The following is a 56749-nucleotide window of genomic DNA, read 5'->3' as shown; positions in this document are numbered from 1 at the left end:
AGGGGCTCACCATCCGACAGTGTATCAAGCGCCTGAATGACGGCCCATGGGTCACCCGATCAGGCCGTAGGCAGTGGTCATCTTCCGTCGTGCACCACATTCTGACTGATCCCGTCTATATCGGAACCGCCTATGCCAATCGCTTCGACTATGTTGTTCCCAAAAAACCGCGACGGCGGTCACGCCGCAGCACGGAGCGCACCTGCCGGCGTCCCCGGCCATCGGAACAATGGATCGCTATTCCCGCCCCACCGCTGGTGGAACAGCAGGTGTGGGATTGCGTGAAGGCTGCGCTGACACGCAACGCGACCTTGTCATTTCGTCGCAACAAGAAGCACGACTACCTCCTGCGTTGTCTGCTCAAATGCGGTCGATGCGGATTGGGTATTCACGGCTGTTACTTCCCTGCACAGGGCGGTCGGCCTGGTCGGCGCTACTACCGCTGTGCGGGAACGGACCCGCTGACAACGGGTCGTGAAGCAAAATGTCCGCAAGCGCGCATCGAGGCGAACGGGTTGGAGCAGGCGATCTGGAACCATGTGGTTGGCCTGCTCGAAGACCCCAGTCAGGTGCTGGCTCAGTTCGAGCGCTTCGTGACTCAGGCTGCCGGCGATGGAGAAGACAGCAGCGCCAGCCAACTGCGTGCACGTATCGAGCGGCTAAACCGTGCGGACCAGCGACTGCTCGACGCTTACCAGGCCGAAGTTATCAGTCTGGACGAGCTGTCCGGCCAGCGCAAAGCCCTTGCCGAGCAGCGTCAGCGGGCAGAGCAACAACATGAGCAACGCCTTCGTCTGCGTGCGCAAAAGCTTCAGGCTCAGGAGATACTGGCCAGCTTGACAGCTTTCACGCACCGCGTCGGCTCCAGGCTGCAGACCGCCAGCATCACCGAACGCCAAGCTATCCTGCAATTGGTGATCGAGCGCATCATCGTTCATGACGGTAGCTTGGAGATCCAGCATGTCATCCCTCTGCAAGGGCATACGCCAGGGAATGCATCGCCTGCCAAAGTTGGACTGTGTTCGGATGGTGTGAGCCCAACAGAAAGCCAGTTGGGTTGCGCCGTCCGCGGTCGCGGCGACTAGACGGCCGAACCCGGCATAGCCATCGACCTGGAGCAGACCGCGGAATCCCTTTAGATGCACCGCCGGATGATCCGCCTTGCGGTCTTCGCTGTAGACGTAAGCCGCGGCGGAATGGCCCGGCCCCTGCCAGGAGCGATTGTCGACGGCATAGCACCATAACCGTCCGGTCTTGGTGCGTCCCCGGCCGGGGTCGAGCACCGGCAAAGTGGTATCATCGGCAAACACTTTGGGCGACGACAGTACCGTGCTCAGCATCAGTTCGTGCAGCGGGGCCAGCCACCAGCAGGCCCGGCCCACCCAGTTGCATAACGTCGAACGATCCAGCGTCACACCCTGACGGGCGAAGATCTGCGACTGGCGATACAGCGGCAGATGATCGGCATATTTGTTGACCAGCACATGCGCCAGCAGCGCCTCGGTGGCCATGCCACCATCGATCGGCCGCTCCGGGGCGGGCGCCTGCACGACGGCTTGCTCGCAGGCCCGGCAGCCATAGCGCGGACGGCGGATCACCCGCACCCGCAATTGGGCAGGAACGTAATCCAGCATCTCCGCCCGATCCTCACCGATCGGATGCAGCGTGCCGCCGCAGCAGGGACACGCCTTGTCTTCGACATCGATAACGACCTCAACCCGCGGCAGATGTGCCGGCAACGCGCCGCGGTTGCGCTGCGGCGGCTTTATCGGACGCGCCACTGGTTCGGCATCCGACGCCGCCACCGCTGGCGGCGGTATCGCCGCTTCCAACCCGGCTGCCTGCTCGGCCAGGGATTGCTCCAGGTCTTCCAGTCCATGCTGCAATGTCTCGTCGTCCAACTGCTCGGACCGGCGGCCAAACCGATTGCGTTGCAGGCCGGCGATTAGCAGTTGCAGCCGCTCGATCTCGGCCAGCGCCGCGCGCAGGATCAGCTGCAACGTCGCCGGGTCGTCGGGCAGATCGGTGGGGACGGTGAACACACCCGAAGGCTGGATCACCGTAGCGCATCGATGCCAATGAATCCGGCGTGAGCATCCACTCAGCCCGCCAACTCTGGGCGCTGCACACGCCGCGGCATCCGCCAGTCAATCCCTTCCAGCGACAGGACGCAGGGATACCCCTGTGTCTAAGGACACCTGTCCTGATAGGGAGCAAGTTGAGGTGGTTGATCCCACCCATCCGCTGTTCGGCCGCCGGTTCCGGTTAGTGGCGGTCACACGGTCGTTGCAATCCGGCGGCTTTGCTCGTGTAGAATACCGGCCTGGCATCATGATGCAGCTGCCGCTGTCGGTGACCAGCCTGGGATCTGTGCCGCTGCGGCGGGCCAGGCCGACCAAGCTCACGCCCGACGCGCTTGCGGCACTGATCCTGGTTGCCGGTGAACGTGAGGCAGCATGCTTGTCGAGCCCCGCGACGTCTGGCCCCGCTTGCCCGCAGCCATTCGCCGGCAGGTCGCGTCGGACCTCGGCGCCGTGCTGCGGGAGGTGAGCCATGGCTTCGGACCTCGTCAAGCCGAACCACCTGGACCGGCGTGCGGTGATCTACGTGCGGCAGTCTACGCAGCATCAAGTGCTGACCAATCAGGAGAGCACGCGGCTGCAATACGCGCTGCGCCAGCGCGCCCGTGACCTGGGCTGGCGGGAGGCGGACATCGAGGTGATCGATTCCGACCTGGGTCTGAGCGGCTCCAACGCTGCCGGCCGGCAGGGCTTCAAGGATCTCGTCGCGCGCGTCACGCTCGGGGAGGTCGGGCTGATCCTGTCCATCGAGGTCACGCGCCTGGCCCGCAACTGCTCGGATTGGTATCCGCTGCTCGACGTGTGCGGCCACCGGCATTGCCTGATCGGCGACCGCGACGGCATCTACGACCCGGCCCTGCCCGACGGGCGATTGCTGCTTGGCCTCAAGGGCATGATCTCGGAGGTGGAGCTGCACACCATCCGCGGCCGGCTCACGGCCGGCTTGGTCAACAAGGCGCAGCGGGGCGACCTGGCCCTGCAACTGCCCGCGGGGTTGCTGCGCGACCCCTCGGGCGTGGTCACCAAGGACCCGAACCAAGAAGTGCAGGAGCGGGTTGCCCTGGTGTTCGACAGCTTCCTGAAGCTGCGTTCTGCTGTGCGCGTCACCCGCGCCCTCTATGAGCGTGGCTTGGGATTGCCGCGCAACACGCGCCACGGCGAGGTTTATTGGAAAGCGCCGACAATCCCGGCGGTCACGTGCATGCTGCAGAACCCGGCTTATGCCGGCGCCTTTGTTTATGGTCGGACGTGCATGCGCGAGGTGACGCCCGGCGGCAGCCGCAAGCAAGCGCGCCGGCCCGACGAGGGATGGCGGTTCGTGGTGCGGGACCGCTATCCCGCCTATGTGGGATGGGACACGTTCGAGAAGGTCCAGGCGATGCTGCGCGACAACCGGGCCGAGTATGTGCACCTGAAGACCCGCGGCATCCCGCGGGATGGCGCGGCTCTGTTACACGGCATCACTTGGTGCGGCGAGTGCGGCCACAAGATGACGGTGCGCTACAAGGGCGGCAGCCAGTACGTGTGCAATCACCTCCAGGTGCAGCACGGCCACGTCATGGAGGAATGCCAAGTCCTGCGGTCGGCGGCGATTGACGCATGCGTCGCCAGCGCATTCCTGGACGCGGTGACGCCGGCGGAGATGGACGCCTGGAGCGAGGCGCGCCGGGTGGAATGCCAGGCCGACACGGCCCTGCGGCGCGCGGAGGAGCAGCAGGTCGAGCGGCTGCGCTACCAGGCCAGCCTTGCCGAGCGGCAGTTCAACCGCGTGGACCCTGACAACCGGCTGGTTGCGGCCGAGCTGGAGCGGCGCTGGGAGGCGGCGCTGGTCGAGTTGCGCCGCGCTCAGGCGGCCCTGGCCCAGTACATGGCGCCAACCCGGGCCGGGGCGCCGGCGACGCTGGAGCCGCAGCTGCGCGTCCAGGCGCTGGCGGTCGGCCAGGGCCTGTCGGCATTGTGGGCCGACCCTGGCGTCAGCCGCGAACACCGCAAGGCATTGCTGCGCTGCCTGATCGACAAGGTGGTGCTGCGCCGGACGGCGCGGGATGCGGCCGCCGTGCGGGTCGTCTGGCGCGGCGGCGAGGTCAGCGAGATGCAGGTTGCCCTGCCGGTGAACGAGCTGGCCGCTCTGCCGCGCGGCTCCGAGATGGAGGCACGGGTGCTGGAACTAGCCCGGGCCGGGGTGAGGGATCCGGAGATCGTGCAAATACTGACCGCGGAAGGGCACCGCTCTACCCGGCTCAACTTGAGGATATTGCCGAGCACGGTCCAGGCGATCCGCCTCCGCCACGGGGTCAAGGCTGCCTGGCGCTGCACCCGATGGCCGCCCGTGCCGGGCTGGCTGACGGTGGCGCAGGCCGCGGCACGGCTGCCCGTCCCTGAGAAGTGGTTGCGCAAAAAGCTGCGCGCCGGCGTGATCCGGGGCAGGCTGGAGCCAAGCGGGCGATACCTGATCCCAGACCGGCTGGACACCCTGGAAGCCATACGGCTCTTGCGGGCTGGCATCGATTTACAAGCAGACCTGCTGCCAGGTGTGCATCAGCAGGAGGGGCATCATTATGCATGATCGAACAACATCGACAATTGCGCCGCGGTCAGAGACCAGGGGAATCGCTTGAGTGTCTCATGCGATGCGCCGGATGACGTTTTCCAGATAATCCTGATTCCAGCCGGCCTTTTTACGGCGGTTCTTAAAGCTGGTGACGGGTTTCGCCTGGTTCAGTAAATTCATGGCAGTATGTTTCACGACCGCCATGTTGGCAGGGCCATGAGCGGTGCGCAGGCGCGCCAAATCGTCGTGGAATACCACATCCAGCACCCAGTGCAGCCGGTTCTCAATGCCCCAGTGGCTCCGCACGACCCTGGCGAGGGTCTCGGCACTGAGTTTGGTTGAGCACAGGTAGTATCGGGTTTCTGTCTGGATAACGCCGCCCCGCTCGGTTTCGCTTTCGATCATGCCGATGGCGGTCAGGCCAGGGAATGCAAATTCGCCCGGATGACGCCGCTCGGCGAACAGCCAGTTGATGTCGTGGCAGATCGTATGGCGGCGGGTTTCGATCCGGCCATGGTCGCCATCGACGGTCTCGAAGCTTTGCAGCGTCAGCGTTGGTGGTGGATCGGCAAAGACGGTTTCCACTTCGGCATAGGTCGCTGGCCAGTTCTCCTTCAAGGCCAGCACGTAATCGCCACCACCCTCGATGATCGTCTGGGCAATCTCCTTCTGCGTGCCCATGGCATCGATGGTCACCAACGCGCCGGCCAGTTCCAGACGACGCAGCAGCACAGGAATGGCGGTGATCTCATTGGATTTCGCCGACACCGCCTCTTGTCCAAGGACCAATCGCTGACGCGTCGCCCAGGCGGACACCGTATGCAGCGGCAGACGCCCTTTGCCGCGGGCATGGCTGCGACGCGAGGTCTTGCCATCGATCGCGATAATCTCGGGCGTGTCAGTCCGCAACCCGTCTACCCAGGTCAGGAAACATGTCTTGAACAGCTCAGGATCAATCGCCGCGATCACGTCGCACAATGTGTCGTGGCTCGGGATGCCGTGCTTGAACGGCAGAAAACGGCGGAGGAAGCCCTGGCGTTCGCTGCCCCACAGGCTGATTTCGACAAAGTCGTCCGCACCGGCGATGGTCCCGCAGAGCATCAGCAACAGGATTTCCGGTAGAGGATATAGCACCTTCGTCGCTTGGCGCGGGTCCCGGAGGGCCGCGAAGTGGGACAAGAAGCAGGGCTGGCTTGGCATGGACATAGAGACCTCCTGATGAGAGGCTTCCGATGAATCCGATTCTAGCCCGCACGGGAATCCCTCAACCACTCAAGCGATCGCCCTGGGTCAGAGACACCGCACCGTCCTTGGCCTGCGGCCAGACGAAGCGGCCTTTCTCGATCCGCTTGGCATACAGGCACAGACCCTGGCCATCCCAACTCAAAACCTTCACCAGGTCGCCGCGGCGTCCGCGGAAGGCGAACAATTGCCCGCTGAACGGGTCCTGACCAAGATGCTGCTGCACCAGGGCGGCCAGTCCGTCAAAGCCCTTGCGCATGTCGGTCACGCCAGCCGCTAACCACACCCGCACGCCGGGGGGTGGCGCGATCATCCGCGCAGCACCGTCATGACGCAGCGCAGGGCCGCCAGACCAACGTCGTTGCCAACGCGCAGGCGCAGGCCGTCGGGCAACACGATCTCGATCGCCGCCGGCGCCGCTTGTTCACTAGAGCATGATCGTTTTAGGTTGACCCGTAGCCGGAGTTGACGAGGTAATTGGCGCATTCTTCGACGGTATACTCGTCGAGGAGCTTGGCGATCGCTTCGATCACTGCGTCGATGGTGCGGGCGTTGGCCTTGCGCAGCAGGGTTTTGAGTTTGGCGAACACCTGCTCGATCGGGTTGAGGTCGGGACTATAGGGTGGCAGGAAAATCAGCTTTGCACCCGCTGTCCGGATTGCCTTGCGGATGACAGGGCCCTTGTGACTGCTCAGATTATCCATGATCACAACGTCGCCCGGTCGTAACGTCGGCACCAGGAACTGCTCGACATAGGCGCGAAAACTGATCGCGTTCATCGGCTGATCGAGCAGGCATGGCGCATGAATGCCGTCGCATCGCAGGGCGGCAACGAAGGTTTGCGTCTGGCGATGACCATGCGGCACCTTGGCGAGCAGACGCTGGCCGACCGGGCACCGCCCCCGGATCGGGGTCATGTTCGTCTTCGTCCAGGTTTCGTCTACAAAAACAAGCCGTCTGGGATCAACTTTATCCTGCCGCTTTTGCCATTGCAGGCGCCGACGGGCAACATTGGGACGATCCTGCTCGCTGGCGTGCAGGCTTTTTTTTAAAGCTGAGACCAGCGCGGTCAACGATGTTCCAGACAGCAAAATAGCTCACCGTGATGCCACGGTCTTGCAACTCAGCGAGCAGTGCGCGCAACGGCAGATCCGGCTGTTGCGCAATCCGTTCGATAATCCTGTCGCGTTCGTTGGCCAGTGCGAAGGGCCGATGACCACCCAGCCCCTGCGCCGCCACGCTGCCCTTCTGTCGATCCAGCCGCGACCACCGCTGCACAGACGACTCACTGACCTGGAAGAGGGTCGCCGTCTCAAGCCGGCTCCTGCCTGAGCGGAATGCCGCGACAGCGCGTTCTCGCAAATCCAACGTGTAAGGAGCACCCATCCATGCTGGCCTCCGACCCAGCCCACAGCTTGGATCAGATTTTAGGCCGCGCCGGAACCCCTACTCACGCAGGAGTCAACTTAAAACGATCATGCTCTAACAACCGGGGCGGGCACCAAGGCCGGATCAGCCATGCGCACCGGCACGAACCGGGCGGGTGAACTTGCCGTCAGACGGCCCTCACGCACCTGCCGCCGCCAGGTTCGCAGCAAGCTCGGATAAACATCATGCCGGGCCGCGACGGATCGCACTGTCACGCCCGGTTCATGCGATTCAGCGACGATCCGAAGCTTCTCCGTCAGACCCCAGCGGCGCCGCCGTTCCTTACCGTCGATGATCTCGATTGTGGGGTTCGACATCGCTTTAAACCTGACCTTACAGAGCGCTTTAAGGTCAACAGCTTCGACATGTTACCCGAGGTCAGAGCAAGGCGGCCGACGCCGGACGCTTACCCGCAGCCCGCGCGCGCGGCAGAATCGCCGGCAGGCCGCGGCTCATGACGTGCGCCAAGCTGCGCACCGCCATGACGATGATGGCCGACCATAACAACATCGGCGGCGACGGGGCCGAGCAACTCGGCATCTCTATCAGCACGCTCTAGGCCTACGTCGACGGTGAGGGACGGGCGAAGCCACGCGCCCGCAAGCTGCTCGGCCGCTGATCAGCGAATGCCGGTTTCCTCTCTGACGGGCAAGCCTCTACACCCGCATCGGCATCAGCACATACAACGCGGTGGAATCCCCCGCATCCTGCACCACCGTGGGTGCCGATCCGTCGGCGAAGCGAAATTCCACCTGTTCCGGGATCTGGTCGGTGATGTCGTTCAGGTAGCGCGCCTGGAAGCCAATCTCCAGCGGACCGGCATCATACTTCACATGATCCGAGTCGAGTTCCTCGCTCGCCGTCCCCTGTTCAGGGCTGGACGCGGACAACGTCAGCAGATCGCGCGCCAGCGACAGCTTCACCGGGCGTGAGCGTTCCGAGGAAATCGCCGCCACTCGTGCCACCGCATCGGAAAAATCCTTCTTGCCGACGCGCAACACCTTGTCGTTGCCGCGGGGGATAACCCGTTCGTATTCCGGGAAGGTGCCGTCGATCAGCTTGCTGGTCAGCAGCATCTGGTCGGCACGGAACTGGATGCGGGTGTCCGACAGCCCTACCTCCACGTTGCCGGTCACCTCATCCAACAGCTTGCGCAGTTCGTTCACCGTCTTGCGCGGGATGATGACACCGGGCATCGAGGCCGCACCCTCCGGCAGCGGCTCCTCCACCCGCGCCAGCCGATGACCGTCCGTCGCCACGGCGCGCAGCACCTGGGTGCCTTCGCTGTCGGCATGATGCAGATAGATGCCATTCAGGTAGTAGCGGGTTTCCTCGGTGCTGATGGCGAACCGGGTGCGGTCGATCAGGCCGCGCAGGGTGCTCGCTGTCAGGTTGAACTTGTGCGGCAGGCTGCCGGCGGTCATCGACGGGAAATCGTCCACCGGCAGCACCACCAGCTTGGTGGCATAGCGGCCGGCGCGCAGCGAAAGCTGCGCATCGCCGCCTGGATGGTCCAGTTCGACCTCCGCGCCATCCGGCAGCTTGCGGACGATTTCGTACAATGTGGCGGCGGGCGCGGTGCAGGCGCCGTTGCGGGTGGAGCTGGCCGGCACATCCTCCACGATGGCGATTTCCATGTCGGTCGCGGTCAGCGTCAGCTTGCTGTCCCGCACGGCGACCATAACATTCGCCAGGATGGGGATGGTGTTGCGCCGCTCCACCACGCTCTGGACATGGGCCAGCGCCTTGATCAAGGTGGCGCGGTCGGCCTTCAGCTTCATGCTCTGGTTCCTACCTGGGTCCGGCCGCCGGCTGTTGTCCCCGCACGGCGGAGAAGCAAGCGAGTCGCAATAGCCAATCTAGCAATAGACGCCAAGCTCCGCCAAGGATGGTGATAGGCCCGATACGGGGAATATCAGGATCGTCCGGCCAGCAGCGGCCTCAGCACCTCCTGCACGCCGCTGATCAGGATCTGCACGCCGATGCACAGCAGCAGGAACGCCGCCATGCGGGTCAGGGTGCGGCTGCCGGACGGGCTCATCAGCCCGGCCAACCGGTCGGCGGAGCGATAGGTGATCCAGATCAGCGCCGCCATCGCCGCCGCCGCCGCCGTCATTCCCAGGAAGAACCAGCCCAGGCCAGCGAACAGTCTTGGATGCCCGGCGCCCAGGGCAACCGCGACCGAGATCGTGCCCGGGCCGGTGGTGAACGGGATCGTCAGCGGAAACAGCGCGATATCCTCACTGCCCTCGGCGGTCGCGGCCTGTGCCTGTTTGCGTGTCTCCTGATGCTCCGGTGCGTTCAGCAGGTTCCAGCCACTCAACGCGACCACCAGGCCGCCGGCGACCCGCAGCGCGGCGAGCGTGATGCCGAAGAACGCCAGCACATACGACCCGGCCCACAGCGCGCCCATCATCACCACCAGCGAGTTCATCGCGACCCGCCTGGCGATGCCGGCGCGCGCGGCCGATGTGCGGGTTGCTGTCACCTCACGGAAAATCAGCGCGCCGCTGACCGGGTTGACGATAGAGAACAGCGCCGGAAAGCCGAGCAGGAAGGCATTCAGGGCTTCGGACATGGGATCAGGTCAGGGTTGGCCGCTTGTCCGCCCAGGGCTGGATCGCCTCGAACGCGGCCGAGGCCTGCAGCACGCCCAGATCGTCAAACCGCCTGCCGACGATCTGCAAGCCGACCGGCAGGCCCTCGGCGGTGAAGCCGCAGGGCACGCTGGCGGCGGGATTCCAGGACATGTTGAACGGGTAGGAGAACTCGGCCCAGCTAACCCAGTCCCAGGCGTGCTGCGGCCAATGCTCGGGCATCAACCGGTCGGCCGGAAAGGCGGCAACGGACACCGCCGGGGTCAGCAGGAAGTCCCAGTCCTGGAACCAGCGGTGGATGTTGGCGAGGTATGGCATCTTGCGTTCGCGCGCGGCCTGGTATTCAGCGACCGAGACATTGTCCGCCGCCTTGATGCAGGCGACCAGGCCGGGGTCCATCTTCGCCTCCCACCTTTCCAAATGAGGTGCCAGGCGGGTCAGGTGGGCGGCCCAGAAGAAGCGTATGAGTTCCGGGCCAGGAGCGGCCCAGGGAGTCTTCACTTCCTCCACGCTGGCGCCAAGTTCGGTAAAGCGGTGCGCCGCCGCCTTCACCAGGGCCGCGACATCCGGATCGACCCTGGCAAATCCCAGATCAGGGCTGTAGGCGATGCGCTTGCCCTTCACCCCTTCTTGCAGGCGCGCCAGATAGGCGGCGGGCCCCGCCTCCAACGACGTGTAATCCAGCGGATGCGGCCCGGCCATCACCTCCAGGAACAGCGCGTTATCCGCCACGGTTCGGGTGATCGGCCCGTTGTGGGAGGTAAAGTCGCCGGTGCTGACCGGGTAGTACGGCACCCGGCCGAAACTGGGTTTCAGGCCAAACACGCCGCAGAAGTGCGACGGCATGCGGATCGAACCGGCGCCGTCGCTGCCCTGATGCAGCGGGCCGTATCCAGCCGCCGCCGCCGCCGCCGCACCGGCCGAGGAAGCCCCGGCGTTGTAGCCGTGTTTCCACGGGTTGTGGGTGATGCCGGTTAGCGGCGAGCGCGACACGCCTTTCCAGCCGAACTCGGATGTCGTGGTCTTGCCCAGGATGATGGCGCCTGCATCGCGCAGGCGCGGCACCATCGGCGCGTCCTCGGTCGGCTGGTTGCCCTGCATGATCCGGCTGCCGTGCTGCGTCGGCATGTCCTTGGTGATGGCGAGGTCCTTGATGGTGACGGGCACGCCGTGCAGCCGGCCGATCCGCCCGCCGGACATCAGCGCGGCTTCGGCCTTGCGGGCGTCCGCCATCGCCTGGTCCGCGGCGAGGTAGGCGAAGGCGTTGACCTTCGGTTCCAACGTCTCGATCCGGGACAGCAGCGTCCGCATGTACTCGACCGGCGAAAGCTGTTTGGTACGGATCAGTTCCGCGAATTGGGTGGCCGGCAGGAAACCCAGGTCTTCCGAATTCATTCGTTGCCCTTTTCTGCTAATAGGTCGCTCGGCCGCCCGAGACGTCGAACACCGCGCCGGTGGAAAAACCGCACTCCGCGCTGGCCAGCCACAGGATCAACGAGGCGACCTCATCGATTGCGCCGAACCGGCCGATGGGGATCTTCGACAGCATCCAGTCGATCTGCTGCTCGGTCATCTGATCAAAGATCGGCGTCTTGACGGCGGCGGGGGTGACGCAGTTGACGCGGATTTCGCTCGCGGCGAGTTCCTTGCCGAGCGATTTGGTCAGGCCGATCACGCCGGCCTTGGAGGCGGAGTAGGCGGAGGCGTTGGGATTGCCCTCCTTGCCGGCAATGGATGCGATATTGACGATGCGTCCATAGCCGTTCGCTTGCATGAACGGTACCACCGCTCGGCAGCAATAGAAGACACCCTTCAGGTTGATGTCGATCACCCGGTCCCAGGCGGCGACGGGATACTCCCACGTCGGGTGGTTCGGCCCGGTAATGCCGGCGGAGGTGATCAGGATGTCGATTTTTCCCAGTGCCGCGGCGGTGGTCTCGGCGGCGCGGTGGACGGCGTCGGGGTCGGTGACGTCCAGGGTGACTGTATGGGCGGTGTTGGTTTGCGCGAGGGCGGCTTCGTCCATGTCCCACAGGCTGAGCATGGCGCCCTCCGCCGCCAGGCGGCGGGCGATGCCGGCGCCGATGCCGGAGGCGCCCCCGGTGATGATGGCGGTTTGGCCGTCGAAGCGTTGCGGCATGGTTGGGGTTCCTAGGTCGGCAAAGGAGTTTGGGCCGGGCAGGGGGGCGGGTCTAGCCTGCCCCTGCTTCACGCCTCGCGCGGCATCTGCCGGAAACGCTGCCGCCGGTTCTGCACGAAGACATCCTCCACCCGCCCGTCCGTCCGCCGCGTGTGCGGGTTATGGATGGATCTGCCAGAACTCCAGGAAATCCAGCGGCGCTCGCTCGCCGGCTGTGGCAATCAGGACCGGGATGGCTAGCCTGCTGGCGGAGTGCAGGACAGCGGACCGGCGGGGGGACAGCTTCGAGAGGGGCGATGCACCGTCAATCAGTCCGCTACCCCGGCACCGGCGAGGTATTCGGGCGGCTGAAGGATGCGCACGCTGCGCCAGGGGTGCAGAACGAGCAGGTCTTCGTCGCTGCTGACAACGGTCGCAGCGCTAGCCGCAAGGGCCAGCTCGAGATACTTATTGTCCTTAGCGTCTCGGCAGTCGGTCACCGGCACCGTAGGCGCAACAATGATGCCAAATCTGACGAGCTGGCCCACCAGCCCGGCGCGCAACTCCGGATCGATGAAGCGTGCCAGACGCGGCCGGTAAAGCACGTCGAGCAGTTCAGCCATCACCGGTTCCGAGACGGCAATCCGGTCGGTCCGGAAGGCTTAAGGCACGGCCAGATCGAGTACGCTACCCCGGCGGAAAGCAGCGCTGACAAGCGTGGACGCATCGAACACAATCACGACCGCGGTGGCGCGTTTGGCTCCCGGTGCTCGGCATTGTAGGCGGCGAGCTCCGCGTCGAGGATTTCGTCGGTCAGGCCGCGCCGCGCCGCCTCGGCCGAAATCGCATCCATCGTGTCGAACAGGTGCTCGATGCTGACAGGTTGCAGCATGCGGCTAACCAGGCGGCCGGCCATCGCCCTTACCACCGAGTCGTCGAGCGCGGAGGCGACGCTGGCGTCGACGGGAATAGCGATGTCCACGGTGTGGGTGTCTGGCATGAAACTGCCCTCCTGCGTCGTCGCGCCTACAATGTTGCTAGCTTTAGCACCGTAGCGGGATGTGGGTCAGGCGGGCAAGCAAGAGCATGCGATAATGCACAATATTGGACATCGCCCTATGGAAACAGGATGGCGCAGACAAATGGTATCCTCAAAAACCCGTCAAGATGGGTTATAGTCATCCATGGTCACCGTGGTGCGTGCCAATAGCTTGTGCGTCGTCATTTACGTCAACGATCACCGCCCGGCGCACGTCCATGTCTTTGGCGAAAGCGAGGCCAAGATCAACCTGCTCGAACCCGGCGGCTCGCCGGACCTGATCTGGGCCGACGCCATGCGCCGTAGCGACGTCCGGCGCGTCCTGCGGCTTGTGGCCGAACAGCAAGCGCTTCCGCTGAAGCACGGGGAGAGGATGCATGACCGAGTTGACCAAGGTCCAGATCGACGCCGCCCTTCAGCGCGGCCGAGCCGCACGACAGCTTGAGCCGCGGGCCGCGGCAGTACGTTACGATCAGCAGATGGGGCGGGTCGTCGTCGAGCTGACCAACGGGTGCACCTTTGCTTTTCCGCCGCGTCTGGCTCAGGGACTGGAGAACGCGAGCGAGGCGCAGCTCGCCCAGGTCGAGCTTCTGGGCGCCGGCAGCGGGCTGCACTGGGAAGCGCTTGATGCCGACCTGTCGATCCCGGGCCTGATGGCCGGTCTGTTCGGCACCAGGGGCTACATGGCGCGGCACGCCGGCCAGGCGACATCTTCGGCCAAGGCCGCGGCCGCACGATCGAATGGTGCCAAAGGCGGATGTCCTCGTAAGTCCGCCTGACCCTGTTATGCTACTGGCCATGGCGTATCCTGGAGCAGCACGACCGTGGCCAAGCCCAAGGAAACATCACCAACGTGGAGCGACGTAAAGGGAAAGCTGGCCGAGTTCGACCGCGCCGGCCTGTTCGGGATCATCCAGGACCTATATGCCGCCAACAAGGGCAACCAGAGCTTTTTGCACGCCCGGTTCGGTCTCGGCGGCGACGTGCTCGCGCCCTACAAGGCCATCATCGACCGCTGGCTTTGGCCCGACCCCATCAAGAATCAGGACACGTCGGTTGCCACAGCCAAGAAAGCGATCGCGGAATACCGGAAAGCCGCCGGACAGCCCGAGGGTCTCGCGGAGCTGATGGTGTTCTATTGCGAGCGCGCCGCAGGCTTCAGCAACGAGTACGGCATGGATGACGAAGGCTATTTCAACGCCCTGGTGAGAATGTTCGAGCAGGCGCTCAAGGTGTCGGTCACTCTGGCTGTCGGGCGGCGGGAAGTCATGCTGGACCGCCTCGATGCGGTGCGCGACATCAGCCACAACTTCGGTTACGGCGTCGGCGACGACATGGATAATCTGTTGGCCAGGTCTGGCCACAAGTAACTAGATTCTCGATTTGAGGCCTCGATGGACGGCAACCCGGTGTGGGACTCAATCTCCGTTATGGCGTTAACTTATGAAGAGAAAGGTCCTTTATTTTAGCACTTTAATTTTGGCTCATAATTCTTGGTTTCAGTAAAAGCATGGTGCCACCTATCACGATCGTTTCCATAGCAGGGAAAAGACGGTCATCGCTCTCGTCAACGTGCTAATGGCTGGCGTCGACGTCACCTCTAAACGCTCGGGACTGACTTTGAACAGGCGTTCCTGCACAGTTCCGTTCCATGCCTCATTCCATAAAATGTCCGGGCGATAGATAAGCTTCGCCCCTATTAGCTCATAGCGGCCCGCGAACGCGACCATGCTGCGATACAGGATTGCTGCCTCTTGGTCCGTCACTTGGGGCGTGACCGGTGGCGGCCGGTTTTCTGACGTGAACAGCGTCGCCACGTGCCCGCCCGCCATGTAAATCACGGCCGCCCTTGCTTTCTCTCCCAAAGGATAGGCGACAGCGCCGGTTCGGAGGTTCTTCTCTGTACAGGAAATCAGATTCCATGCGCCAACGATCGGATGGTCCACCGCGATAGGATCGCTCGTGGTGTTCGCCCCCTTGGATTGTGGCCCATCATGCTCGAGGCCGCACCAGCACGTCAGACGTCCCGTCCTTCAAACTCTCGACTTTCCGCAAGCTAATTATCGTCCCACGCTCATTACGATCGCACCTTCCGGGAAATTCGAAAACCTTGACTTCTGTGCGGCTCGGTTCTTATGGAAATCGGACTTACTGGGTCGGTGGTGATGACGTTGTGGCCATCGCCTTGATCATCATTGCTTTAGCTCGAAACTGCCCCTCATCGCCCTTACACAGCGCCCGCCCACGAACGCGGTCAGAATGGTGCCTTCCCACCTCGCCCGCGCCAGCAGCAGGCTGGGCCGTCCCATATCCACGCCCTGTCCGACGCGCAACGTCAGCTCGGGCGTTCCCCGCAGGTCGGTGAGCAAGGCCACGGCGGCTGCCGTTGCGCTCCCTGTCGCAGGGTCCTCAATGATTCCGTCCAGCGGCGCGAACATGCGCGCCTGGACGTCGGTCCCCGTCTCCGACGCATTGTCTCCGACGTCGTGCGTGTAGGCGTAGACGGCGTCGGCCCCATCGAGCGGGAGGTGAGCGGCGTAGGCCGCGAGATTGGGGCGTGCGCGGCGCAGCGCCTCACGCGAGGCAAGTTCGACGGCGAGGAACGGCAGTCCGACCGAGATCACCTGAGGCGCATGCGCGGCGGTAACCACGTCCTCGGGCCGCAGCGTCAGCAGCGCCGCAGCCGCCTCCGGCGCGAGCCGGCCGAGGCGCGACAACGGCTCTGGCGCCGTTAGTTCCGCGCCCACTATGCTGCTGTCATCGCGGAGAGGGCGCACGGGCACGAGGCCGGCCTCCTCCTCGAACACGAACTGGTCCGGCACGGCCTCGTTGCGCGCGACCATCTCCCTCGCCAGCACAAATGCCGTTCCAACATTCGGGTGCCCGGCGAACGGCACCTCAACGCGGGGGGTAAAGATGCGCACCCGCGCCGTGTGGACAGGGTCGTGCGGGGGCATGACAAAGGTCGTCTCTGATAGGTTGAACTCGGAGGCAATGGCCTGCATCGCCTCCGTTGAGAGACCTTCAGCGTTGAGGACAACCGCAACTGGGTTGCCGCCAAAAAGGCGTTCAGTAAATACGTCAGCAGTGGCGAAGTGAAGGTGCATTGGCTTAGGCTAGCACCCTTCGCCGCTACGTCCCAAGACAACGTCCGGATCAACTTGCAAACTGCCCGCCGCCGCCGTTACCGAAAGTCTTGCAGACTGTGCGAAAACACGCTTGAGCGGGAACGCTGGTGAAATTGGCGTTCAGATGTGCACGCCAAGATCCTGGTGATCCGACCGGGCGATTTCCGGGAAAGCCCCGGTTCCGCATCATGTTGTCCACGGTTATGCCCGCCAGGCGGACAAAACCCGCCAGTAGAAGCCTTTCAGGCCGCGACAGCGGCCATCAGCTCGGCGAACCCGACGATATTGAGCCCCCGCCGGAGATTATAGGCGAGCGCCGTCAAGCTGAATTCGGCACGCACCTTCGCCAGACCGCGCATCAAAAACCCACCCGGGCTCATCCACTGCTTGATGGTGCCAAACGGATGTTCAACTGTCTCGCGGCGGCGGTCGAGAACCTCGGGGCGCTGCGCCAGGCGGGCTGCCATCCGGTCCAACACCGCTTCGTTCTCAAGACGCGAGACGGTGCGAAACTTGCCTTTCGTGCAGCGCGAACGGATCTTGCAATCATCGCATGCCAGCTTGTTGACGTAGTTAGTCCTCTTCAGACCCCGCAGCAGCGATGATGAATAGGGATAAAGCCGCTGACCCGCCGGACAAACATAGCTGTCGCTGTCGGCGTCGTGGCTGAACTCATCCTTGCGGAACAGGCCGGCCTTGACCGAGGGACCGCGCTGCGGCCGCGGCACATAGGGCGTGATCCCGGCGTTCTCGCAAGCCTCGATGTCCTCGATCTTGAAGTAACCTTTGTCGGCCACGGCATCGATCGTCTCGACGCCGAGGATCTCCTTTGCCGCCTCGGCGGTTTGCGTCAGCAGCCCTCTGCTGGCCATTCCACCAAGCTATGCTTGGCGGAACCTTTGGCCAGCCTCGCCCATGTCGACGACCTGGTTGGTGACCTGCTGCTCGACGATCAGCTTGTGCTTGGTATCAACCGCAACCTGGACGTTGTAGCCCACGGCAACATGCGTATGCGCGGCCATCGCACGGCTATCGGGATCCGTCAGTGAAATCTGATCCTCGCCGGTGCGATCCAGTTCAGCCAGCATGGTCTGGCATCGTGTGCGCCGTGCGCGGATTGCGGTGATCTTCTCGGCCAGGTTCTTGACCCGTGAGCCAGCGGTTTGGCTTTCCGTCACATCACTCTGATCGAGACGCTGCAGATAATCTTCGAGTTTGGCATCCGCGAGCTTGATGAACGTGGCCAGCGCGGCGCGGGTGAAGTTGCGGTCCTTGTTGTTGACCGCCTTGATGCGGGTGCCATCCACCGCCAGCAACTCTCGGCCGAACAGATCCAACTGACGGCACAGCAGCACGAACTGACGAAAGATCGGGCGAAAGGCGTTGCGGTTGTCGCGGCGGAAATCAGCAATCGTCTTGAAGTCCGGCTTCAGATGGCGCAGCAGCCAGATCACCTCGATGTTGCGATGCGTCTCGGCTTCTAGCCGGCGGCTCGACCGCACTCGGTTGAGGTAACCGTAGATGTAGAGCTTCAGAAGATCGCTCGGCGCGTAGCCAGGCCGGCCGGTCAGCTTCGGCATCACACGGGCGAACCCGGCCGCAGTCAGATCCAGACCGTCGACAAAGGCTTCAATGAAACGAACCGGGTTCTCTGCACCGACATAGTCATCCAGCGATTCGGGCAGCAGCAGGATCTGGGATCGGTCGTCACCGGCAATGTGCGTCATGATGTCGTATTCTACCGCACCTCACAGCGCACGGGAATCCGTTGCGGCAAAGATTTCACACGGTCTGCTTGAGTTCCGGAACGTGAGGGGGCTGGCGGGATGTGCTAACAAGACGGTCATGACCACAAACGACTCTGCCGCCTATCCTGATGAGCACAGTGAGACTATCCGATCGGCGATCGGGGCTGCGTTTGGTTCTATTCCGATAGACGCGATCACACCTATTACAGGCGGAGCTTCAGGTGCATTGACCTTTCGGGTCGAAGTCCGGAGCCGACGATACGTTGTGCGGCTGGAGGGCGTTCCAAGTCCGCTGCGGAACCCACATCAATACGTTTCCATGCGTATTGCTGCGGACGCGGGGATTGCTCCGATAATCCGCTACGTTGATGAAACAGCCCGTGTTGCAGTGATTGACTTTGTCGAAAGTCAACCATTGGCGCGGTTTCCGGGCGGTTCTCCTGCGCTGGCACAGGCGCTTGGACAGTTACTTAGGCATGTGCAGGCTACACCGCAATTCCCCCGTTTTGTCGAGTATCCGGACATTGTGGGCCGCCTATGGGCCCATGTTTGCCGCACCGGTCTCTTCGCCCCTGGCGTGCTTGATGCACACACCGAGCACCTTTCGCGCATCCGCGAAACCTATGTGTGGGACCCAACCGATTCCGTCTCAAGCCACAACGACGCCATCCCCAGCAACATCCTGTTTGATGGTAGACGCTTGTGGTTAATCGACTGGGAGTCGGCCTACCGGAATGATCCTCTCGTGGATGTGGCAACCATGCTTGATAATCTCGCACCTTCGCCGGAGCTGGAAAACGTGTTATTGAAGGCTTGGCTAGGCCGCGAGGCTGACGAAAGCTGTCTTGCCCGGCTCGCGCTGATACGCGCTTTAACACGCCTCTACTATGCCGGCGTCTTTCTTAGCGCCTCTGCGGCGATCCCGCGAGCAATGCCGGATGGCGATCTGTCTGCTCCAACCCTACCTGAGTTCCGCCGCGCAATTCTGGAAGGACGGCAGAAGGCGGGCGCACCCGAGACCAAGCACATCTTGGGCAAGATGTTCCTTGCTTCGTTCATCAGCAACGCTGTGCCGCCGGGGTTCGATGCCGCCGTATAGCACCAGGAGCCGCATGATATACTTATGGCAAGTCGGCGCTCGCATATCCCTGACAAAGCCGCATAATAGCTAACTATGGGAAGTGGTGTCAGACAGCGTCTCCCGTAGATCTCCCTTTCTCCGGAGATATTCTGATGGACCTTGGATACCGCGCTGCGACCGGTATCTGAACGTCTGCGTCCCATAAAAGCAGAGTGCCAACCGCGGCACCATCCGCCAAAGTTCACCCCTACGTCGAAAGCTGCTCCAGCACCGCACGCGACTGGCGGATGCCCAGGAACCGGATCAGCAGCGCCGGCAGCACCGCGCCAGGGACAACGATCCACAGCACCCAGCCCAAATGGTTCGGCCCCAGCGCATACAGCGGCCCCAGCAACGTCACCCCGGCCCAGGCACCCAGGTGCCCCAGCCCATCGGTCCAGGCAAACGCCTTCGACCGCATCCGGGTGGGATAGGCGACCGCCGTGTAGTTGTACAGGTTGAACAGGAACAGCCCGGTGCCGACCCGGCTGACGATGTAGCAGCCGGCGATGACCCACAGGTTGGGCACGATCCACGCCACCGCCCAGGCCAGGGCGAAGATCAGGCCGGCGACGAACAGCACCTCCCGCCGCTCCACCCGCTCGCCCAGGCGGGCGTTGACCAGGAAGCCGACGAACAGCGCGGCATAGGCGGCGGCGATTGTCAGGAAGACGAAATGCGCGCTGCCGCCGTGGTCCACCATGAACACCGCGGCAAAGGCGCCGACGCCGTAGATCAGGCCGGCATAGGCCAGCAGCCAGACGAAGATCAGCACCCAGGTCCGGCTGCGGTACAGCGGACTGGTGAACAGCTCGGTCCAGGAACTGTCCACCGCCGAGATCACCGGGTTGCGCCGCGCATCCACCACCGGCAGGGGAGCGTTGGAGAAGCCCTGGCAGCGCTGCTCGTAAGCCGTCATGATGCGTTCGGCTTCGTCGTGACGGCCATGCGCTTCCAGCCAGCGAGGCGATTCCGGCAACTTCCACCACAGCAGAGGCAACAGGACAAGGATCTCAATCGCCGCGCTGACCCACAGGAAGATCTGCCAGTGGCTAGGGATCCAGGCAAAGGCGAGCAGGTTGACGCCGACCGCGACCAGTGCCGTGACACCCTGCGACGTCAGCAGCACGCGGTTGCGGACCTCCGGCGATGTCATTTCCGACAAGTAAACACTGTGCGTGGCGACGATGCCGCCGACGCCCAAGGTGCTTAGGATCGACAGCACCACCATCCAGGTGAAATCGGTGACGTAGGCGAACGGCCAGATGCAGATGCCGCCGAGCAGCGTCGCCAGCAGGATGGCAGGACGGCGGCCATACCGGTCGGCGACGAAGCTCATGATGTAGACGCCGAGCAGCACGCCCAGGCCAACCTGCAGCGCCTGGATGACGGCGTATTGCACCACGTCGATGACATGGTTCGGCCGCCAGACGAAGGGGTACAGCCGAGCGCCGATGCCGTCGGTGTCGAAGATGATGAAGCCCCAGGTGGTTTCGATCAGGATCGCGAGCTGCCACTGCACGCGGGTCAGCGGCAGCCGGTCGATCCGCGCCGCCATGATGCCGTCGAACGTTGTCCGCTCAACCATTGGTTTCCTCCGCCCTGGTTACCTTCCGCCACCGCTACATCCCGATCGAGAAGCCTCCATCGACCGGAATCGCCGTCCCCGTCACGAAGTCCGAGGCCGAACTGGCGAGGAACGCGGCGATGCCGGCCATGTCCGAAGGCGTGCCCCAGCGGCCGTGCGGCGTGCGCTTTTCCACGCTGTCGTGCAGGTTCGGCACGTGCTCGCGCGCGCGCCGGGTCAGATCGGTGTCGATCCAGCCGGGCAGCACGGCGTTGACCTGGATGTTGTCCTTTGCCCAGGCGGTGGCCAGCGCGCGGGTCATCTGCACGATGCCGCCCTTGCTGGCGGCGTACGGGGTAGTATAGGGTGCGCCGAACAGCGACATCATCGAGCCAATGTTGATCATCTTGCCGCCGCCGGCCGCGACCATCGCGGGATAGGCCGCCTGGCCGCACAGGAACGCGCTGGTCAGGTTGGTATCCATCACCTGGTGCCATTCCGCCTCGGTGAAGTCCTGCGGCATTTTCCTGATCGAGGTGCCGGCGTTGTTCACCAGGATATCCAGCCGGCTGTAGACCCTGTGGGTCTCGGTGATCAGCGCTTGGCAGTCGGCCTTCTTCGTTACATCGGCAACGACGAACACCGCCTCGGCGCCCGCGTCGTGCAGGGTCTTCAGCGCCACCGAGGCCTTGTCCTTGTTCCGGCCGGCGATCACGATCCTGGCGCCGAGGGAGGCGATGCCCTGCGCCATGCCCAGCCCGATGCCGCCGTTGCCGCCGGTGACGACGGCGACCTTTCCCTTCAGGTCGAACAGGTTCATCGGGTTTCCTCGGATCGGACGTTGCGCGCAGCATGATGGGTCGCATCATGCTGCGCAAGCAGTCACGGACTGAGGCGCGTCTCCGCCAGATGATCAAACCGCCTGCGAAATGTGCCAAGCCCCATCGTCTGCGACCGCAACTCGATGATCAGGTCATGCAATTCGGCTTCCGGCACCAGCGCTTCGACCTCGTCCCACCCCGGCCAGCCGGGGCGTTCGGCAAAACCCAGGATCTGGCCGCGCCGCCCGGTCAGCAGCCGCTGCGCCCGCGCGGTGGTGTCGTTCGGTATGCTGACGGTGATGTGCTCGATCGGTTCCAGCAGCACTGGGTCGGCCTTTGCCAGGGCCTCCTTCATCGCGATCTGCGTCGCGGTCCGGAACGCCATGTCGGAGCTGTCCACCGCGTGGAAGCCGCCGTCCGTCAGGGTAACGGCGATGTCCACCACCGGGTAGCCGAAGGGCCCCTTGCGGCAGGCGTCCTCGACCGCATCCCCCACGGCGGGAATGAAGTTGCGGGGCACGGTGCCACCGACGATCTTGTCGATGAACAGGAAACCCTCGCCGCGCGGGCGGGGGGCGACCTCGATCCTGACGTCGGCGAACTGGCCGTGGCCGCCGGTCTGGCGTTTCAGCCGGCCATGTTCCTGCATCGTCTTGCGAATGGTTTCCTTGTAGGCGATCTGCGGCTTGCTGGTGGTGACCTTCAGCCCGAAGCTTCGGGCGAGGTGACCGACAGTGGTCAGCAGATGCATCTCGCCCTGGCCGTGCAGCACGGTTTCCTGTGCCTGGGTGATGAACAGCGAAGGATCCTCCTCGGCCAGCTTGTGCAGCGCGCCGGACAGTTTCACATCATCCTTCCGGTCGGTGGTGGTGATCGCCAGCGCATAAACCGGTGGCGTTGCCGGCGGAAAGGGCAAGGGTTCGGGCGCGGCGCCAGGCGAGACGGTGGCGCCGGTGACCACGTTGTCCAGCCGGCCAAAGGCGACAATGTCGCCCTGCTTCGCTTCGGACGTTCGCGTCATGTCGCCGTTCGCGAAACGGTAGATGCCGCCAAGACGAGTGCCGCCAAGTACGGCGCCATCAGCGACCGCGCCGCGCCAGACCCGCGCATAGGACAGCTTGCCGGTGTGGCCGGCGTAGGCGGTCCTGAACACCTGGGCCAGCGGCGGGCCGTCCGGGTCGATCGCCTTTCGGTCAGCGGTTTCGGCGGGATCAGGCGTGTCGTGGCGCAGCGCCTTCCACAGGCGGCGGACGCCGTTGGCATGTTCGGCGGCGCCCAGCAGCACCTCGATCACCGCGCCGGCCAGCAGGTCCTTGCGCATGTCGCGATACAGTTCCTCCGGCGTCGGCTTGATATCCTCCAGCACTTTCTCCAGCAGCGCGTCGTCATGGTCGGCCAGGGTTTCGACCAGCGAGCCCAGCGCGGCGGCTTCCTCGGCGCGCATGGCGGCGGGAACCTGCATGAGTTCGGACGCCTGGCCCTTGCGATAGTGGTAGGCGCGTTCGCTCATCAGGTCGACATAGCCGGTGACGGACGCATGTTCAAAGATGGGCATCTGTCGCAGCACCAGCGGGGCGGAGGCGTTGGCCTGGATCGCCGCGATCGTGTCGGCGATGCCGCCGTCCAGCGTGTCGATCTTGTTGATGAAGACAATGTGCGGGATGCCTTCCTCCCGCAACGTCTTCAGCAGCGGAACGATGGCTCCCGCCTTGGCCGCGTTGGGCTCGCAGACCAGCACGGCGATGTCCACCATCGCCAGGGCGGCGCAGGCCTGATGCGCGAACTCGATCGAGCCAGGGCAATCCAGGATGGACCATTCGTCGCCGAGATAGGTGCAATGGCCGAGCCGGATTTCGGTCGTCATCGGGCGGTTGCGCGGGTCGGCCGGGCGCTTGACGGGCGCGCCGGCGGCGTCGAGCAGGGCGTCGAACAGGGTGGACTTACCGCTGCCATAGGGGCCCACAAGGGCGAGCGAACGCGGGCTTCGGACGTTTCTTGTTTCGGACATGGCCGTACCTCCTTCGTTGTTGGAAGGCGGCAACCGAGACGCGGGCCCGTGCGAAGCGAGCACTCGGAGCGCCCTCACACGACAAGGCTAAACCAAGTTCGGGCGGACGGGAAACCGGCGCGCCGCGCACAGTCAGATTTGAAAGCCCCTGAAGGCGCTGGGAATGCGCTGGATCGCCTCGATCGTCGTCCGGCGCGTGGCGGCGCTGGTGCCGGGGGTGAAATCGATCGAGACGGTATCGACAATGCCGCCGTAGCGTTTCTCGATGGCGGCCGGCAGTTCGTCATAGGTGGCGCGGGCGACGAACAGGTCCAGCACGTCGTCGGGCACCTGTGCCGCCATCTGGTTCCACTGGCCCTGCTTGGACATCTCAGTCAATTTCACGCCCAGATCGGACACGCCGTGCAAATCGAAGACGCCGCGATAGGCCGGGGTCGAGCCGTAGAAGGCGACGCGGTAACGGGCTTGCTCCGCCTGCGCCTTTACCGCCGCCGCGTCGGGGCCGGTGGCGACGAAGCCGCCGCCGGTGATCTCGAAGTTCTCAAACGATTTTCCCGCGGCTTCAAGTTCCTGGGCGAGCAGCGGGCGCACCACCTGTTGCAGATAGTCGCGGGTGGCGAAACTGTGCAGCCGGACGCTGTCGGCGACGCGGGCGGCGGTCTTCAGCATCAGCGGCCCGACCGCGGCCATCGCCACGGGCGGCAGCGGACGGTGCTGCGCCGGCGGCGAGAACTCCGGCGTCATCAGGGAGAAGTTGTAGTAACGGCCTTTATAGCTCAGTTTCTCGCCATGCTCCCAGCAGCGGAATATCGCCCGCAGTGCCTCGACATACTCGCCCAGGCGCGCCGCCGGAGCGATCCAGGGCGTGCTGAACCGGCGCTCGTTATGCGCCTTGATCTGGCTGCCCAGACCGATGACGAACCGGCCTTTCGAGTGGGCGTGCAGGTCCCATGCCTGGTTGGCAACGATCATCGGGCTGCGCGGGAAGGCGATGGCGACGGAGGTTACCAGCGCGACCCGCTCGGTGGCTAATGCGGCGAAGGCCAGGGGGGTGAACGGGTCGTGCTTCAGTTCGCTGCTGGTGACGGCATCGGCGCCGTCATCCTCCGCTCGGCGCGCGGCGGCCCCGCAGGCGGCCCAGTCGGCGACCGGCAATCCTACTGAAACCCGCATCGGTCGCCTCCCGCCTGTTGCTGTCAGGCACTGTGCGACGCGCCGCGGCCTGGGGCAACCACGGCGCGTGGCTGTTGTCCTGTTCGCGTCATTTTCATGGAAGCAAGCTTCAGGAGGTTCGCCATGCGCAGAACCATGAATGACACCGGACTGGCGCTGATCAAGACATTCGAGTCGCTGCGACTGGCCGCATACCAGGATTCCGTCGGGGTCTGGACGATTGGGTACGGCCACACCCTTGGCGTGCATGCCGACATGACGATGACTCTGGCTGGCGCGAACCAGGCGCTGGCAGACGACTTGCATGGCATGGAAACAGCGGTCGATGCCGCCATTGGGACGACAGCGACGAGCGACAACCAATTCGCGGCCATGGTTTCCTTGTGCTTCAACATCGGGACGTGGAATTTTCGTTGGTCCTCAAGGGCTGAGCTGTCACCGCATCGGTAACACATTAACGGCGGCGGATGCGTTCCTGTTGTGGAACAAGGCCAGGATCGACGATGTCCTGCAACCGTTGTTGGGGCTGACCCGGCGGCGGCAGGCCGAGCGGACACTTTATCTGACCTGAAGGGGCGATTGTGATTGTGTGTGTGCAACGAGCAGTCTTGGTGACGCTGTGCTGGATGGTGGTTGTCGTGCCGGCAGCGGCGACACCATCCTGCAACCAGACCGCCGGCGCGGCGCAGGCGCGCCGCTATGTGGAGCAGTGCCTGGCGGTGTCCCCGGCGACCCATCCGCCCTGCAATGCCGATAATCCCTGCGACCTGATCCGCGACGAAATCCGCCGCGGCTGCGGGATGTTGCAGAAGGACGCACCGGCCTTCTGCCGTACGGACAAGACGGATTGAGCATCCGGCGCTTGGTGCGGATCGCGACAACGCGGTAGCCTGCGCCACTTTCAAGCAAGGGTGGAACCGGACATGCCAGCACTCGACGGACAGGTCATCATCGTTACCGGCGCCAGCCGCGGTATCGGCGCCGCCGCCGCCGCGGCCCTGGCCAAGGCAGGGGCTTGCGTCGTGCTGACCGCGCGGGACGGTGCGCGGGTCGAGGCGGTTGCACGTTCCATTGGTGAAGCGGCTTCGGCACAGGCCTGCGACGTGTCGGACTACCTCGCGGTGGCGGCGCTGGTCGACGCGACAAGATCGCGTTTCGGCCGGCTGGACGCGCTGATCAACAATGCTGGTGTCGTCGAGCCGATCGCCTCCATCGCCGAGAGCGACCCCGCCGCCTGGGCACGCAACATCAACATCAACCTGACCGGCGCCTATCACGCGATCCGCGCCGTGCTGCCGGGGATGCTCGCTGCTGGCCATGGCACGATCGTCAACGTGTCGTCGGGTGCGGCGATCCGGCCGCTGGAGGGCTGGAGCGCCTATTGCAGCGCCAAGGCCGGGCTGCACATGCTGACCCGCGCCATCGCATTGGAAACCGCCCGCAAGGGCATCCGCGTGTTCGGCTTCCAGCCGGGGACCACGGACACCGACATGCAGGTGCTGATCCGCGCCTCCGGGATCAACCCGGTCAGCCAGATCCCGCGCGGCAGCCTGACGCCGGTGGCGCATCCGGCCGCTGCCATCGTCTATCTGTGCGGTTCGGCCGCCGACGACCTGAACGGCCAGGAGTTCAGCCTGCGCGACGAAGCATTTCATGCGCGACTGGAGCTCGCGTGATGGCCGGGCCGCTGGACGGCATCAAGGTCATCGAGGTTGGCCAGGCGCTGGCTGGTCCCTTGGCCGGGGTCATCCTGGCCGATATGGGTGCTGACGTGATCAAGGTGGAAAAGCCCGACGGCGGCGACGACGCCAGGTTGTGGGGACCGCCGTTCGTTGATGGCGACTCGGTCAGCTTTCACAGCAACAACCGGGGCAAGCGATCCGTCACCCTGGACATCAAGGATGCGGCGGATGTGGCGAAGCTGAAGCTGCTGGCGGCGGACGCGGACATCCTGATTCAGAACCTGCGCCCCGGCATCGTCGATGAACTCGGCATTGGTCCGGATGCGCTGATGGCGGTGAACCCGAGGCTGGTCTACTGCTCGATCTGGGCGTTCGGCTACACTGGGCCGCTGAAGCTCGCCCCCGGCTTTGATCCGTTGCTGCAATGCTACGGCGCGGTGGTCACGCTGACCGGCCGGCCAGAGGACCCGTCGACGTTCTGCGCCCCGGCGATCAACGATACCGCGACCGGCATGTGGTGCGTGATTGGGGCGCTGGCGGCGCTGCAGCAGCGCGACCGGACCGGACGAGGCTGCGTGGTCGATGCCTCGCTGTTCGAAAGCGCGGTGGCCTGGGTGCAGGGGCCGCTGAACACCTACAACGTGACCGGCACCTTGCCGCAACGCCATGGCACCGGCAGCAATCTTCTGGTGCCGTACCAGATCTTCGAGACTGCCGACCGGCCGCTTTGCATCGCCGCCGGCAACGACCGACTGTTCGTCAAGCTGGCTCGCGCCATGGGGCATCCGGAATGGTGTGACGATCCGCTGCTGGCGGATGGCCGTAAGCGCGCAGCGAACCGCCACGCGGTGGTAGACGCAATGCAGCCGGTGCTGCTGACCCGCACGCGGCAGGATTGGCTGGGGATTATCGGGGAGGCGGGCGTGCCGGTGGCGCCCGTCAACAACATTGCCGAACTGGCGGCGACCGAACAGTTGCAAGCGATGGACATGCTGCGAACCCTGCCGGGCAGCAATCTGCGCGTGGTCGGACTGCCGATCAGCTTCAATCGCGAGCGGCCGCATCCGGCCGGCGCGGCGCCGAAATTGGGTGAGCATAACGCGGCGGTATTTTCGACATCGCGGCACGAGTGACCGTGTCTCAGCCGTTGCGCGGAGGCCGATCGCCCCGCAGCATCACCCGATACAGGTATCGCGTCTGCGCCATGTCGTAATCGCCGTTTGCCTTGTGCAGCAGGCAACGATTGTCCCAGATCACCAGGTCGCCGCCTTGCCATTCGTGGCGATACTGGAATTCGTCCCGGGTCGCGTGCGCCAGCAGTTCGTCCAGCAGCGGCAGGGCTTCCCGGTGGTCCAGCCCGAGCAGTCCCTCGATCCGGATGGGGTTGATGTAGATCGACTGGCGCCCGGTCTCCGGGTGGGTGCGGACAAGCGGGTGGATGACGGCGTTCGGCACGCGCTCCTTGCTGGTATTCGATAGGTCCATCAGCTGGCGGGCGCTGTGGCTGCTCTGGTAGACGTGGATCGCCATCAGGTTGGTGATACGCTCCCGTATCGAGATCGGCAGTGCCGCGTAGGCCACGGCCATGTTGGCGAACTGGGTGTCGCCGCCGCCGGATGGCAGGGTCACGGCGTGCAGCACGGTGGCCTTCGGCGGATGCGGGTCATTGGAATGGTCGGTATGCCAACCCTCACCAGGGATATAGCGTCGGCCATCGGCGAAACGGTCCTGGTTTGAAATGTAGTGGATCTCCGGACAGTCCGGGATGGCGAAGCGCGTGTTGTGCTGCGGGAAGACCGAGCCGAAGATACGCACCGCCGCAAGCATCTGGAGCGGTGTCAGCGACTGGTCGCGAACGACCAGGACGCCATGGGTCAGGAAGGCCTGTGCAAGCGTCGCCTGAGTGTCCGGCGCTACTGGACAGCTCAGGTCGATGCCTCGCACCTCGGCGCCCGTGTGGTCTGATAAGGCCTTGATCCGCATTCCGTCTCCTGCCGCTTCTGGCCAAGTTGGTTTGATCGCATGATTCACGCGCTTTAAACGTGCCGCTCAGCGCGATCATGCGCTAAACCCGCCAACACTTCACGTCCCGGTTGGCGGGCTTGAAGACGTCTCGTTTGGGACCTGATCCAGCAATGGGGGTGCGGTGATGGCGTGGAGCGATGACGACGCGGTCTGGATGGAACGGGCGATCGTCCTGGCGCGACAGGGCGAGACCGAACCAGGCAAGAACTCGATCGGCTGCGTGATCGTTCGCGATGGCGAGGTTGTTGGCGAGGGCTGCAACGAGGTCGGCCTGCGCCATGATGCCACCGCGCACGCCGAGATCATCTCGATGCGCCGCGCCGGGCAGCGGCTGCAATGCGACGAGCTTCGGGGCGCGGTGATGTATACGACCCTGCAACCTTGCGGCATGTGCACCATGGCATCGATCTGGGCGAAGATCGGCCGGATCGTGTTTGGCGCCGGACGGGATGACGTTCATACGATGTATTTCGAGGATCGGCATCTGGATACGATGGACTTCATCCGCGACGCGTTCCGCGAGGACATATCCGTTGACGGCGGCCTGATGCTGCATGACTGCGCGGCACTATATGTTGCGCCGGATGCGGCTGTTCCCCGCGACGAGCAGTTCAATCAGTAGCGGCGTCCTTCGGGTTTGCGTCCTTCGTTTCCTCAAGATCATTGCCGGGCGGCATACCATGGCCATTCGTCATTCGTTACGATATGGATGCCTGACGGCGACGATCAATGCCGTCAGCCAATAATACCAACGGTCCTTGATGTTGACCGATAGCCGGTCAACGGCCGTCGGTATCTTATTGATTTCGCGCGCGGCCGCCCCACCAACCCCACGCGCATACCAGTCAGCCATTTGGGCCGCTGGTATAAATCTGGTTACACCTCTGGCGGTATGTCCTCAAACGTAACGCCGTCGTAGAATTCGGCCAAAGGCAGCGTGATCTCGATCTCGGGCATCCGCAGGATCGCCTCGCCGGAAACGATATGCCCGATCCAGTCGTTCGCGGCCCGTTCGAAGACCGTGGCTCGCTGCCGGTCCTGCGCCAGCATGACGTATCGCTGGATGGAAGGCGTGTCGCGGTATTCCTCGTTCTTGATGCCGAAATCCGTGCTGGCCGTGCTTGGGCTGAGCACTTCGAACACCACCACCGGTTCCGTCACCACCAATGTTCTGCCTGGAACAGGCGAACACACCACGAAGGCGTCGGGATAGCGGATCGACCCGGCAACCGCGATCTTGAGGTCGGCGGTATAGACCTGGCACCGCTTCCCCCGCAGGCGAGTGCCAAGCGCGATGTAGAGATTGCGCTGAATGACCGAATGCTGGGCCGTCCCACCCGTCATGGCGACCGGTTCGAACCCATCAAATTCCCAACGCAGTTCCTGCTGCTCCTCCCACGCCAGAAACACCTCAAGGCTCATTGGTTGCCGCAGCGCGATGCTCATGGACGCAACCCTAGCACATCAGCCGCCGGCGCGCAGCACCGCCAGGTCGCAACCCTCATCGGCCTGCAGCACCTGGTCGGCGATCAGCCGGTCCCAGCCACGCGGCGGCTTGGCCGGCGGCGACCACCTCGCGCGCCTCCGGTCCAGTTCGGCTTGCGGGACCAGCAGATCCAGGCTGCGGTCCTTCACCGACAGCCGGATCCGGTCGCCGGTTTCCACCAGCCCGAGCGGGCCGCCGGCGGCGGCTTCCGGCGTGATGTGCAGCACGATGGTGCCGAAGGCGGTGCCGGACATGCGGCAGTCGCTCATGCGCACCATGTCCTTCACCCCGGCGCGGGCCAGTTTCGACGGGATTGGCAGGTAGCCGGCCTCCGGCATGCCGGCCGGCGTCAGGGAGCCGGCGTTCTTCAGCAGCAGGATGTCGTCGGCGGTCACGTCCAGTTCGGGATCGTCGATGCGGTCGGCCAGGTCCGCCAGGCCGTCGAACACCATGACGCGGGCCTCGGTTTCGAACAGCGATGGGGTCGCCGCGCTGCGCTTCAGGATGGCACCGCGCGGCGCCAGTGAGCCAAACAGCGCCACGATGCCGCCGACCGGCGAGACCGGTTCGGCGCGGGCACGGATATAGCGGCGATCGACGAAGGCGGGTTCCACCAGCCGCTGTTCCAGAGAAACCCCGGTCACGTCGATCGGGTCAAGGTGCAGCAGGTCGCGCAGTTCCCACAGCAGGGCGGGCATGCCGCCGGCGGCATGGAAATCCTCCATGTAACCTTCGCCGGTCGGCTTCAGGTCGACCAGCACAGGGGTGGAATCGGAGAGTTCGTTCAGTGTCCGCAGGTCGATCCTGACCCCGCGCCGGCCGGCGATCGCGGTCAGGTGGATCAGCGCGTTGGTCGATCCGCCGAGCGCCAGCAGCACCCGCAGTGCGTTCTCGATTGAGGCCGCGGTGATGATCTGCGATGGCCGGATCGGGTTGGCAATCAGCCGCACCGCCAGGGCGCCGGCGTCCTCGGCGGCGCGCAGCCGGTCGGCGTGCACCGCCGGGATCGAGCCGTGACCCAGCGGCACCATGCCCAGCGTCTCGGCCAGGCATGCCATGGTGGAGGCGGTGCCCATTACGCCGCAGGTGCCGGCGGTGGTGGCCAGGCGGCCCTCGATCTCGGCGATCCGCTCATTGCTGACGCGGCCGGCACGGTAGGCCGCCCAGTAGCGGCGGCAGTCGGTGCAGGCGGACAGCCGCTCGCCCTGGAACGGTGTCGCCAGCATCGGGCCGGTGACCAGTTGGACGGCGGGTATGTCGGCCGAGACGGCGGCCATCAGTTGCGCCGGCACGGTCTTGTCGCAGCCGCCGACCAGCACCGCCGCATCCATCGGCTGCGCCGTCAGCATCGCCTCGGTGTCCAGCGCGGCTAGGTTGCGGTAGTGCATGGAGGTCGGGAACAGCGATGGCTCGCACAGCGAGATGGTGGGGAAGGGCATCGGCAGGCCGCCGGCCGCCAGGACGCCGCGCTTCACCGCCTCGATCAGCTCCGGCATGGTGCGGTGGCAGTTGTTGTAGGCCGATCCGGTGTCGACGATGCCGACGACCGGGCGGTCCAGCATGGCCTGGGAGTAGCCCATGGACTTGGCGAAGGATCGCCGCAAATACAGCGCGAAATCCGGATCGCCATAGTTCGCGGTGTTGCGGGCCAGACCTTGTTTGGCCGCGGCGCCACGCTTTGGAGGGGTCTGTGTCATGCGCCTGATGCTAGTCCCGGCCCTGGCAGTACGTCGATATGGTCGCCAATCCGTGACAAATAAGAACTAATCCGCTATCAAACTGATAAAGTAGCGGAGTGTTCCAACCTTGAATGTGCATCGTCTGGCTTGTCGGCTGGCCTCGGCGGCCGTGATCTTGGCGGCCTTGAGCGGGTGCGGGCCGAGCTACTCGTCCGGCGCGAATGCGAGCAATGCGGTGGAGCGGGCGAACAAGGTCGAACCGGGGGTGGTGGTTGGCGTGAGGCGGGTTGGTGTCAGCGCCTTGGGCAAGGTGAGCGCGACCAGCGTGTTGGGCGGGTCGCTGATGGGCGGCATCGCGGGATCGGTGGAGCATGTCTCGGCTGACACCAAGGCGTTCGAGTATATCGTGCGCAAGTCAAACAATAACCTGGTCAGCGTAACGCAGAAGGACAAGGTGTCGCTGACGCTGGGGCAGAAGGTGCTGGTGATCGCGGGAACCCAGGCGCGGGTGGTGCCGGACGACATGGTGCCGCCGGATAGCCCGGCGAAGCATGCAAAGGTCGCCGAGGCCAGGGCGTCGGTGGCGCCGGACATGCCGACGGTGATCAGTGCGGCGGCGGCGCGGTGAAATCGGCTCGACCCAGGCCGGATCGCGGAGCCGCGGACGCGAATGCGGGCGCACCGCAATGCTTTAGTTTCAAAGCGATGGACGGCGTTCAGCCGCCTGCCATGATGGTTGAGGATTGTCGATGGACGCTTACTTCGGCGAAGAAAGTTTGTGCTTCCCGATTGGAACGGCTTTGGCCGCGGGAAGCGGATAGCCTGCATTCATCGCGAGGTGGCTGGCGGTGCTGAGCAGCGCGTCAATCCGCATCAGTTCGGCCTTGCGCTGCTGGGAGGGAACGTTGACGAGGTTGCCAAGCATCTCGCTTGCCACCGTGCCCATGGCGCCTGACCACATCATCGGGTGTCCAGGCGTGCCGGTCGAGGCGGTCACTGGGTGGATGATCGCGGCGGCCGCGATGTTCGTGCCGGCAGCCACTGCCGCGGACTTCGCGACTTTCGCCGCCGGCGGTTGCGGATGCGCCGCCCGTGGTGGCGCGGCCCGCGCAAGCACGGGCACCGGCGAAGCCTGGATGGGTCCATGCTGCACAGGCGCCGGCTGTTCGGCTGCTGGCGGGTCCGCCGGCGCCGGCTGCATCGCGGCTGGTTCGGCCGGAATTGGCTCGGCCTGAATTGGCTGTGCCGAGATTGGCTCGGCCAGGATTGGCTCGGCCAGGGCTGGCTGAGCCAAAGTGGGCTGGATCAGGGCGGGCTGAGTCGGGGTGGGCGGGGTCTCCGCGGGCTTGGTTGCCGCGGCGCTTCCCAACGCGATCTGGGCCTGAAAATCCTGCAGCATCGTCTGCGCCTGTGCGATCATGTCCTGCAGATCGGCTCCCTGAATATCGTCCTGGTCGGCTGCCGCGCGGTGTGCGCTGGCGGCTTCCTGCGCCGCATCGCCGCGCCGGCTTCGCTCAAGCGCCGCATTGTTCTGCTGGGCGGATCGGTTCAACGCGTTGGCGCAGCCGCGCAGCCGCAGTTTCATCGTCAACGAAAGGTCGGCGCCCATCGACAGGCGCAGCGTGTCCAGGACCGCCATGCCGAAAGCGATGATCTGCCCAATCTTCACCAGATCCGCGTGCGTCCGCGCCTGGTATGAGGCAACGGTTTCCGTGGTGACGAGACGCGCGAGGCTGACATCCCCGGCGCCGCCGGCGAGGAACAGCGGGACGAGAAAGCTGTGGATGAACGCCAGCAGGATGTCGACTGGCTGCATGAGGCGATCCGGCGCGTCCGGATTGACGCGTGCGGCGGTATCAGGCTGGGTCATGGCACTGGCGGGTCCTGATCTGATTGTAGGACCGTTTACCTCAATAAAGGAAAATAATCAAGGACAGATCAGGTGTCTCGGCGGATGTGCGCTGGAAATCCCGCTTGGTTGCGCGCTCACTAGACACCGTCGACGACCCGCCCCTTCCAATCACGCGACCTCGAACACACGTTGTCAGCATGTCCAGACGGTCGGTGGAAGTCACGGCTGACCTCGTCCTGCGCGCCTACCGCCATGGGCTGTTCCCGATGGCGGAGGGTCGGGCCGGCGACAAGCTGTTCTGGCTTGATCCGGTCAAGCGCGGCGTGTTGCCGCTGGACCGGTTCCACCTGTCGCGACGGCTGTTGCGCACGGTGCTGTCGGGTGACTATCAGGTCACTGTCGACCGGAACTTCGCCGGCACCATCGCCGGTTGCGCCACCCCGTTGCCCGATCGCACCGACACCTGGATCAACCCGCAGATCGAACGGCTGTTCACCGAGCTGTTCCGCATGGGCTTTGCCCATTCGGTGGAAACCTGGCGCGACGGCATTCTTGTCGGCGGCCTGTACGGCGTGGCGCTGGGCGGCGTGTTCTTTGGGGAGAGCATGTTCAGCTTTGCCCGCGATGCCTCGAAGACGGCCCTGGTGCATCTCGTCGCGCGCCTGCGCCTGGGCGGTTTTCGGCTGCTGGACACGCAGTTCGTCACCGCCCACCTGGCGCAGTTCGGCGCGGAGGAAATCCCGCGTGACATCTATCGTTCGCAACTTGCCGCGGCGGTGGATGAACCGGCGGTGTGGCTGGTCGATCCAGGGCAGGCGGCGTTGGCCGCCGAGTTCCGCAGTCTGGCCGCCGGTGTCGCAACACGTTAAGGCTGCGGCGCACCGCAGCGCACGACACGATCATCGATCACCAAGCCCCGATTTCAGCCAACGACGCTGGACAATCAGCGGCCGCCCGAGCGTAGCGGCAGGCTGGTGCGATAGACCACCCGTTTCAGTGCCAATGCCGACTCGATCGAGCGCACCCCGGGAATATGCGTCAGCCGGCCGCGCAGGAAAGCCTCATATGACGCGATATCCGCCGCCACCACGCGCAGCAGGTAGTCGCTGGTGCCGGTCATCTCGTACATCTCCATCACCTCCGGACACAGCGCCACGGCGCGCTCGAACACCAGCAGCGCCTCATCGGTATGGCTGGCCAGTCTGACGGTCACGAAGACGTTGACCGGCAGCCCCACCTTGTCCTGATCCAGCAGCGCCACGTAGTGCGTGATGACGCCGGCTTCCTCCAGCAGCTTCTGCCGGCGATGCGATGGCGACGGCGACAGATGCGCCGCCTCCCCCAGTTCCTGCGCTGTCGCTCGGCCGTTGGCCTGAAGGTGATTGAGGATCGCCAGGTCCAGCCGGTCGAGGTCCATCCGTCCATCCTTGCCGGTTTCAGGCATCTTGGCACGTCCTGCCAAAATGGACATTGCTCCTGTCCAAATTTGACAAGCTTTCCCACGCCATCCGCACCATTATACAGTATTCAGATTTATAAGAGGCAGCGCCCATGGATATCGGTCTCGCACCTGCGGCCATCACCCTGGAGTCCCGCTTCGCCGATCTGGACCGACCGGTCCTGCTGACCGGCATCCAGGCCCTGCTGCGGCTGCTGCTGGAACAGAAGCGCCTGGATGAGGCCGCCGGCCTGAACACCGGCGCGCTGGTCTCCGGTTACCGCGGCTCGCCGCTTGGCGGCCTGGACCGCGAGTTGTGGGCGCAGAAGAAGCTGATGCAGGCGCATGCGATCCGGTTTGAGCCGGGGTTGAACGAGGACCTTGCCGCCACGATGCTGTATGGCACGCAGGAACTCGGCGCCTTCCCCGGTGCGAAGGTCGACGGCGTCTATGGCATGTGGTATGGCAAGGGTCCTGGCGTGGACCGCTCGGGCGATGCGTTGCATTGCGCCAACATGGCCGGCACGCACAAGCATGGCGGCATTCTGGCCATTGCCGGCGATGACCATGGCGCGCATTCGTCGACCTATCCGCACCAGACCGAATACATCTTCCAGAACTGCTTCATCCCCGTCCTGAACCCGGCTTCGGTGCAGGATGTGCTGGACCTTGGCCTGGCCGGCTGGGCGCTGTCGCGCTTTTCCGGCCTGTGGGTCGCGATGAAGACCACGGCGGAGACGATGGAGCAGGCCTCCACCGCCATCGTTCGGTCCGGGCGCGCGTTCGTCACGCCCGACTTTCCGATGCCGCCGCACGGGCTGAACTATGACCACACGCTGAACTTTCCCGCCGACCGCGCCGAACTCGAACGCCGCATGATCGATGAACGCATGCCCGCCGCGCTGGCCTGGGCGCGGGCCAATCGGATCGACCGGCTGATCAGCGGCGCGCCGGATGCGACGATCGGCGTGGTCACCATCGGCAAGGCGCACGAGGATACAATCCACACGCTGCGCCGTCTTGAACTGGACCGGCACCCGCAACTGGCGGTCTACAAGATCGGCATGACCTGGCCGCTGGAAACCGAGGGCCTGAAGGATTTTGCTCGCGGCAAGCGCGCCATCCTGGTCATCGAGGAAAAGCGTGGCTTCGTCGAAAGCCAGATCCGCGACGCGCTGTATCACCTGCCGGCGGATGAACGGCCCGATGTCAGCGGCAAGACCGATCCGCGTGGCGCCCCGCTGCTGTCGGCGCTGATGGAGTTGTCACCGGAGAGCGTGGCCGGCGGCCTGGCGGCGTTCCTCGGCCAGGCCGGCTTCAACCTGCCCGCGCCGCCGCTGCCTATCGCCGCCAGCCGTCCGGATGGTCTGCTGCGGCGGACGCCGGCGTTCTGCGCCGGCTGCCCGCATGCGACATCGACCAAGGTGCCGGAGGGCAGCTTTGCCACCGCCGGCATCGGCTGCCACTTCATGGCGCTGGACGATGGGCCGGAGACCCGCACCTTCACCCATATGGGCGGCGAGGGCGTGCCGTTCGTCGGCCTGTCGAGCTTCACCGACGTCAAGCACATCTTCGCCAACCTGGGCGACGGCACCTACATGCACTCCGGCATCCTGGCGATCCGCCAGGCGGTCGCCTCGAAGACCCGAATCACCTACAAGCTGCTGTTCAACGACGCGGTGGCGATGACTGGCGGGCAGCCGGCCGAGGGCTCCCCCACCGTGCCGATGCTGGCGGCGCAGATCGCCGCCGAGGGTGTCAAGCGCATTGCTGTCGTCGCCGACGAGGCCGACCGGCTGCCGCCGGCGTCCGCGCTGCCGCCTGGTGTCACCCGCCATAGCCGGGAAGACCTGGACGCGGTGCAGAAGTCCTTGCGCGATTACGAAGGCCCGTCGGTGCTGATCTACGACCAGGTCTGCGCCACCGAGAAGCGCCGCCGTCGCAAGCGGGGATCAATGCAGCAGGCCACCCGGCACGTCGTGATCAATGAAGCGGTGTGCGAGAATTGTGGCGACTGTTCGACCCAGTCCGGCTGCATCGCCATCGAACCGGTGGAAACCCCGTTCGGCCGCAAGCGGCGCATCAACCCGACAAGCTGCAACGTCGACCTGTCCTGCCTGAAAGGCTTCTGCCCCAGCTTTGTCACCCAGGCCGGGCCGCCCGCGGCACCCGATGCGGACAGCCAATGGCAAGCGCGGGAGGCCGAGCTGGCCGCCGATCTGCCGCTGCCGGTCCTGCCAACGCTGGGCGTGTGGCGCGGGCTGTTCGCCGGCATCGGCGGCGGCGGCATCGTCACCTCCGGCGCCATCCTGGCGATGGCGGCGCATCTGGAGGGCAGGGCGGTCAAGACGCTGGACTTCACCGGGCTGGCGCAGAAGAACGGCGCGGTGGTGGCGCATGTGCAGATCGCCGCGGATGAGGCGGACCTGGACGTGGTGCGCATTCCGCTTTCCACCGCCGACCTGATGGTGGCGGCCGATCTGTCGGTCGCCTGTCAGGCGGGCGTGCTGGAGCGCAACGCGAAGTCCTCGGCCGTCATTGGCAACATGGATCTGGCCGCGACGGCCGAGTTCAAGCGCGACGCGCTGCTGTCGATCGACGCCGCGCTGCATCGCCGCACCATCGAGAAGGCCACCGATGCCGGCGCCTCCATCTGGCTGCATGGCGTGCGGCTGGCGGAGCGGTTGTTCGGCAATGCCCAGGCGATGAACACCATGCTGCTGGGGATGGCCTGGCAGCGCGGTCTGGTGCCGGTGGGGCAGCCGGCGATCGAGCGCGCCATCGAGCTGAACGGCGCCGCAGTCAAGCTGAACAAGCGCGCCTTCCTGTGGGGCCGCATCCTGGCGGAACGGCCGGAGCTTGTGGACCAGGTCCTGGAGGGATTGACCGAGGCGCCGCCGGCCTCGTTGGACGATCTGATCGCGCACCGGGTTGGCGCGCTGACGGCATACCAGTCCAGGCGTTATGCCCGCCGCTACCGCGCCCTGGTGCAGATGGTGATCGACCGCGAGACCGCCGTGTCCGGGCAGCCTGGACGGTTGGCGCGCGCGGCGGCCGAGGGGCTGTATCGCGTGATGGCCTACAAGGATGAATACGAGGTGGCTCGCCTGCATGCCGCCGCGACCTATGGGGAGAAGCCGGCGTTCCATATGTCGCCGCCGCTGATCACCGGGTTCGACAAGGCAACCGGGCGGCGGCGCAAGATCGCCATCCCCGGCTCGATCGCCTTGCCGCTGTTCCGGGTGATGCAGCACGGCAAGCGGCTGCGCGGCACACCGCTTGATCCGTTTGGTTATCAGACTGAACGCCAACAGGAGAGCGCGCTGATTGATCAATATGCCGCTGACCTGCACACGGCGCTCGCGGCGCTGCGGCCGGACAATCTTGGGGTGGCGGTCGCGCTGGCAGAACTGCCGGATCAGATCCGCGGCTTCGGCCCGGTGAAGGATGCCAATCGCGCCAAGGCGGTGGCTCGCCGCACCCAGTTGCTGGCGCAGTTGTCGCGGCCGGCGCCAATGGCCATGGCGGCCGAGTAGGGGGCCGGCCGGCGCGACGGCCCGTCAGGATGAAGTGACCGCCCGCCTTGATCTGTGGGCAACTAACGGCGGCAAAGAAGGTTCGGTTGGCTGGTTCCGTCATGGCAGGCGAAGCGCCGCCAACCATGCCTCGCGGTATCAAAGCGGTTCCCGATCACGTGGCAGCAATTCGTCATGGCCGAAGCTTGTCGCGACCCTACACGCCCTTGGCACCCCTGATATCGCAAGGCGTGGATGGCCGGCCCTCCATGACGCGGGGCCGTGAAGGTCGTCTGCCGATCGCTATTGTAACGCCCGACGGCCCTGGTACAGAGGCTGCCGGGCGCAAGGCTGATCTGTCCCAATCCATCAGGAGAACGGCGATGACGGAGTATCGCAACGAAACCGATAGCCTCGGCGAGATCGCGGTTCCCGCCGACAAGCTCTGGGGCGCCCAGACGCAGCGCTCGCTTGAGCATTTCAGCATCGGGCGGGATCTGATCCCGCGGGAAATGATCACGGCCTATGCCGTGCTGAAGCAGGCGGCGGCCAACGCAAATCATGCGGGCAAGCGGCTTGACGAAACGGCCCACAGCCTGATCAGCCAGGTCTGCGACGAGATCCTGAATGGCCGGCACCACGACATGTTTCCCTTGCACGTCTGGATGACCGGCAGTGGCACGCAGTTCAACATGAATGTGAACGAGGTGATCTCCAACCGATGCTGCCAGCTTGCCGGCACGAAGCTCGGCGGCAAAAATCCGGTGCATCCGAACGATCACGTCAACATGTCGCAGTCGTCGAACGACACGTTTCCTTCGGCGATGTACATCGCCGCCGCGGTCGGCGTGACGGGGCGGCTGATCCCGGCGGTCAAGGCGCTGCACGATGCGATCGCGGCCAAGGCGGCGGCGTGGAACGACATCGTCAAGATCGGCCGCACGCACATGCAGGATGCAACACCGATCACCCTCGGCCAGGAATGGTCGGGCTACGCCGATATGCTGGCGGACAACCTGGAGCGGATCGACGATGCGCTGAAGGGCGTCTACCGGCTGGCCCTCGGCGGCACGGCGGTCGGCACCGGGATCAATGCCGCCTCGGGGTTCGCCGAGGCGGCGGCGGCGGAAATCGCCAGGCTGACCGATCTGCCGTTCGTCAGCGCGCCCAACAAGTTCACCGTGCAGGGCGCGCACGATGCCCTGGTGCAGCTTTCCGGCACATTCCGCACATTGGCGGTCTCGCTCTACAAGATCGGCAACGATATCCGGCTGCTGGCATGCGGGCCGCGCGCCGGTTTCGCCGAGTTGCTGATCCCGGAGAACGAGCCCGGTTCATCAATCATGCCCGGCAAGGTCAACCCGACCCAGGCTGAGGCGCTGACCATGATCGCCGTGCAGGTCATGGCGAACGATGTCGCCGTGGGCTTTGGCGGCGCCGGCGGCTACCTGGAGATGAACGTCTATAAACCGCTGATGATCTTCAACCTAACCCAGTCGATGACGCTGATGACCGATGGATGCACCAACTTCCGCCGGTTCCTGGTCGAAGGCACCGAGCCGAACCTGAAGAAGATCAAGGAGTATGTCGACCGCTCGCTGATGCTGGTCACCGCGCTGGCGCCGGTGATCGGCTACGACAAGGCGTCGCAGATCGCCCATCATGCCATGGACCACGACCTTACGCTGAAGCAGGCCGCCCTGCAGCTAGCGTTCGTGACGGAGGCTGAGTTCGATCGCGTCGTCGATCCCGCCAAGATGGTCAGGCCTTACGTCGCCGCCGACCGGTAGCCGTTGGCGGCCGCGGTGCGCAAGGGTCCGGCGATCAAGGACTGGCAACGTTCCGCGCCGGCGCGGCGGGAGCCCGTGGCAATCTCGACAGTGCTCGATCTGACACGGCTCGCCGCCACGCTCCTGTTCGTAAACGGCCAGACCACGCAACGTACGATCGAGGCGGCGGAGCGGCTGGCCGGCATGCTGGGCTTCCGCGCCAGCCTGCTGCCACGGTGGGGCGAGCTGCACCTCCGCATCGACGATGGCACCGAGGCGCGGGCCGAGAGCTTCGCCGCGGACCCGGTCGGCGTGGACATGGGCAAGGTCGCCGCGACACTGAGCGTGATCGACCAGCTCGGCGACGGCCGGCTCGACATCGCGGCGGCGCGATCGGCGCTGCAAGCGATCGGCCGTCGCCCGCCCATTGGCCTCGCGCGGTTCGCCGCGCTGGCCGGCGCCGGCGCCGCTGCGCTCGGCGTGATCTTCGGCGCGGCCTACCTGCTCAGCCTTGTCCTGATCGCGCTGAGTGCCGCTGCCGGGGCATGTCTACGCCGAGGAATTGCCGGGATCAGCCACAATGCCTTTGTTCAACCGTTTTGCGCCGCGTTGCTCGCCGGCGTGGCCGGTGCGGTCGCGGTCGATCTGCAGGTCAGTTCGATGCTGCGGCTGATCGCGGTCTGTCCGTGCATGATACTGGTGCCGGGTCCGCATCTGCTGAACGGCACGATGGATCTCGCCCGGGCACGCATCGCGCTGGGTGCGTCGCGGATCGGCTTCGCAAGTCTGAGCATTGTGATGATCTGCACCGGCCTGCTGGTCGGGCTTTCCCTCGGCGGCGTCACGCTGCCGGTTTCCGGGCAGTCCGATCCGGTGCCTGTCTTGTATGACGTGATCGCGGCGGGCGTTGCCGTCGCGGCCTACGGCACGTTCTTCGCCATGCCGTGGCGGATGTTGCCGGTCCCCATGCTGATCGGGATGGCCGCCCACGCCGCCCGCTGGGCGACGATCTCGCTTGCCGGCGGCAGCGTCGAGGCGGGCGCGCTGGTCGCCTGCCTGCTGGTCGGGACCATCGTCACGCCGGTCGCCGATCGTCTGCGGCTGCCGTTCGCGGCCTTCGCCTTCGCCGCCGTGGTTTCGCTGATCCCGGGGGTCTTCCTGTTCCGCCTGGGAGGCGGACTTGTCGACCTGGCGACACTCGGCGCCAAGGCTTCGCCGGACCTGCTGCTGGGAACTATCGCGGACGGCGCCACCGCCATGCTCATTATCCTGGCGATGGCGTTCGGCTTGATTGTTCCAAAGCTGTTCATCGAGCATTTCTATCCGGGCCTTGCTGGCCCGCCGCGGCCTGATCCTGGATAATGCCAGGATCGCTTGAAGTACTCTCGTGCCGGTTGTCATTCAAATAACCAGTTCAACCAAATCTTCATGCAACGGCCATGATATTTGAACAGCGGATGCCGCGGCCAGTTCTTTAGGCGCGGACTGGCGGACAGTTGCTTCGCGGTCAATCTTCTTTTGCTGTATGGACGGCCTCTTCTTTCGTCACGAGGTTGTTTCGCATGTCGACGACGCATACCGTTGCCTTTCGCGCCGACGCGTCCGGCGGTGACGGGCGCTGGTGGCGGCGCGGCCTGAAGCGGAGCCGTGACGGCTGGATCGATGTTCTGGTCGGCCTGCTGTGCATCCTGCCGCTGCTGCTGACGGCGCACCTGCCGCTGTCGGACCTGCCCAACCACCTGGCGCGGCAATACATCCTGCGCGACTGGGCTTCCAGCCCGTCGCTGCAGCAGTTCTATTACATCCACTGGGACCTGGTGCCGAACCTGGCGCTGGAGCTGTTCGTGCTGGCGGCGCGTCAGGTAATGTCGATCGACCTGGCGGTGCGGGCGTTCTGCCTCAGCACGGTGCTGATGCTGTTCCTCGGCACGCGGCTGATCAACCGCACCTTGAGCGGCGGGCAGTCGCGGGCGTATCGGGTGGCGCCGTTGCTGTGCTACGGCGGGCCGTTTCAGTATGGCTTTCTCAGCTACTGCTTTGGCATCGGCCTGGCGCTGGTGCTGTTCGGCGTGTGGCTGCGGCTGCGGGCGCGCCCGCTGGCGGCGCGGGTCCGCTTCCTGGTGGTGTCCGGCTTTGGCCTGATGCTGTGCCACTTCGCCGCCTATGGGCTGTTCGCCATCGCGGTTGGCCTATGCGAACTGACCGACGGGGTGGCGGCGGATGGCTGGCGCCGGCCGCTGGCGGCGCTGCGGCGGGGACTGCTGCCGGTGGCCTGCCTGGTGCCGGTTTTCATTGTGTTCCTGCTGCTCAGCCCGACCACCGGGGCGGTGGCCGGCAACGTCGTCCAGTTCAGCACGCTGCACGAGAAGCTGCGCTCGTTCCTGGCAATTACCTTCTTTACCAGCCCAAAGCTGGAGTCTGGATTGCTGATGCTGGCGGTTGCCGCCTTCACCGCCGGGCTGCTGACCCGGACCTTCCGCTTTCACGCCACCGGCCTGGCGATCGGGGTGGTCATGACAGTCGCCTGGCTGGCCATGCCGAACATCGCGATGGACACCGCCTTCATTGACTACCGCTTCCCGTGGGCGATTTCATTCTTCGTCGTCGCCGGCCTGCTGCCAGGACCGGCGCATGCCCGCTGGGTTAGGCCATTCGCCGCCGGTTTCACGGTCCTGACCGTTGCCCGCATCGCGCTGATCGCCGGCCAGTGGCTAAGCTGGGAGCCAACCCTGGCGGCGATCGACCAGGCGCTTGCTCGCTTGCCGATCGGCAGCCGGATCATGGTCATCGAGGGCCGCCTGCCGTCGGGCCTTCGCTACCGGTGGCCTGATCTCGCCAATGTCGCGTCGTATGCCGTGGCGCGACGCCAGGCGTTCGAGCCGGCCATGTTCGCCAGCATCGCCGGCCAGATCCTGTATTTCAAGCCGCGCTACCTGGAACTCTGGCAGCAGGGCGGCTACGGCATCGTGATGCCGGACACGCTGGACAGCTTGGCACCGGAGTACGACTACGTCCTGGACCTGTTGCCGGAGCTGACCCATATCGCGCCTGGACTTCCGCTCGTGTGCCAGGAGAGCGGTCATGATTTCGCTATTCTAAAGGTTGTGCCGAGTGGCGCGGGAACGTTCGAAAGAGACGGGATCTGCGTCCGTCCGACGCGGGTCAGGCCGCGCGCGCAGGGTGATGAAAAGCCACCTGGTCCCGCTGGTGGGGCATCGGCGCGGTCGAGAAGCGCGGTAGGCGGTTCAACCACCTTGGACACGTCCTTTTCCCGACCTGCTAGCGTGATCGTCCGGGGCTGATCCGTCAAACAGGGTTATCAAGCGATCAAGCAAGGCGCTACCAGTTTTGACGGGTGGCGCGGCCCGTCTTCCCAACTTCGCGGCGCTACCGCTTGATTTTAGACTGAACTTTACCGTCTTTTCGACGTAAGTCATTGATCCGACTCCGGACCCCACCTGCTTGCTGTCTACGCTGCCGTCAATTCGACCCCCAACAGACTGAGTGCGCGGCGCTGTATCGGCGTTGCGGTGGTCTGAACGGTAAGCATCTTCTGCCCTGCGAAGCAGACGGTGTTTCGGGCCAATGTTGCCAGATCGCCCAGCAGGGTGCGGAAGCTGTGCACCGGCTGGAGCTCGCCGCTAGCGTCCACCACGCGCTGCGTCGAGGCCTTGCGATAAGCCGCCTTGGAGACCTTGGCCTTGGCCACTGGCGACGTCCGCTCTGCTTCGGCCGACGCGCGGTCATGATCGTCGAACAACATCGGCGCCAGCGGCTGGCGCATATGCCACTCCAGGTAATACGCCAGCATGCACAGCAGGACATGCGCGCGTACCCGCGGCGCGGTCCAATGGAACACCGGCCGCAGGTCCAGATCGACGCTCTTGAGGCAGCGGAACGCGCGCTCTACCTGGGCCAAGGCTTTGTAGGCCCGCACGGTCCCGGCGGTATCGATCTGCTTGGCGGGGAGGTTGGTGCGCAGCACGTAAAAGCCATCGAACCTGGCTTCATCGGCGATCGCTTCGGCCTTGCGCGTGAAGTCAAATGCGGCGTCGGTGATGGTCAACGCGAAATGCTTGGCCATCTTGCGTTTGCCCAGGAGAGCGCCGACCGCGCGGCCGATGTCCCCAGCCCCGCGCAGAGGGTTCTTCGCGCGCGTCACCCGGGCCTGGATCTTGCTCAGGTCGGCCTCGGTCAGCGCCAGTAACGCGTCACGCTTGCGTTGGCGTTCCGCCGCCAGCAGCGGGTTCTGGCACACCACCAGCCGTTCGTCGGGATAATCCGGGCTGCTGATCTCAGCCATATCGCGGGTGTCGAACAGGGAGAATTGCAGCTGTCCGCCTTCCGCCAGTTGCCGGATCGCCGGGGCACGCAGCGCGGTGATCCAGTCTAGGCCGGCGGGGCGGAGGGCTTGTTCGATCCGTGCGGCGGTGAGCATGCCGCGGTCGCCGACCATCACCACGTGGCGCAGCCGCAAGCGCTGCTTCAGCTTGCTGATCTGCGCCGCGACGGTGGCCGGGTCGGCGGTGTTTCCCTCGAACACCTCGACCGCCACGGGGCAACCATCCGCGGCACACAGCAGGCCGATCACCAGTTGCGGCCGATCGCCACGGCTGTCGCGGCTGTAACCGTGGTGGGCCAGCGGACAGCAGCGGCCCTCGAGGTAGGTGGAGGTGACGTCGTAGAGCACCAGCGCGCCGTTCTTCAGATGGCGGCGGGCGAGTTGGTTTTCGATGAAGGCCTGCTCGCTGCCGAGCCAGTCGAGGGTGGTGTAGATTTCGCCGGCGGTAACGCAGCCAAGGCCGAGGCTTTCACCCAGCGAGTGGCTGGCGGTGGCGCTGTCGAGCATGCGCGCTGTCGCCAGCTTCGCCGCCGGGTCGAGCAGTCTGGCGACGATCAGCGCCAGCGCCAGGTCACGGCGGCGCGGCGGGGCGCGGCGCGGCAGCAGATCGTCGAGGCCGATGCGCCGTGCCACGCTCAGCGCCGCAAGCACGTGGCCATGCGGCAGCGAGCGGCGGATCTCGAAGCCGTTGTCACCAACCGGGGCGAGCGGGTCGCCACGCAGGGCAGCACGCAGAGTCTCGATGCGCTCGACCGGCAGCTTGGAGAGGTTGGCCAGCGTGCGGTTCTTGACCTTGCCGTCCTCGCGATAGGTTTGGCGCAGGAGGAAGGACGGTTTGGCGTTACGGTTTGGGACCTTGGCGATGTGCATGAGGCATAGAATCAAACCGGTTCGGCCTGTGTCAAGGAGAAATTCGCCAAATGCTTGACTACGTTCGTGGCACGTTTCCTTGGTAATCAACCGGATGGCTCAAAAACACAGCAAAGTTCGGTTTAGAAGGCTCAGGTCCGTTCGACAGGACTGTGTTAAGTGGACGGCGGACCTTCCCACTAAGGCTCGAGCAGCCTACTCGCCCCTTTTGCCGAGCTGCGCGTGGACCGATGTCCAGCGCAGGCCAGGATACCGATCGTTGTCGAGCGGATGGAGCTTGCCGCGCCCGCTGAACATGTCCCGCATGTACTGCATGCCCTGCCATGGAGGAAATGCGGCGCGCGGCTGCGGCGCCACGACCCTCGCCAGCCGGATCAACATTCCAAGCGAACCGATGCTGCCAACCCACAAGGTGCGGTACTGGTCGCCTGTTACTTCACTCATCGCCCGGGCGATGTCGCGGGCGCTAACGGTGTCGCCGGCGACGCGGAGGATGCGCGGGGTAGCCTCGTCGAGCGCGACGGCGGCCGCATAGGCGGCCACCTCGTCTTTGGTGGTGAAGTCCAGCGGCTGGTCAACGCTGCCCCAGTGGAGCACGCGGCGGAGGCGTCGCTGGATTATCGGCATCTCGACGCCGAGCATGTCCATGAACGCACCGTTGAGAATCGAGGTAACCTTGATCGGCGCACGGTCCGCTTGGGTCATGAACTTGCGCCGGAGGTCGAGGTTGCGGTTATCGCCTGGCCGAGTCTTGGTGAAATCGGCCGAGTAGTCAGACGAGACGAAGCGCGGCACACCGGCCTTTACGGCGGCGTCGAGCAGCACTCCCTGCCGGTCGACGATGACCTCGTGCAACCCGTTGAGTGCAGAGACGACGCACGCCGCGCCTGCGCACGCCGCGGCAACCGATCCAATATCCGACGCGTCCGCCGGCGTCACGACCGCGCCCGCCCCGACGAGTCGATCTTTGTCGGCGGCGGATACCTCATGACGCACTAGCGCTCGGACGGCCGCACCGCGTGCCGCAAGAGCCTTGGCGATGCGGCCGCCGAGATCGCCGGCCGCACCTGCGAGCACGATGATTGGCTGGACCATTGCTGCACCTTCTCATGGTTGCTCGGACGTCGACGAGTCGGATGGATCGGCCTCCGAGCAGGCTCAGCGTCCATCTGGACGCAGCGGGTCCGGACCCGGCAGGACGTCCATCCCGTATCGCCGCAGCAGGTCCGGGTTCATCGTCGGCGGCGCGACCGCGCCCTTGGGTGGCAAGGTGCGCTCGGTCGCAGGCGTGGCAAGCTCCACGATCAGCGCTTCCATGCTCGCCGGCGTGTAGCCGTTGAGGAAGCGTGCGGTCTCACTCTCGACGCGGAAGGCATGGCGGGTGCTGCGCGGGACCATGACGAAGTCGCCCTTGCGCGCGGTCCTGATATCGTCGCCCACTAGGAGGGTAATCTCGCCGTCGAGCATGTAGAAGGTTTCGTCGGACCAGGTGTGCTTGTGCGGGCCCGGACCCGAACCTTTTGGAAGCAACTGCTCCATCATCGAGAACCTGCCGCCGGTGTCGCGCCCGTCCGCGAGCACGATCCACAGGACGTCGACAAGCCAGTAGGCAGGCGCCGCATCAACGTTGCGGATCAGCGGCTCCGAGCCGGAAATCGGCGGCAAGGCCGTTTGGGTGTCTGTGCTCATGACGAATGCTCCTTGGGTGCTCGGGGCCACCGCGGCGCCGGCCAGACGCACGATGGCTTTGGGAGGGATACGGGGTCCAGGAGAATGGTGTGGGTCATCGTCCAGGTCCTTACGAATGCCGTGCCGCAAAACTAGCCATTCTGTCGAAGTTGATTAGTCATCGAAGTCTGGACAGCACGTTCCTGTCGTGGAACGCTTGGGGCATGTTTGACCTCGTCGACCTGCGCGCGTTTGCCCGCATCGCGGACCTCGGCAACCTTTCGGCCGCCGCCCGCGCGCTCGGCATGCCGAAATCCTCCGCCAGCCGCTCGCTCGCGCGCTTGGAGGCGGCAGCCGGATCAGCGCTGATCGAGCGCTCGACGCGGCACTTGCGGCTGACCGACGCCGGGCGCCTGTTGCAGCGCCACGCGCGGCGCATCCTTGATGACGTCGGCGAAGCGGAGAACGCGCTGACCGGGCTGATCGGCGTGCCGCGCGGTACGCTGCGGGTGAGCGTGGGGTTCACCTTCGCCGTCGGGCCGCTGGCGTCGATGCTGCCGAAGTTCTTCGCTCGCTACCCCGAGGTGCGCGTCGCGCTCAGCATCGACAACCGCAACGTCGACCTGCTGGCTGAGGCGTTCGACGTCGCCATCCGGATTGGGCCGCTGCGCGACTCCGACCTGATCGCGCGCCGGCTGACGACCATCGCGCTCTGGACGTGTGCCAGTCCCGCTTACCTCGCCGCACGCGGCACGCCCGCAACGGTGCAGGATCTCCGGGCGCACGAGCTGATTGCGCGCGTCGACCATCAGACCATTTGGCGGTTTCAGCGATCCGGTGGTCCAATCCACAAGATCGACATTGTGCCCGGGACGGTCATACCGGAACCCGCTGTACTCAGAACCGTGCTGATCGGCGGAGCCGGGATCGGGCGCCTGCCGGAGTTCTATGCGGCGGACGCGGTCGCGGACGGAACCCTGGTCCGGCTATTGCCCGAGTATCAAGACGATTCCGTGGAGGTGCACGCGCTGTATCCCAGCCATCGCAGTCTGTCCGCCAAGGTCCGCGTGTTCGTCGACACGCTTGTGGACCACCTGAACGTTTAGGGCCGGCGTAGTCATAGCTGAGGCGTACTCATAGCTGACTAGCTCCAACGCGACGCTCGATACGGTCGGCCGCCGCTTCATGACCGGCTGTCGCACGCGGCATTTTGATGCCGCTAGCAAATCGTACGACCCGACGTGCCGGACATTTGTATCGCGGTCGATCTTTCCCGACTGTATCCGATCCTGATCCCTGGCCACCACGAGGTTGTTTCGCATGTCGACGACGCATACCGTTGCCTTTCGCGCCGACGCGTCCGGCGGTGACGGGCGCTGGTGGCGGCGCGGCCTGAAGCGGAGCCGTGACGGCTGGATCGATGTTCTGGTCGGCCTGCTGTGCATCCTGCCGCTGCTGCTGACGGCGCACCTGCCGCTGTCGGACCTGCCCAACCACCTGGCGCGGCAATACATCCTGCGCGACTGGGCTTCCAGCCCGTCGCTGCAGCAGTTCTATTACATCCACTGGGACCTGGTGCCGAACCTGGCGCTGGAGCTGTTCGTGCTGGCGGCGCGTCAGGTAATGTCGATCGACCTGGCGGTGCGGGCGTTCTGCCTCAGCACGGTGCTGATGCTGTTCCTCGGCACGCGGCTGATCAACCGCACCTTGAGCGGCGGGCAGTCGCGGGCGTATCGGGTGGCGCCGTTGCTGTGCTACGGCGGGCCGTTTCAGTATGGCTTTCTCAGCTACTGCTTTGGCATCGGCCTGGCGCTGGTGCTGTTCGGCGTGTGGCTGCGGCTGCGGGCGCGCCCGCTGGCGGCGCGGGTCCGCTTCCTGGTGGTGTCCGGCTTTGGCCTGATGCTGTGCCACTTCGCCGCCTATGGGCTGTTCGCCATCGCGGTTGGCCTATGCGAACTGACCGACGGGGTGGCGGCGGATGGCTGGCGCCGGCCGCTGGCGGCGCTGCGGCGGGGACTGCTGCCGGTGGCCTGCCTGGTGCCGGTTTTCATTGTGTTCCTGCTGCTCAGCCCGACCACCGGGGCGGTGACCGGCAACGTCGTCCAGTTCAGCTCGCTGCACGAGAAGCTGCGCTCGCTGGCGTCGATCACCTTCTTCACCAGCCCAAAGCTAGAGGTCGGGCTGCTGGCGCTGGCGGTGGCCGGCTTCGCCGCCGGGCTGCTGACCCGGACCTTCCGCTTCCACCCCACCGGCCTGGCGATCGCGACGGTCATGGTCATCCTTTGGCTGGTGCTGCCGAACGTGGCGATGGACACCTCGTTCATCGACTACCGGTTTCCCTGGGCTATTTCGTTCTTTGTCCTGGCCAGCCTGCGGCCGGGACCGGCGCACGCCCGCTGGGTCAGGCCGTTCGCGGCGGGTTTCACCATACTGACCGTCGCCCGCATCGCCATGATTGCTGCCCTGTGGCTGAGCTGGGAGCCGACCCTGGCGGCGATCGACCAGGCGCTTGGCCGTTTGCCGAGCGGCAGCCGGGTCACCGTGATCGAGGGCCAGCCGGCGTCGGGCGTGCCGTTCCGCGATCCCGACATGAACATGGTCACGGCCTACGCGGTCGCGCGCCGACAGGCGTTCGAGCCAGGCATGTTCGCCAGCATCGCCGGTCAGATCCTGTATTTCCAGCCGCATTACCTGGAGCTTTTCAAGCAGGGCGGCTGGGCCAAGACGGTCATTCCGTCCACGTTGGACAGTATCGCGCCGGATTATGACTACGTGCTGGAGCTGGTGCCGTCGCTGGCGCATATCGCGCCGGAGCTGCCGCTGTCGTGTGAGGCGAGCGGGCCGCACTTCAAGCTGCTCAAGGTCATCCGGCCGGGGGAGGGAAGTTCGGCAAGGCCAGGGCTCTGCCCTGGACCCGCAAAGGGGGCTGGCCCCCTTTGATCCCGCCAATTAGGGTCTTGGAGGAGAGGGGGCGACCGAGGTGCTAACAACGCCTGAGTAGCCCCCTCTCCTCCAAGACCCTGAATGGGTTCCAAGGGCGTCAGCCCTTGGTGGGGTCGAGGGGCGGAGCCCCATAAGCGCTAGGATAAGGCATTTTTAGCGTCTTTGTCTTGGCAGCGGCGCTTTCTGGGCGGCTCGGCCAGCCGCCTGCGTGCCGTTCTGCGGGTCGCCAGGCTGCGGCGTCTTCGGGGTTGTGCGAACAGAGCCACTTGCAGACGGCGGTGGTTGGATTGCCAAACCCGCCAAAGGCTGGCGTGACGGGTTGCACGGCCAGATGTTGGCTCAGGGGGGAAAGCCGAGATCCTCGCCCAGCGAAGTCTCGATCAGCACGGCGGCGATGAGATGAGCGAGCAGCCAACTGCGCGCGAGCTTGGGATCGCTTGCTTGCAACGCCGCAAAGCCGCCCAGGCTTTTCAGTCGTTTGAACGCGAGTTCCACCTGCCAGCGCATGCGGTAGAGCCGCACGACCTCCGCCGCTGTCGCCTGTTCTGGCGACAGCGAGGTCAGCAGCATCATGTATCCAGCCGCCCTCAGGGTGCGCGGATCGGTCTTGTGGCCCTTGCGACTGGCCTTGCGGTGCAGCCTCTTGTGCTGGCGCTCGGTCGCCTCGGGCGGCTTGCGCGCGATGATCAGGCGCGCGCGCACCGGGGCGCGGCCGGCGCCGATTGACACGGCGTGTTCCACCACCGACGGGCCGTTGTCGGACAGCGCCGCGACCAGATCAAAGGCCTGCCGCGACGCATCGAACACGTTCACCGAGCGCCAGCCGATCCGGGTGATGAAGTCCGCCTGGTTGGCGTGGGCATGGGCAAAGTTGCGCACCCGCGCATAGCCACGATCCTGCACCAGAACATCACCGGGCCGCACCGCCACGCAACTGAGCGCTTCGGCCGTGGCGGCCTTGGTCATCGCAAGATCGGTAAAACAGCCGCGCGCCGGTTCATAGCGCGCGTGAAGCCGCCAGTCACTGCCTTTACTGCCCGGGATCGAGACCGTGGAGCCATCCACCAGGTTGAGTTGCAGGCGCCCCTCCATTGGCGTGTCGCCGCGACGATCCGCCAGCAGCCGGTCCAGCACATCAGCCAGGAAATCACCCGAATTGCGCAATCGATCCAGCAGCGAGACGTCACAGAGATCGGCAATCCCGGCTTCGGTGGCATGGCTGGCGACCGCACGCAGCGATAGCCTGCCGGGGCCGTAGAGGAGAGCCAGATGCAGCAGGTCGGCCGCGCTGCGCACGCCACGTTTGCGCACCAGGGCTTTGTGCGTCCGGGCGCTGACCTCCAGATCAATCAGCGAAGAGACGTGGCCGACGACGCTTGGCCAATGATCCAGATGAAACAATGCGGTTTGCATCTGCCCCGGAATCACGCCAAAACGTGCCGTGTCAATCCTATCCTAGCGCTTATGGGGCGCTGCCCCCGGCTTACTGCACCCCCACCGGCCGCATGCCCTTCGGCAAGGTCGCCAGCGAGTCCGTCGTATCGAAATCGCGCAGCACGGCGTCGTCCGCCATCTCGACCTCGCACACCACCTCGGCGTGCCTGCCGACCAGAAAGCGGGCGCCGGAGTCGCCACTGATCCCCAGGATGTCCGGGAAAAACCGCCGGTCCCACAGCATCGGGTTGCCCTGCTTGCCGCGGAAGGTGGGCAGCACGATCAGCCGTCCTTCCGCCGGATCATACATCGACAGCAGCCGATCCAGCATGCGTCCCGTCACCAGCGGCATGTCGCCCAGGCACACCAGAACGGCGGCGCATTCGGGGGGCACCGCGGCGATGCCGGCCTTCAAGCTGGCGGACAAGCCTTCGGCGTAATCCGGCGCGTGCACGTAGCGCACCGGCCGGCCGCCGAGGGCATGTTCGACCTGCTCCGCCTGATGCCCGGTGACCACCAGGATGGGGCGGGCGTTGGACGACAGCACGTTGTCGAGGACGCGGGCGATCATCGGCTTGCCGGCCTTGTCGGCCACCAGCATCTTGTTGTAGGGTGCCATCCGGCGCGACCGTCCGGCCGCCAGCACGACGGCGCCGATCACCGGCGCGCTGCGCGGCGCGGCGCCCGACCGCGGCGTGGCCGGCGCCTTTTCGCGCGGCATCGGCCGTGTCTCCATCTCCTTCAGCAACCCACCAACGCCCATGCGCATCATGTCGCGCGGCGTCACCGGCAGGCCGGCGAACAGCCGGGTCAGCACGAAGTCGATGCCGTTCAGGCTGGGGCTGCGGGCGCAGCCGGGCAGCACCAGCGCCGGCCGCGTGCCGATGCGGCCGAGGCAGATCAGGTTGCCGGGATCGACCGGCATGCCGAAATGCAGGATCTCGCCGCCGGCGCCGACGATGCCTTCCGGCCCGACATCGCGCCGGTCCACCACGGCGGAGGCGCCGATGACCAGCAGAAGGTCGGCGCCCAGGCCGATCAGGCTGTCGAGTGCCCGCGCGATTGGATCGGCGTGATGCGCGCAGTGCACCGGCGGCAGCAGCGATCCGGTCAGCGCGGTGATGCGTGCCTTGGTGATGGCGATGGTCTTTTCGGTGACGCTGTCCTTCAGGCCGGGCAACTGGGTCACCACCAGCCCGACCTTCAGGGCGCGGAACGGATGCAAGGTCAGCGGCGACGGTCCCTGCCGCGCCAGCGCTTCGGCGACCGACAGCAAGGTGCCGGGGACGGCGAACGGGATGATCTTGATCGTCGCGAGCAGGTCCTTCGGCGCCACCACCGCATAGTCGGGCAGGGTGCCGATGGTCATCGCCTCGTCGAGCGTGTTGAGCCGATCGATGCGCGCGCCATCCACCCTCAGCAGGCCCGGCACTTCGGCCGACAGGTTGACCCGCCCGGTGGCGGCGCGGGAGCGGGCGATCAGCGCCGAGACCATCGGCATGGCCAAGCGATCGGCGGCGATATCCTCTGGCACGTCGCCGGGTTCCAGGCGGGCACAGATCACCTCCGCGCGGCCGGCCTGACGCAAGGCGTCGATCGCCGCCTCGTCGAGCAGCGCGCCCTTGCGGATCATGCGGTCGCCGACCTTCTGGCTGTGCGCCATGATGGCGCCGCGGGCCTCGGTCAGTGGCGACGCGCCGAACTTCATGGAGCGAATTTCGCCGGCAGGGGTTTCGCCGGCATGCCAGCGTTGCGGCGCACGGCGACGATCTCGGCGATGATGGACAAGGCGATTTCGGGCGCGGTGACGGCCTCGATGTTCAGCCCGACCGGGCCGCGGATGCGCGACAGCGCGTTGTCCTGATGCCCCAGGTCGCGCAACCGCTGCAGGCGGGCGGCATGGGTGCGGCGGGAGCCCAGCGCGCCGATGTAGAACGCCTGCGACTTCAGCGCCCGGTCCAGCGCCGGATCGTCCAGCTTCGGGTCATGCGTCAGCGTGACCACGGCGGTGCGGCTGTCGGGAACGAACGCCTCCAGCGCCTCATCCGGCCAGTCGGTGGAAATCGCCACGCCGGGAAACCGCTCATCCGAGGCGAACGACCGCCGCGGATCGACCACGGTGACCGAGAAACCGCAGGGCACGGCAAACGGCACCAGCGCCTGGGCGATATGCACCGCGCCGACGACGATCAGCCGCAGCGGCGGGTTGTAGGCGTGCAGGAACCAGTCGGTCGCACCCAGTTTCACCGTGCCGCTTTCGTCACGCTCCAGCGCATGGGCCGCGGCAGCGTTCAGCTCGTCCGGCGCGGCCGGGTCGGGCAGCACGATCTGCTCACCGGAGGGCAACTGCGTGGCCAGCACCACCGGGCGCTTGTCGCGTTTCGCCTGGTCCAGGGCGGCGAGGGTTTCAGGGTTCATGGCTCTGTCCTAGGGCAAATGGCGCCAACGATCATGGGCCGTTGCAGACGCCGTGTCACGACCATGGCCGGGTCACGACCACAACGGCGACCAGACAGGTGGGCTACCGAACAGGTAGGCAACCACGCAGATGGGTGATCGAACAGGTGGGCGAACAGGTGACGGAAGACCTGGCCGACCTGCCACGCTGCTGCCGACCTCGGCACGGCACGGCGTTGATCATGCGCGCCACCGCCCCTCGCGTGCGCGCCTACATGACCATGCCGCGCGGCGGCTGACCCTGCCATGAGGACGTCGGCGATTACCCGAGCGGCGAGCATGACCCGGGCGGCCACGCAAAGCGCAAGGCAGGCAGTTCCGTGTCAGTTCAGCTTCTCGACGAACACCTTGACCTTGCCGCCGCAGGCCAGGCCGACTTCCCAGGCGCGTTCATGGCTGACGCCGAAGTCCAGCAACTGCGGGCTGCCGCTATCGATGGTCCGCATCGCCGCGTCGGCGACGGCGCCCTCGATGCAGCCGCCGGAGACGGATCCGGCCATGCGGCCCGACCGGGTCACCGCCATCTGGCTGCCGGCGGGGCGCGGCGAGCTGCCCCAGGTTTCCGTCACCGTGGCGACCGCGACCTGTTCGCCGGCGGCGCGCCAGGCGGCGGCGGTGCCCAGGACATCCTCGGTTTCAAGACTGTTCATGCTGTCATCCTTTCAAAGCGCGCGACCTTGGCGGGGGCCGGGCGGGACAAGAGATCGATCAGAGCGCGCAGGCTGGCCAGGTTGTGCACCGGACGGAACTCGTCCACGTGCGGCAGCATCGCCCGGATACCCTGGGATTTTGGTTCAAAGCCGCTCCAGCGCAACAGCGGGTTCAGCCATACCAGCCTTGTGCAGGATTTATGCAGGCGCTCCATGTTCTCCGCCAGACCCTGCGCATTGTCGCGGTCCAGGCCGTCGGTGATCAGCAGCACCACGGCACCCTGACCCAGCACGCGCTTGGCCCACAGGCGGTTGAAGTCGGCGACCGCCTCTCCGATGCGGGTGCCGCCGGACCAGTCCGGCACGGCGTGGGCGACCATCTGGAAGGCGACCTCCGGGTCGCGCGCGCGCAACTGGCGGGTGACGTTGGACAGCCTGGTGCCGAACAGGAAGATGCTGACGCGGTCGCGGTCATTGGTGACCGCGTGCAGGAAGTGCAGCAGAACCTGCGCGTAGCGTGCCATCGACCCCGAAATATCGCACAGCACCACCAGCGGCGGCGGTCGGGTGACGCGGCGGTTGCGGGCGATGTCGAAAATCTCGCCGCCCTGGCGCAGGCTGGCGCGGATGGTGCGGCGCAGGTCGGTGATCGGGCCGCTGCTGTCGGGCCGCCTGCGGCGGGTGCGGCGCAGGTCGAGCGGCAGCACCAGGCGGCGGATTTCGCGTTTCGCCTCGGCGATTTCGGCTGCCCCCATCGCCTCGAAGTCCATCCGCTGCAGCCGTTCGGTGTCCGAGACGGTCATCGTCATGTCGCGGGTCGGCGGCTCGTCCTTCGGTCTTGGCGGCTTGTCCGACTTCGAGGCGAAGGCTTCGGCGACGCGGCGGGCGGCAGGCGGCGGCTTGTCCGGCTTGCGCACCTGCCGCGCATCCAGCAGCGCCATCGCGGCGGCCTGTTCGGCGGCGGAGGGATCACGCCAGAACAGCGCGAAGGCCTGTTCGAACACCGCCTGATGCTCGTGGCGGTGGATCATCGCGGCGGACAGCGCGGTGCGCGCCTCGGTTTTCGACGCAAGGTCGATGTGGGTCAGCGCGTGCTGCGCGGCGATGGTTTCCGCCGGCCCGACCGGCAGTCCCGCACGGCGCAGCAGGCGGGCGAAATGCATGACGTTGGCGGCCAGGCGGCAGGTGTCGATGTCCATCGGTCGCACTGGAACCCGATGCGGGGGATTGGCGCAAGGGTTGTCAATGCGGCAGACAGGGCGATCGCTTGAGTGGTTGAGGGATTCCCGTGCGGGCTAGAATCGGATTCATAGGAAGCCTCTCATCAGGAGGTCTCTATGTCCATGCCAAGCCAGCCCTGCTTCTTGTCCCACTTCGCGGCCCTCCGGGACCCGCGCCAAGCGACGAAGGTGCTATATCCTCTACCGGAAATCCTGTTGCTGATGCTCTGCGGGACCATCGCCGGTGCGGACGACTTTGTCGAAATCAGCCTGTGGGGCAGCGAACGCCAGGGCTTCCTCCGCCGTTTTCTGCCGTTCAAGCACGGCATCCCGAGCCACGACACATTGTGCGACGTGATCGCGGCGATTGATCCTGAGCTGTTCAAGACATGTTTCCTGACCTGGGTAGACGGGTTGCGGACTGACACGCCCGAGATTATCGCGATCGATGGCAAGACCTCGCGTCGCAGCCATGCCCGCGGCAAAGGGCGTCTGCCGCTGCATACGGTGTCCGCCTGGGCGACGCGTCAGCGATTGGTCCTTGGACAAGAGGCGGTGTCGGCGAAATCCAATGAGATCACCGCCATTCCTGTGCTGCTGCGTCGTCTGGAACTGGCCGGCGCGTTGGTGACCATCGATGCCATGGGCACGCAGAAGGAGATTGCCCAGACGATCATCGAGGGTGGTGGCGATTACGTGCTGGCCTTGAAGGAGAACTGGCCAGCGACCTATGCCGAAGTGGAAACCGTCTTTGCCGATCCACCACCAACGCTGACGCTGCAAAGCTTCGAGACCGTCGATGGCGACCATGGCCGGATCGAAACCCGCCGCCATACGATCTGCCACGACATCAACTGGCTGTTCGCCGAGCGGCGTCATCCGGGCGAATTTGCATTCCCTGGCCTGACCGCCATCGGCATGATCGAAAGCGAAACCGAGCGGGGCGGCGTTATCCAGACAGAAACCCGATACTACCTGTGCTCAACCAAACTCAGTGCCGAGACCCTCGCCAGGGTCGTGCGGAGCCACTGGGGCATTGAGAACCGGCTGCACTGGGTGCTGGATGTGGTATTCCACGACGATTTGGCGCGCCTGCG

General features: G+C 65.3%; 50 protein-coding genes and 2 pseudogenes (1 of these 52 cut by a window edge). 21 read left to right on the top strand and 31 right to left on the bottom strand.

Features of this window, described 5'->3' with window-relative positions; all coding sequences use genetic code 11:
* On the top strand, positions 1-1085 hold the 3' portion of the coding sequence (locus ACQY4S_RS03280) for a recombinase family protein (RefSeq protein WP_428483773.1). Its footprint begins 577 nt before the window's first position; 1085 of the gene's 1662 nt are visible here — the last part of the coding sequence; its start codon lies beyond the left edge, outside the window; it ends in the stop codon at positions 1083-1085.
* Here ACQY4S_RS03280 and tnpC read toward each other — a convergent pair.
* Positions 1023-2042: pseudogene (tnpC, locus tag ACQY4S_RS03275) on the bottom strand (IS66 family transposase); the annotation flags it as partial. The gene ACQY4S_RS03280 and the pseudogene tnpC overlap by 63 nt on opposite strands.
* 511 nt (positions 2043-2553) lie before the next feature.
* Here tnpC and ACQY4S_RS03270 point away from each other — a divergent pair.
* Positions 2554-4647 (top strand): recombinase family protein, encoded by a 2094-nt coding sequence (locus ACQY4S_RS03270; protein ID WP_428483772.1) that lies wholly within the window; start codon positions 2554-2556, stop codon positions 4645-4647.
* A 57-nt stretch (positions 4648-4704) separates the two neighbouring features.
* Here the strand turns inward: ACQY4S_RS03270 and ACQY4S_RS03265 are convergent, their stop codons facing one another.
* The 10 genes from ACQY4S_RS03265 to ACQY4S_RS03220 all read right to left on the bottom strand — a co-directional run bounded on the left by ACQY4S_RS03265 (position 4705) and on the right by ACQY4S_RS03220 (position 13018).
* The gene (locus ACQY4S_RS03265) at positions 4705-5838 is read right to left on the bottom strand and encodes an ISAs1 family transposase (protein WP_428483659.1); all 1134 of its coding nucleotides are present in this window, start codon (positions 5836-5838) and stop codon (positions 4705-4707) included.
* A 58-nt stretch (positions 5839-5896) separates the two neighbouring features.
* Positions 5897-6187 (bottom strand): IS66 family insertion sequence element accessory protein TnpB, encoded by a 291-nt coding sequence (gene tnpB / locus ACQY4S_RS03260; RefSeq protein WP_428483771.1) that lies wholly within the window; start codon positions 6185-6187, stop codon positions 5897-5899.
* 130 nt (positions 6188-6317) lie between these two features.
* Positions 6318-7260 (bottom strand): IS630 family transposase gene (locus ACQY4S_RS03255; protein ID WP_428483280.1). Its coding sequence is split into 2 segments (ribosomal slippage): positions 6318-6923 and positions 6925-7260, totalling 942 coding nucleotides; the frame shifts between segments, so codons are not numbered across the junction.
* A gap of 89 nt (positions 7261-7349) precedes the next feature.
* Positions 7350-7619: an IS66-like element accessory protein TnpA gene (tnpA, locus tag ACQY4S_RS03250; RefSeq protein ID WP_428483770.1), complete on the bottom strand. Its 270-nt coding sequence runs from the start codon at positions 7617-7619 to the stop codon at positions 7350-7352.
* A 339-nt stretch (positions 7620-7958) separates the two neighbouring features.
* Complete coding sequence (gene dnaN, locus ACQY4S_RS03245; protein WP_428483769.1) at positions 7959-9083, bottom strand: DNA polymerase III subunit beta; 1125 nt, start codon at positions 9081-9083, stop codon at positions 7959-7961.
* Between the two features lie 134 nt (positions 9084-9217).
* Positions 9218-9880 carry a MarC family protein gene (locus ACQY4S_RS03240; protein WP_428483768.1) on the bottom strand — a complete coding sequence of 221 codons (663 nt, stop codon included), beginning with the start codon at positions 9878-9880 and terminating at the stop codon, positions 9218-9220.
* A 4-nt stretch (positions 9881-9884) separates the two neighbouring features.
* Positions 9885-11294 carry an amidase gene (locus ACQY4S_RS03235; RefSeq protein ID WP_428483767.1) on the bottom strand — a complete coding sequence of 470 codons (1410 nt, stop codon included), beginning with the start codon at positions 11292-11294 and terminating at the stop codon, positions 9885-9887.
* A 16-nt stretch (positions 11295-11310) separates the two neighbouring features.
* On the bottom strand, positions 11311-12039 hold the full coding sequence (locus tag ACQY4S_RS03230) for an SDR family NAD(P)-dependent oxidoreductase (RefSeq protein WP_428483766.1): 729 nt from the start codon (positions 12037-12039) through the stop codon (positions 11311-11313).
* 308 nt (positions 12040-12347) lie between these two features.
* Positions 12348-12662 (bottom strand): putative toxin-antitoxin system toxin component, PIN family, encoded by a 315-nt coding sequence (locus ACQY4S_RS03225; protein ID WP_428484626.1) that lies wholly within the window; start codon positions 12660-12662, stop codon positions 12348-12350.
* 92 nt (positions 12663-12754) lie between these two features.
* On the bottom strand, positions 12755-13018 hold the full coding sequence (locus tag ACQY4S_RS03220) for a hypothetical protein (protein WP_428483765.1): 264 nt from the start codon (positions 13016-13018) through the stop codon (positions 12755-12757).
* Positions 13019-13202: 184 nt separating this feature from the next.
* On the opposite strand from ACQY4S_RS03220, the gene ACQY4S_RS03215 reads away from it, so the two are divergent.
* From ACQY4S_RS03215 to ACQY4S_RS03205, 3 genes are read left to right on the top strand one after another with little or no spacing between them, the layout of a single operon-like run.
* Positions 13203-13502, top strand: coding sequence for a DUF4160 domain-containing protein (locus ACQY4S_RS03215; protein WP_428483764.1), 300 nt, complete (start codon positions 13203-13205; stop codon positions 13500-13502).
* Complete coding sequence (locus ACQY4S_RS03210; protein WP_428483763.1) at positions 13435-13836, top strand: DUF2442 domain-containing protein; 402 nt, start codon at positions 13435-13437, stop codon at positions 13834-13836. Before ACQY4S_RS03215 ends, ACQY4S_RS03210 begins: the two co-directional genes overlap by 68 nt.
* Before the next feature lie 45 nt (positions 13837-13881).
* Positions 13882-14427 carry a hypothetical protein gene (locus tag ACQY4S_RS03205; RefSeq protein ID WP_428483762.1) on the top strand — a complete coding sequence of 182 codons (546 nt, stop codon included), beginning with the start codon at positions 13882-13884 and terminating at the stop codon, positions 14425-14427.
* A gap of 153 nt (positions 14428-14580) precedes the next feature.
* Here ACQY4S_RS03205 and ACQY4S_RS03200 read toward each other — a convergent pair whose 3' ends face one another.
* The 3 genes and pseudogenes from ACQY4S_RS03200 to ACQY4S_RS03190 form a co-directional block, all read right to left on the bottom strand.
* Complete coding sequence (locus tag ACQY4S_RS03200; protein ID WP_428483761.1) at positions 14581-15003, bottom strand: lipocalin-like domain-containing protein; 423 nt, start codon at positions 15001-15003, stop codon at positions 14581-14583.
* A 246-nt stretch (positions 15004-15249) separates the two neighbouring features.
* Entirely contained in the window at positions 15250-16164 is a 915-nt protein-coding gene (locus ACQY4S_RS03195) for a PhzF family phenazine biosynthesis protein (protein WP_428483760.1), read from the bottom strand.
* A gap of 263 nt (positions 16165-16427) precedes the next feature.
* A pseudogene (locus ACQY4S_RS03190) lies at positions 16428-17915 on the bottom strand (IS1182 family transposase).
* On the opposite strand from ACQY4S_RS03190, the gene ACQY4S_RS03185 reads away from it, so the two are divergent.
* On the top strand, positions 17902-19032 hold the full coding sequence (locus ACQY4S_RS03185) for a phosphotransferase (protein ID WP_428483759.1): 1131 nt from the start codon (positions 17902-17904) through the stop codon (positions 19030-19032). The pseudogene ACQY4S_RS03190 and the gene ACQY4S_RS03185 overlap by 14 nt on opposite strands.
* Before the next feature lie 229 nt (positions 19033-19261).
* On the opposite strand, the gene ACQY4S_RS03180 is transcribed toward ACQY4S_RS03185, so the two are convergent.
* The 4 genes from ACQY4S_RS03180 to ACQY4S_RS03165 all read right to left on the bottom strand — a co-directional run bounded on the left by ACQY4S_RS03180 (position 19262) and on the right by ACQY4S_RS03165 (position 24622).
* A complete protein-coding gene (locus ACQY4S_RS03180; protein ID WP_428483758.1) occupies positions 19262-20641 on the bottom strand; it encodes an MFS transporter in 1380 nt (459 codons plus the stop codon).
* A gap of 34 nt (positions 20642-20675) precedes the next feature.
* Positions 20676-21440 (bottom strand): SDR family NAD(P)-dependent oxidoreductase, encoded by a 765-nt coding sequence (locus tag ACQY4S_RS03175; RefSeq protein WP_428483757.1) that lies wholly within the window; start codon positions 21438-21440, stop codon positions 20676-20678.
* Positions 21441-21502: 62 nt separating this feature from the next.
* Positions 21503-23449, bottom strand: a complete 1947-nt coding sequence (locus ACQY4S_RS03170; protein WP_428483756.1) for an elongation factor G — start codon at positions 23447-23449, stop codon at positions 21503-21505.
* 132 nt (positions 23450-23581) lie between these two features.
* Complete coding sequence (locus ACQY4S_RS03165; RefSeq protein ID WP_428483755.1) at positions 23582-24622, bottom strand: TIGR03617 family F420-dependent LLM class oxidoreductase; 1041 nt, start codon at positions 24620-24622, stop codon at positions 23582-23584.
* Positions 24623-24718: 96 nt separating this feature from the next.
* Here ACQY4S_RS03165 and ACQY4S_RS03160 point away from each other — a divergent pair, with 96 nt between their 5' ends.
* The 4 genes from ACQY4S_RS03160 (at position 24719) to ACQY4S_RS03145 (ending at position 27437) form a co-directional block, all read left to right on the top strand.
* Positions 24719-25072: a lysozyme gene (locus ACQY4S_RS03160; RefSeq protein WP_428483754.1), complete on the top strand. Its 354-nt coding sequence runs from the start codon at positions 24719-24721 to the stop codon at positions 25070-25072.
* 143 nt (positions 25073-25215) lie between these two features.
* Positions 25216-25473 carry a hypothetical protein gene (locus ACQY4S_RS03155; protein ID WP_428483753.1) on the top strand — a complete coding sequence of 86 codons (258 nt, stop codon included), beginning with the start codon at positions 25216-25218 and terminating at the stop codon, positions 25471-25473.
* Positions 25474-25545: 72 nt separating this feature from the next.
* On the top strand, positions 25546-26298 hold the full coding sequence (locus ACQY4S_RS03150; RefSeq protein WP_428483752.1) for an SDR family oxidoreductase: 753 nt from the start codon (positions 25546-25548) through the stop codon (positions 26296-26298).
* Positions 26298-27437, top strand: a complete 1140-nt coding sequence (locus tag ACQY4S_RS03145) for a CaiB/BaiF CoA transferase family protein (protein WP_428483751.1) — start codon at positions 26298-26300, stop codon at positions 27435-27437. The genes ACQY4S_RS03150 and ACQY4S_RS03145 overlap by 1 nt, the downstream gene beginning before the upstream one ends.
* Before the next feature lie 7 nt (positions 27438-27444).
* Here the strand turns inward: ACQY4S_RS03145 and ACQY4S_RS03140 are convergent, their stop codons facing one another.
* Positions 27445-28287: a TauD/TfdA dioxygenase family protein gene (locus ACQY4S_RS03140; protein ID WP_428483750.1), complete on the bottom strand. Its 843-nt coding sequence runs from the start codon at positions 28285-28287 to the stop codon at positions 27445-27447.
* A 166-nt stretch (positions 28288-28453) separates the two neighbouring features.
* On the opposite strand from ACQY4S_RS03140, the gene ACQY4S_RS03135 reads away from it, so the two are divergent.
* On the top strand, positions 28454-28951 hold the full coding sequence (locus ACQY4S_RS03135) for a nucleoside deaminase (RefSeq protein ID WP_428483749.1): 498 nt from the start codon (positions 28454-28456) through the stop codon (positions 28949-28951).
* Positions 28952-29205: 254 nt separating this feature from the next.
* Here ACQY4S_RS03135 and ACQY4S_RS03130 read toward each other — a convergent pair whose 3' ends face one another.
* The gene (locus tag ACQY4S_RS03130) at positions 29206-29775 is read right to left on the bottom strand and encodes a Uma2 family endonuclease (protein WP_428483748.1); all 570 of its coding nucleotides are present in this window, start codon (positions 29773-29775) and stop codon (positions 29206-29208) included.
* 18 nt (positions 29776-29793) lie between these two features.
* Positions 29794-31512, bottom strand: coding sequence for a dihydroxy-acid dehydratase (locus ACQY4S_RS03125; RefSeq protein ID WP_428483747.1), 1719 nt, complete (start codon positions 31510-31512; stop codon positions 29794-29796).
* 109 nt (positions 31513-31621) lie between these two features.
* Between ACQY4S_RS03125 and ACQY4S_RS03120 the strand changes: the two genes are divergently transcribed.
* Positions 31622-32122 carry a hypothetical protein gene (locus ACQY4S_RS03120; protein WP_428483746.1) on the top strand — a complete coding sequence of 167 codons (501 nt, stop codon included), beginning with the start codon at positions 31622-31624 and terminating at the stop codon, positions 32120-32122.
* Between the two features lie 129 nt (positions 32123-32251).
* Here the strand turns inward: ACQY4S_RS03120 and ACQY4S_RS03115 are convergent, their stop codons facing one another.
* Entirely contained in the window at positions 32252-33364 is a 1113-nt protein-coding gene (locus tag ACQY4S_RS03115; protein ID WP_428483745.1) for a hypothetical protein, read from the bottom strand.
* Between the two features lie 179 nt (positions 33365-33543).
* On the opposite strand from ACQY4S_RS03115, the gene aat reads away from it, so the two are divergent.
* Complete coding sequence (aat, locus tag ACQY4S_RS03110) at positions 33544-34215, top strand: leucyl/phenylalanyl-tRNA--protein transferase (protein WP_428483744.1); 672 nt, start codon at positions 33544-33546, stop codon at positions 34213-34215.
* Positions 34216-34289: 74 nt separating this feature from the next.
* On the opposite strand, the gene ACQY4S_RS03105 is transcribed toward aat, so the two are convergent.
* Positions 34290-34790 (bottom strand): Lrp/AsnC family transcriptional regulator, encoded by a 501-nt coding sequence (locus ACQY4S_RS03105; protein ID WP_428483743.1) that lies wholly within the window; start codon positions 34788-34790, stop codon positions 34290-34292.
* 107 nt (positions 34791-34897) lie between these two features.
* On the opposite strand from ACQY4S_RS03105, the gene ACQY4S_RS03100 reads away from it, so the two are divergent.
* From ACQY4S_RS03100 to ACQY4S_RS03085, 4 genes are all read left to right on the top strand, one after another.
* Positions 34898-38320 carry an indolepyruvate ferredoxin oxidoreductase family protein gene (locus ACQY4S_RS03100; protein WP_428483742.1) on the top strand — a complete coding sequence of 1141 codons (3423 nt, stop codon included), beginning with the start codon at positions 34898-34900 and terminating at the stop codon, positions 38318-38320.
* 362 nt (positions 38321-38682) lie between these two features.
* Entirely contained in the window at positions 38683-40089 is a 1407-nt protein-coding gene (fumC, locus tag ACQY4S_RS03095) for a class II fumarate hydratase (protein WP_428483741.1), read from the top strand.
* 75 nt (positions 40090-40164) lie between these two features.
* Positions 40165-41430 carry a threonine/serine exporter family protein gene (locus ACQY4S_RS03090; RefSeq protein WP_428483740.1) on the top strand — a complete coding sequence of 422 codons (1266 nt, stop codon included), beginning with the start codon at positions 40165-40167 and terminating at the stop codon, positions 41428-41430.
* Between the two features lie 200 nt (positions 41431-41630).
* On the top strand, positions 41631-43370 hold the full coding sequence (locus tag ACQY4S_RS03085) for a hypothetical protein (RefSeq protein WP_428483739.1): 1740 nt from the start codon (positions 41631-41633) through the stop codon (positions 43368-43370).
* 167 nt (positions 43371-43537) lie between these two features.
* Here ACQY4S_RS03085 and ACQY4S_RS03080 read toward each other — a convergent pair whose 3' ends face one another.
* From ACQY4S_RS03080 to ACQY4S_RS03070, 3 genes are all read right to left on the bottom strand, one after another.
* On the bottom strand, positions 43538-45280 hold the full coding sequence (locus tag ACQY4S_RS03080) for an IS1634 family transposase (protein ID WP_428483124.1): 1743 nt from the start codon (positions 45278-45280) through the stop codon (positions 43538-43540).
* Positions 45281-45475: 195 nt separating this feature from the next.
* The gene (locus tag ACQY4S_RS03075; protein WP_428483738.1) at positions 45476-46375 is read right to left on the bottom strand and encodes an NmrA family NAD(P)-binding protein; all 900 of its coding nucleotides are present in this window, start codon (positions 46373-46375) and stop codon (positions 45476-45478) included.
* 63 nt (positions 46376-46438) lie between these two features.
* Positions 46439-46969 carry a cupin domain-containing protein gene (locus tag ACQY4S_RS03070; protein ID WP_428483737.1) on the bottom strand — a complete coding sequence of 177 codons (531 nt, stop codon included), beginning with the start codon at positions 46967-46969 and terminating at the stop codon, positions 46439-46441.
* Positions 46970-47172: 203 nt separating this feature from the next.
* Here ACQY4S_RS03070 and ACQY4S_RS03065 point away from each other — a divergent pair, with 203 nt between their 5' ends.
* Both ACQY4S_RS03065 and ACQY4S_RS03060 read left to right on the top strand, forming a co-directional pair.
* Positions 47173-48054, top strand: coding sequence for a LysR family transcriptional regulator (locus ACQY4S_RS03065; RefSeq protein WP_428483736.1), 882 nt, complete (start codon positions 47173-47175; stop codon positions 48052-48054).
* 214 nt (positions 48055-48268) lie between these two features.
* On the top strand, positions 48269-49888 hold the full coding sequence (locus ACQY4S_RS03060) for a hypothetical protein (RefSeq protein ID WP_428483735.1): 1620 nt from the start codon (positions 48269-48271) through the stop codon (positions 49886-49888).
* A 342-nt stretch (positions 49889-50230) separates the two neighbouring features.
* Here ACQY4S_RS03060 and ACQY4S_RS03055 read toward each other — a convergent pair whose 3' ends face one another.
* From ACQY4S_RS03055 to ACQY4S_RS03045, 3 genes are all read right to left on the bottom strand, one after another.
* Entirely contained in the window at positions 50231-51304 is a 1074-nt protein-coding gene (locus ACQY4S_RS03055) for an IS4 family transposase (RefSeq protein ID WP_428483734.1), read from the bottom strand.
* A 70-nt stretch (positions 51305-51374) separates the two neighbouring features.
* Positions 51375-53033, bottom strand: coding sequence for an NTP transferase domain-containing protein (locus tag ACQY4S_RS03050; RefSeq protein WP_428483733.1), 1659 nt, complete (start codon positions 53031-53033; stop codon positions 51375-51377).
* Positions 53030-53743 (bottom strand): XdhC family protein, encoded by a 714-nt coding sequence (locus ACQY4S_RS03045; RefSeq protein WP_428483732.1) that lies wholly within the window; start codon positions 53741-53743, stop codon positions 53030-53032. The genes ACQY4S_RS03050 and ACQY4S_RS03045 overlap by 4 nt, the downstream gene beginning before the upstream one ends.
* 134 nt (positions 53744-53877) lie before the next feature.
* Between ACQY4S_RS03045 and ACQY4S_RS03040 the strand changes: the two genes are divergently transcribed.
* Positions 53878-54021, top strand: coding sequence for a hypothetical protein (locus tag ACQY4S_RS03040; RefSeq protein WP_428483731.1), 144 nt, complete (start codon positions 53878-53880; stop codon positions 54019-54021).
* 84 nt (positions 54022-54105) lie between these two features.
* Here the strand turns inward: ACQY4S_RS03040 and ACQY4S_RS03035 are convergent, their stop codons facing one another.
* Both ACQY4S_RS03035 and ACQY4S_RS03030 read right to left on the bottom strand, forming a co-directional pair.
* Positions 54106-54432 (bottom strand): XdhC family protein, encoded by a 327-nt coding sequence (locus ACQY4S_RS03035; protein ID WP_428483730.1) that lies wholly within the window; start codon positions 54430-54432, stop codon positions 54106-54108.
* Positions 54429-55631 (bottom strand): vWA domain-containing protein, encoded by a 1203-nt coding sequence (locus ACQY4S_RS03030; RefSeq protein WP_428483729.1) that lies wholly within the window; start codon positions 55629-55631, stop codon positions 54429-54431. Before ACQY4S_RS03030 ends, ACQY4S_RS03035 begins: the two co-directional genes overlap by 4 nt.
* A 138-nt stretch (positions 55632-55769) precedes the next feature.
* Here ACQY4S_RS03030 and ACQY4S_RS03025 point away from each other — a divergent pair.
* Positions 55770-56749 (top strand): ISAs1 family transposase (locus tag ACQY4S_RS03025; RefSeq protein ID WP_428483112.1); only part of this gene is annotated, 980 nt, incomplete at its 3' end.

It is taken from the genome of Rhodopila sp., from assembly GCF_965276935.1.
Classification (GTDB): domain Bacteria; phylum Pseudomonadota; class Alphaproteobacteria; order Acetobacterales; family Acetobacteraceae; genus Rhodopila.
This window is presented reverse-complemented; position numbering and strand designations above follow the sequence as displayed.

What these genes read in the sequence shown, in the direction of transcription:
- ACQY4S_RS03055 (WP_428483734.1), bottom strand. Translation starts at nt 51,304, where the DNA reads ATGCAAACCGCATTGTTTCATCTGGATCATTGGCCAAGCGTCGTCGGC.
- ACQY4S_RS03185 (WP_428483759.1), top strand. Translation starts at nt 17,902, where the DNA reads ATGTGCGTCATGATGTCGTATTCTACCGCACCTCACAGCGCACGGGAA.
- ACQY4S_RS03180 (WP_428483758.1), bottom strand. Translation starts at nt 20,641, where the DNA reads ATGGTTGAGCGGACAACGTTCGACGGCATCATGGCGGCGCGGATCGAC.
- ACQY4S_RS03210 (WP_428483763.1), top strand. Translation starts at nt 13,435, where the DNA reads ATGACCGAGTTGACCAAGGTCCAGATCGACGCCGCCCTTCAGCGCGGC.
- ACQY4S_RS03265 (WP_428483659.1), bottom strand. Translation starts at nt 5,838, where the DNA reads ATGTCCATGCCAAGCCAGCCCTGCTTCTTGTCCCACTTCGCGGCCCTC.
- tnpB (WP_428483771.1), bottom strand. Translation starts at nt 6,187, where the DNA reads ATGATCGCGCCACCCCCCGGCGTGCGGGTGTGGTTAGCGGCTGGCGTG.
- ACQY4S_RS03160 (WP_428483754.1), top strand. Translation starts at nt 24,719, where the DNA reads ATGGAAGCAAGCTTCAGGAGGTTCGCCATGCGCAGAACCATGAATGAC.
- tnpA (WP_428483770.1), bottom strand. Translation starts at nt 7,619, where the DNA reads ATGTCGAACCCCACAATCGAGATCATCGACGGTAAGGAACGGCGGCGC.
- ACQY4S_RS03030 (WP_428483729.1), bottom strand. Translation starts at nt 55,631, where the DNA reads ATGGACATCGACACCTGCCGCCTGGCCGCCAACGTCATGCATTTCGCC.
- ACQY4S_RS03195 (WP_428483760.1), bottom strand. Translation starts at nt 16,164, where the DNA reads ATGCACCTTCACTTCGCCACTGCTGACGTATTTACTGAACGCCTTTTT.
- ACQY4S_RS03060 (WP_428483735.1), top strand. Translation starts at nt 48,269, where the DNA reads ATGTCGACGACGCATACCGTTGCCTTTCGCGCCGACGCGTCCGGCGGT.
- ACQY4S_RS03045 (WP_428483732.1), bottom strand. Translation starts at nt 53,743, where the DNA reads ATGAACCCTGAAACCCTCGCCGCCCTGGACCAGGCGAAACGCGACAAG.
- ACQY4S_RS03075 (WP_428483738.1), bottom strand. Translation starts at nt 46,375, where the DNA reads ATGGTCCAGCCAATCATCGTGCTCGCAGGTGCGGCCGGCGATCTCGGC.
- ACQY4S_RS03150 (WP_428483752.1), top strand. Translation starts at nt 25,546, where the DNA reads ATGCCAGCACTCGACGGACAGGTCATCATCGTTACCGGCGCCAGCCGC.
- ACQY4S_RS03085 (WP_428483739.1), top strand. Translation starts at nt 41,631, where the DNA reads ATGTCGACGACGCATACCGTTGCCTTTCGCGCCGACGCGTCCGGCGGT.
- ACQY4S_RS03115 (WP_428483745.1), bottom strand. Translation starts at nt 33,364, where the DNA reads ATGACCCAGCCTGATACCGCCGCACGCGTCAATCCGGACGCGCCGGAT.
- ACQY4S_RS03070 (WP_428483737.1), bottom strand. Translation starts at nt 46,969, where the DNA reads ATGAGCACAGACACCCAAACGGCCTTGCCGCCGATTTCCGGCTCGGAG.
- ACQY4S_RS03165 (WP_428483755.1), bottom strand. Translation starts at nt 24,622, where the DNA reads ATGCGGGTTTCAGTAGGATTGCCGGTCGCCGACTGGGCCGCCTGCGGG.
- ACQY4S_RS03035 (WP_428483730.1), bottom strand. Translation starts at nt 54,432, where the DNA reads ATGAACAGTCTTGAAACCGAGGATGTCCTGGGCACCGCCGCCGCCTGG.
- ACQY4S_RS03065 (WP_428483736.1), top strand. Translation starts at nt 47,173, where the DNA reads ATGTTTGACCTCGTCGACCTGCGCGCGTTTGCCCGCATCGCGGACCTC.
- ACQY4S_RS03140 (WP_428483750.1), bottom strand. Translation starts at nt 28,287, where the DNA reads ATGCGGATCAAGGCCTTATCAGACCACACGGGCGCCGAGGTGCGAGGC.
- ACQY4S_RS03080 (WP_428483124.1), bottom strand. Translation starts at nt 45,280, where the DNA reads ATGCACATCGCCAAGGTCCCAAACCGTAACGCCAAACCGTCCTTCCTC.
- ACQY4S_RS03220 (WP_428483765.1), bottom strand. Translation starts at nt 13,018, where the DNA reads ATGCCAGACACCCACACCGTGGACATCGCTATTCCCGTCGACGCCAGC.
- ACQY4S_RS03100 (WP_428483742.1), top strand. Translation starts at nt 34,898, where the DNA reads ATGGATATCGGTCTCGCACCTGCGGCCATCACCCTGGAGTCCCGCTTC.
- ACQY4S_RS03125 (WP_428483747.1), bottom strand. Translation starts at nt 31,512, where the DNA reads ATGACACAGACCCCTCCAAAGCGTGGCGCCGCGGCCAAACAAGGTCTG.
- ACQY4S_RS03170 (WP_428483756.1), bottom strand. Translation starts at nt 23,449, where the DNA reads ATGTCCGAAACAAGAAACGTCCGAAGCCCGCGTTCGCTCGCCCTTGTG.
- ACQY4S_RS03130 (WP_428483748.1), bottom strand. Translation starts at nt 29,775, where the DNA reads ATGAGCATCGCGCTGCGGCAACCAATGAGCCTTGAGGTGTTTCTGGCG.
- ACQY4S_RS03105 (WP_428483743.1), bottom strand. Translation starts at nt 34,790, where the DNA reads ATGCCTGAAACCGGCAAGGATGGACGGATGGACCTCGACCGGCTGGAC.
- ACQY4S_RS03240 (WP_428483768.1), bottom strand. Translation starts at nt 9,880, where the DNA reads ATGTCCGAAGCCCTGAATGCCTTCCTGCTCGGCTTTCCGGCGCTGTTC.
- aat (WP_428483744.1), top strand. Translation starts at nt 33,544, where the DNA reads ATGTCCAGACGGTCGGTGGAAGTCACGGCTGACCTCGTCCTGCGCGCC.
- ACQY4S_RS03215 (WP_428483764.1), top strand. Translation starts at nt 13,203, where the DNA reads ATGGTCACCGTGGTGCGTGCCAATAGCTTGTGCGTCGTCATTTACGTC.
- ACQY4S_RS03135 (WP_428483749.1), top strand. Translation starts at nt 28,454, where the DNA reads ATGGCGTGGAGCGATGACGACGCGGTCTGGATGGAACGGGCGATCGTC.
- ACQY4S_RS03145 (WP_428483751.1), top strand. Translation starts at nt 26,298, where the DNA reads ATGGCCGGGCCGCTGGACGGCATCAAGGTCATCGAGGTTGGCCAGGCG.
- ACQY4S_RS03230 (WP_428483766.1), bottom strand. Translation starts at nt 12,039, where the DNA reads ATGCCGCAACGCTTCGACGGCCAAACCGCCATCATCACCGGGGGCGCC.
- ACQY4S_RS03175 (WP_428483757.1), bottom strand. Translation starts at nt 21,440, where the DNA reads ATGAACCTGTTCGACCTGAAGGGAAAGGTCGCCGTCGTCACCGGCGGC.
- ACQY4S_RS03050 (WP_428483733.1), bottom strand. Translation starts at nt 53,033, where the DNA reads ATGAAGTTCGGCGCGTCGCCACTGACCGAGGCCCGCGGCGCCATCATG.
- fumC (WP_428483741.1), top strand. Translation starts at nt 38,683, where the DNA reads ATGACGGAGTATCGCAACGAAACCGATAGCCTCGGCGAGATCGCGGTT.
- ACQY4S_RS03235 (WP_428483767.1), bottom strand. Translation starts at nt 11,294, where the DNA reads ATGAATTCGGAAGACCTGGGTTTCCTGCCGGCCACCCAATTCGCGGAA.
- ACQY4S_RS03270 (WP_428483772.1), top strand. Translation starts at nt 2,554, where the DNA reads ATGGCTTCGGACCTCGTCAAGCCGAACCACCTGGACCGGCGTGCGGTG.
- dnaN (WP_428483769.1), bottom strand. Translation starts at nt 9,083, where the DNA reads ATGAAGCTGAAGGCCGACCGCGCCACCTTGATCAAGGCGCTGGCCCAT.